The organism is Spirillospora sp. NPDC048819, assembly GCF_040650055.1.
Taxonomy (GTDB): Bacteria; Actinomycetota; Actinomycetes; order Streptosporangiales; family Streptosporangiaceae; genus Spirillospora.
This window is the reverse complement of record NZ_JBEZGN010000012.1, coordinates 1-57671: the sequence shown is the minus strand read 5'-3', so window position 1 is coordinate 57671 and position 57671 is coordinate 1. Positions and strand designations below refer to the sequence as shown.

Genomic DNA, 57671 nt, shown 5'->3' with positions numbered 1-57671 from the left:
CCATGAGCGGTATGCGGCCGAGGCTGCGGCCGGTCTGCATGACAAGAAGGGGAAGAAGCGCCCAAAAGCCAGTGAGCAGGACGGGCTCTTCTGATTCGTTGACTCTCGGCGTGTTGCCCTTATGGGGACGACGCCCATAAGGGCAACGCGCCGAGAGTCAACGGGGCTCAGCTGGGGGAGCGGTCGGCGATCACCTTTTGATGCGGTTGAGGACGGTCTTTGGGTCGCGGAACAGGCCGTCCTTGTTGACACTGATGACTATCCAGCCGCTATCGATCAGGCGGCCGTCGCGTTCGATGTCGTAGCTGTACTGCTTGTAGTCCTGCTGGTGGTGGGTGCCTTTCGTACTGGATGACGATCTTGAGGGCCGGGTACGAGAGGTCCGGCCGAGCAAGCCAAAGGCCGTGATCGGTGACGATGTCCTGGTTGACGATGGGACGAGAAAGGCCGGCGTTCACGATGAGTTTCCGAAGCCCTGTACCTGGTGGCGAGTCGCTTCTCTCGTCCAGGCATGGCAGGGCGACCTGAAACGCCTCACCCCTGACGCCTGTGGAGGTCCTTGGCAAGGACTCATGCAGCCGACTTTGCATGGTGAGACTGCGCCGCAGCATGTGGTTGCCGGCGTTGATCGGTTGCGCATGGGACTGTCGTCGCGAGTTCAAGGAAGAGCTTCTCCGGCTGCCAGCTCAGATGCGTTGGCCGGATGGGAGCATCAACGCGCTGGCAGAGTCGTTCTCGATGCCTTGAAAGATGAGTGGCTCAATCGTATGAGTATTCGCCATGCTGTTGTGCGGTACATCGAGGACTTCTATAATTTGCCCTAGCCTCATTCTCTGAACGGGTACCGGACTCCGCTGGAGGTTTACACCGAGTACCTGGGACGGCGGCAGGCAGTGTAGATCTTCCCGTAGGTCACCCATCAAGAAACTCTCCGGAAAACGCGGCGCGTTCAAGGTGACATGGGGGACACGATGAACGGAAACCAAATGCCCGGTGAGATGACGCCGTACGACCGCAAGGCGTGGGATCAGATCGAGGGATGGCGGGAGAAACGTCTGACCGCGCGCACGCGGCGCGCCCTGCCGGAAGGGGCACGTGAACGTCTCCGCGATGTCGGCCAGAAGGTCCGCACCCGTGTCGAGACCGTGCCTGGGCTGCCGGACTTCGAGAGCATCTTCCTCAAGTCGCTTGAAGCACTGGTGGGGCTGGGTGGCCGGGCAGCAGTTGCGACCGTCCCGAAGAAAACCGTTGTCAAGGCGTATCGCAAGCACGACGCCGATGTAGAAGAACTTGAGGACATCCGGAAAATTGACCTTGCGCTGATCGACAAGGTCAAGCCGCGGCTCGGCCTTCGCTACACCGCCTTCGCCGGTGCCGAAGGTGCGGGAGCAGGCTTCGCCGCCTCCGGGGGTGGACTGCTCGCCGCAGGGGGCACCGTTGCCGGCGCCGGCGCCGGTGCCGCGCCCGGCGCGGCACTCGTCATCGGAACGCTGGTAGCCGACTCCGCGGCGGTCCTCCTCGCCGGCCAGCGGGCCATCGCGCACATCGGTGCGTACTACGGTTACGACCCCGAGCATCCTGACGAACAGCTCTTCATGCTCGGCATACTCAACCTCGGCACGGCCTCCGAGGGAGGGAAAGTCGTCGCCTACGCGGAAATCAACAAGCTCGTCCAAGCACTCGCCCGGAACGCGACGTGGGAGCAGCTCAACCAGAACGTCGTCACCAAGGTGGTGGAGAAGGTGTTCACGCGCCTCGGGTTCCGCCTCACGAAGGCGAAGCTGGGGCAAGCGGTACCGGTCATGGGCATCGCGATCGGTGCCGGGATGAACACGCGATTTCTGAAGCGCATTACGGATGACGCAGAGCACATGTACCGCGAGCGGTTCCTGCGCGACCGCTACGGGATCGAGGTGGAACCCGACTCGGTCGCCGCCGATGCGGACTCCCATGAAGACGTCGACATCGTGGACATCGTCGACGCTGAGATCGTCGATGAGGACAACGAGCGCGAACGCCACGAAGCCCCGGCGGGTCCAGAAGGCGGCGAGCGTGGATGAGCTTGCTGGACGACTTCATCGAGCTGCTCCAGCGAGGATCAGCCGAGCTGTACGCCGACAACCCCGATCTCATGAGCACTGGGGAACTGATCCCCACGCCCAACACGATCGACGTCGGCGACCTCGCGTTGTTCTTCGCGGGGCTTGAGCGCGGACTCATCACCCTGCACCGCGGGGCGCGATTCAACACGCTTGATCGCCCGACACCTACCGGCCGCTGGGGGTTGCTGTCGCGGTCGCGTGCCGGCGGTTGGTACAACGCCGAGTACCTCCCTCAGATCGCGACCTATGTGGACGCGATCATTAACCTTCGATACCCGGCCGAGCGGGTGCTCTTTGAGCTGCCTCCCGCGGCGCTGCAACTGGACCTGGCTATCCTCGACGACGAGTCGAATGTTGTGATCCTCGGTGAGGCGAAGCGAGACACCGGCGCGCTGAAACCGCTACGTGAAGGCGCGCTGAGCCGGTTCGCCGACAAGGCGCCAGGGCCTGAGACGAAGAAGCGAGGCGACGAGCAACGCCAGCTCGCCTGGCGTCTGTGGACCGTTCGACCTCGTCTCACGTGGCTGATTGGCCCCGGTTACAGGGCCGCGTTCGCGACGAGCTCGCCGCCGCTGCAACTGACGGCACTCCCACGCCTTCCGGATGCTGTGGCGCTCGACCTCGCTCACCGGCCGACACGGATGATGCCCCCGCCCGCCCTGGCGACGCTGCGCCCCTAGCCCGTGTGAGCAGATCGTGATCGTGATGCATTAACGGCATCGCTACCGCCAGGCCCCTCCGTCGGCTGGGGCGAAGGGACCCGGCTTGGACGGCTATTCGTCCAGGTAGAGCAGTGCGGTGATCGTCTTCTTGCAGATGTCGCAGTGCATGGGAGCCTCCTCGGAGGCCAGGTCGCATTCGACCGTGGTGACACGGTCGATGGCGCCGGTTGCCTCCTCGGCGGCCCATGCCTTTGCCCAGCGGTCCGTGTTGGCGGCGAGGTCATCGACGTACTGGGCGGTCATCTCGTAGAACGCACGGACGCCGTGTTCTTTCATGTAGCGCCAGTTGAACTGGAGCGACAGCAGCGCGATGGGGGAGGGGTGCTCGACGAGGCCCCTGGCCCAGCGTTCGGAGACATCGCCGATGTCGAGTCTGGCGCCGCGCTCGTCCAAGATCTGCCACATCCCGTTCCGGTCGTACTCGATGAGCACGTCGTCGAGGAGCTTGCGGGCGTTGGCCAGATTGGCGGCCTTCCTCTGGAAGAGGCCAGATATGGTGTGGCCGAGTTGTGTGTCGGCGCCCTTACGTGCTTGGTCGATGGCCTGCTTGAGTTGGACTGCGTAGGCCGATTCCCATGACAGGCACTCCCGAAGGTCGACCAGGGGTCGGGAAACCCTCTCTGTTCGATCGCGGCGAAGATGCGATCCCCTTGCACACCCATCCATCGCTCCAATCGTGGCGTCACCTCGACGGCGCGCATCTCCCAGCGAGATACGCGGCAAGCTCGTCGGCCGGGACTTGGGCCTGCTCCCCAGAATCCATGTCCCGCACCGTGATCACCCCCGCCTCCTTGTCGGACGCCCCGTAGATCAGCGCGAACCGCGCTTTGCGGTCGGCGGCCCACTTCAACTGCTTGGCGAGTTTGCGGCTGGCGGCCAGGTACACCTCGGTCCGCAGGCCGGCCTCCCGCAAGCGCGCGGCGAACCCCATGACCTCGGACGCGGAATCCTCTGCGATCACTGTGGCCGCAACATCGATCCGGTGTGCGTCACCCTCGTCGTCCCCGAGCAGCCCGATGATCCGCTCGACGCCGAGGGAGCCACCGCATGCCGGGACGTCCGGGCCCCCGAGTGCGGAGATCAACCCGTCATAGCGTCCTCCGCTGGCGATCGAGCCCGGCATGCCCTCGGAGACCACCTCGAAGATCGCACCGGTGTAGTAGTCAAGCCCCCGGACCAGGCTCGGAGTGAACGCGATCCGGTCCTCGCCCACCTTGGGCGCCGCCAACTGCAGTAGGCGGCCGATCTCCTCCAGGCCCGCACGCCCGGACTCGTTGTCCTTCAGCGTGGTCTGCATCCGCTCCACGGAATCGGTGGCCGTCAGGTCCCCCACCAGCGCATCGGCGATGTCAGGTGCCAGAGACCGGGCATCCACGAGTTCGGCCGCGACCTTCTCCGGGGAGTGCTTGTCGAGCTTGTCGAGGGTGATCAGCACGCCGCCGCCAAGGTCGGACGGTACGCCGTAGACTTCCAGCAGTCCCGAGAGGGCCTGCCTTGAGTTCACCAGCACTCGGTAGCCACGTACGCCGACTGCGTCCAGCGCGTCGGTCAGCGCGCACACTACTTCGGCATCGGCCAGCGCCGATGCCGACCCGACCACGTCCACGTCGCATTGGGCGAACTCGCGGAACCGTCCTTTGCCTGGACGGTCGGCCCGCCATACCGGTCCCATCGCGTACCGCTTGTACGGTGTCGGGAGCTGTGAGCCGTAGCTTGCGACGACCCGGGCCAAGGGGACGGTCATGTCATAGCGGAGGGCGAGATCGGCTTCGCCGGTGGCCTCATGTTCCCCACGGCGCAGGATCTTGAAGATCAGCTTGTCGCCCTCGTCACCGTACTTGCCGGTCAAGGTCTCCAATCGTTCGAACGCCGGCGTCTGCAACGGCTCGAACCCGTACCGCTCGAACACCCCACGGATCTGCCCGAAGACGTGCTCGCGGGTGCGCAGCGCACCGGCGAGGAAATCGCGGGTGCCCGAGGGGGGCCCGAACTGCTGTGACGCCATGAGGACTCCTGACCGACGTAGCTGGTAACGAGACAGGGCAAATCATGGAAAGCAGTCAACATTCGGACGCCGAGAGAACCAGGGGACCGGCGACTTCCGATCGTATCGATGGCCTCGCCTTCGAACCTGGACAACCACGTGTCGACGACGTGTGAATTCGGCCGCTGTTGACACATGAGGTCCGGTACGCCAGTTCGACGTCCGCAATCAGGGCAACACATGCCCGCAGGTTATGGCTGGTCAGAGCCCCATGGGTGCGCTTGGCAAGGCTTCCCGTTCGTTGACCGTCTTTGGACTTATTTCGTTCGTAGTAGCGCGGTGGCTTCGGCGATCTGGCGCCGGGGGAAGGTGATCGAGATCCACGACTCGGGATGCTCATCCTTCACCACAGGGAAATGCCTCCAGTCGCCTTCCCTATCCAACTCCTCCAGGCTGTCGAGGAGTTGCGGGCCTTGATCAGCCTGCACGATGAGCCACGCTCGGGCCATGGTTCTGGCGGCGACACGCGTGCGGTCTGCCTTGGCCACCCGGGTTCCGCCTTCCCGCACGGCTTCGCCGGCGTCCTGGCACGCCACCTTCGTCACGTACCCGAGACGCCAGAGCTCGACGACGAGCGGCACCATCTCGACGTCGATGTTCACCGTGTCGCCGTCCGGTGTGGTCATCGGCTGAGTGGGGTGGAACTGCGTCCAGTCGGTCATTTCCCAGCTTCCAACCGGTAATCCGCCCACTGTTTGGTGAGCGCGGCGTGCTCGGCCACCCAATCCGCCGAATTGGTCTGGCTGTGCGTCCGCCATCTCTCGGCGAGGGCTGTCGAGAACAGGTCGACGTGGGGCGGCTTCGCATCCGTCCACGAGCCGAACTGAGAGACCCACTCGTCTGCCTCCCGCGGGCTGTGGCCGGCCTTGAGCAGCCATGGGGTCAGAAGACCCAACTCGACCCAGGCTTGCCCACGGGAGACGAACGCCCAGTCGACGACGTAGGCACGCCCTTCAAGCGTGATGATCAGGTTGTCCTCGTTGAGGTCTGTGTGGAGCAACGCAGAGCCGGACATGGGGGAGACGTCCTTGGCAACGGACTGCCAGCGGCGTTCGACCACCATCCGGACCACGTCGGGGCATGGGGTGCCCTGGATCGACTGAATCGTCTTGGCTAGCACGGCCAGGTCCGGCGAGCCCGGCGTGAAGTCGGCACGCCGGCCGGTGATGTGCTCGAACCCGAGTGCAACCCACTCCCCGACCTCGACCTGAAACCGAAGCCGGGGAGCCATCTCCGAGACGTACGGGTTGACGGCCGCCTCACGGCGCAACGACATGACCTCGGGACCGTCCCTGTCCGCCAATTTCCGGGCGGCCTTGACGAAGGTGAGGCCCTCCGGGCTGTGCAGCGTCGAGGCGATGTCCGCGTGATTGCCCGTAGGAGCCGGGTCGATGGAACTGATCGGGCCGGCCTTGGCCTCGATCTCGATCCGAAGCTCTTCCGGTAGGTCCGTCCAGTCGCTCCGCATGAGACTCCTTCGGATCAGAACTGAAGGGTCAGTGGCCCGCTGGGCACCATGTCTCCCCAGCGCCCCAGGGACTCACGACCACTCTGGTCATTGCACTCCGGCGGGCAGCAGGACGACCCGGACTCGTCGTCCCAGAACTCGGGGTCGACGTACATGCCAGTGGCCTTCAGGTACGGGATCGTCCGGGCAAGGGCCGCGCCGGACCGGATGTCTCCGTCCATCACGGGCCGGTGGTGGATCATCGAGTCCGCGAAAGCGAGGCTCATCGGAAGGTACACCTCGGTCCGCTGGAGCGCCTCGTGCCACGCCTCGTCCACGGGCCTGGTCGGGACAATCCTGACGTACCTGCGGCGGTCGCACCGCGACTCCCGTCGGATCTGGCCGGCGGCCTTCAGGAACACGAGGTTCTGGCCCACCACACGTTCGGTGTATGGGTGCGAGCTGTGGTGCTTCTTGCGGAAGTCCTTCACGAGCAGCTCGTACGCCCACGCGGGGATCAGCTCGCGAGGGTCTCGACCGATCTGCTCTACCCGTTCGATCGCGATGGTCATCCGACTCCTCCTCTGGAGTCTCTGGGCGAGGCCGGATGCCTCGCGCCGACTTCGTTAGTTCGTTCGTCGAACAGAGGGGCCCCGGACAAGGGTCGTCCACCCCGGGACCCCTCAGCTTCACGACCTACCGCTCAGAAGGGATCAGGACATCGACCACCTACCTCTCTACGTACCGCCAGGTCTGGGGCCTCCCGACCGTGCTGGGGCAGGCGGGGCTCCAGCAGGGCCGGGAGGGCTCATAGGACGGCGTAGACGACCTTTCCGTCGTTCTCGCGGCGGACGCCGCAGTGGATGGCCAGTTCCTCGACGATCCAGAGCCCCCTCCCGCCCGGGTCCGTGAGGCTGGCGAACTTCCGTTCGGGCTGGTCGGGAGACTGGTCCCAGACCTCGACCGTGACGTGACCGGGGACGTCTTCGGCGATGGTCACCCGGATCTCGGTGTGCTTGGCCGCACGAACGGAGTTGGTGACCAACTCGGAAGCAACAAGGCAGACTTCTTCGGCCTTCTCGTAGGTGAATCCCCAGCCGAGCGCCGCCAACTTGGCGGTGTTCCGGGCGATGCCGACCGACGTCGGCGTGGCCAGGTAGCTGGAGGTAAACGCCCTCCGCTCGCTCACAGTCACGGGGTTCATCGCCTGTCCTCGGGGCGCGGTCACTTCGGATACAGAGCAACGCTCTGTGCTACAAGACACTGACCTATCGTGAGGACCTCGGTCCACGAAGTTGCGCGTTGTTGCGCCCAAGTTGCGCCCTAGTCGGCTTCGAGAGTTCTCAGAGACTCGTCGATCAACTCTCGGGCCGCCGAGCCGTAGACGGCGAGGGCAGACAGCTCGTCGAAAGCCTTGAAGTAGGTGTTCAGCTCGCTTGGTGCCGTGACGGTGACGTTCGCGGTCAGCAGCTCGACGTGGACCTGAGTCGTGTCGTAGACGGTGAAGCCCTCAACAGGCCACATCGGTCGGGGGGCGTTCGCGGGGATGATGCCCACCGACACCGAGGGCAAGGACACGTCCTCCAGAAGGTGGCGGAGCTGGTCGGCCATGACCGAAGGTCCGCCGATCTGGTAATCGAGGACGCATTGTTCGATCAGGAACGCGAACGTATGCCCACCCGTCGTCAGGACACGTCGCCGTCCGAGCCTGGCTTGTACTGCGGCCGCAACGTCGTTGGGGATGTTGCGGAACTCTGTGATGGCGTCCAGCAACGCCCGCGCGTACTCGGTCGTCTGGAACAGGCCCGGTATGACGTGGGGTTGGTAGACCCTCATCCATCGTGTCCGCTCATAGAGCGGGACGTACGACTGTTGGAGCTTGCGGAGCCCTGTCGGTTCCAGCCGCCGCCACTCGACATAGCCGCCCTCAGCGGCGCGCAACGACGCAACGAGGTCGTCTATCTGGTCCTCAGCGTCGCAGACCTCGCACCAAGCCCGAATGTCGGACTGCGTCACCGGCTGGACGGCCTTCTCGATGCGGCTGACCTTGCTCTTGTGCCAGCCGACCGCAGTGGCGAGGTCCGTCCCGGATAGTTCTGCGGCTTGCCGGAGTTCGCGGAGCCGGGCAGCAAGAGACCGGCGGGCAGCCTGGACGCTGGACGAAGGAGAGGGGGTCGACGGCATGGCAGCGGTTCTAGCTGATCCGGTACTCCCGGTGATCGATAGCTCGTTCCCAGACGGCCTCGAAGGCCGTGGCACATAGCTTGATCGCCGCCGGGTCGTCGGTCAGCTCGTCCACGATGTGTTCGCCGTCGCCGGCGAAGTGGTGAAAACGGATCAGGCGATCGTCGAACAGCCAGAAGTCGTTGCCGGGGAGCGCCAGATCGGAGGCGTGTCGGCGGGGGAGCCAACGTACTTGCTCACCGGCGGCCAGGTTCATCGACTCAGCGACCGCGTACTCGAACTTGATGTAGGGCGTGACGGGTTCTGAGACGACCCGGGCCCGCCGTACCGAGACGCCCCGAGCTACGGCCGGGGTGATCAGAGCGTGCCAGTCGGTCTCCCGCTGTGTCCTGTCGTAGGCCGGCCCCTCGCCCGTGAAGGCGCGGAATGACGGGTCAGAAGGCACGTACGCGTCACGCATCTCCAGGTGGAGTGCCTGCGACGTGCATTCGCTGATCAGCTCGTCAAAGCTTCTCAGGTCGAGGGTCCGCATCGGCCTCCTCCATCAGCGCCTTCAACAGGACTTCCCGCATACGTGCCGGAATACGTCCCACGATCTCATTGGGGCCAATGGGACTCTGCCCGTTGACCTCCGCCAGCTCGGCCTCGGACGTCACCTGTGGCCCCTGGAACAGCAGGTCGCCAGTGGCGTCATCTACGAGCAAGGCGGGGCAGTGCCCGCCGTCGGTGCCCGGGTCGATGGCGACCAACCGTAGAGCACTCATCGCGACCTCCTGTCTGGCGTTGCGCGTAGTTGCGCCTCAGTGAGGAGGTTCGCTCCGATTCGGAGGGCGGTCAAGGCGCCTCCGCGACTATTTTCGGGGCTTACCGTAGCCGGACCCGCATGACGAGAGGCGTTCGATGACGAAGCAGGCCAGGGAACCGCAATGGCGGACCTCCACCTACACCGAGGCGCAAGACTGCGTCGAGCTGGCCTCTCTCGATGGCGCCTGGGTGGGCATCCGGGACAGTAAGGACCCCGGAAGCGGACACCTTGTCGTCTCGCTGGTCGAGTTGGCGAGCCTGGTCGATCGCATCATTGCGGGGGACCTCGACCTATAACGAGGGGCGTTGACACGTCTCTCCTGTGAGGAGGAGTCGGGGATACTGAGGCACATTGCGGCGTGCGTTGAGCGCGCTGATTAGGTGTCGGGCTCCGCGTCGTCGTCCTGCTCCGCCAGCTCGGCTAGCTGGGACTCGGCGTAGGCGTGAACCTCGGCGATCTTTCCCGCGAGCAGGCCCGCGCGGGTCATCGCCTCCTGGTAGGCCGCTTTGGTGATCCCCAGGGCGGCGGCCACTTCAGCGGATGTCACGTTCATCGGCGGAGCCTCCGAACCAACCGCCGGACTCGGTACACCAGTCCCGGCCCCAGCACGTAACCCGCCATGGCTCCGAACAGGAGGCACACCGTCCCGAACAGGACGAGCTGGCGCGCTATCTCTGTTACCTCGGTCCGCATCATGGGGTCACCCGCAGATGAGCCCCGACCGCTTGCGCGATCGTTTCGGCGGTCTTCTCCGGGGAGTTGGCCGCGCTGATCGTGTCGCCTGTGGGAGCCCAGGTGTACATCCAGGCGCCGTCGATGAAGTCGGCGCCGATCTCCGTGAACCGGCTGGGCGATTCGGTGTTGATCACGTGCAACACGGGCGTGCCGCTGCGCTGGACGATGCCGCACGACATCCCGCCGCGCTTGCGAACGGCCTCATCGAGAGCGGTCAGGAACGGACGCCGCCCGCTCATGGCCGTCAGGTAATCAATGGCCATCTCGTACTACCTCCCGTCGAGGGTCATGCCTGGACTGCCGGTGCGGGACGCGCGTGTGAAGCCGTCCAGGGGTGCTTGTGCTGGTGCTTAGGCTCGTGGCAGCGGGCGCGACGGCCGCTACGGGTGTATTCGCGCCCAGATCCACTTGCCGCCGGCCGGGTCAGCGGTGACTCCGCACCTGGCGGACAGGGCTTGGATGATGTGGAGACCCCAGCCGCCGTTGTCGTCGAACGCCTCCTCGGAAAGGTCGAGGTCTTCGAGGGTGAGTTCCGTCATCGGCTTGGCTTTGGGCAGCTCGTGGTCCTTGTCCCAGACGGCGATGATGACCCCGTAGGCGTCCCGGCTGAGCTGGAGCCGGATCTCCTCGCGCGGCGTCTGGCGGGCCGCGTTGGTCACGAGTTCCGAGACGACGAGAAGCGCGCTGTCGAGAATGCGGAAATAGTCCCATTTGCGGATTCGGGTATCCACGTAAGTGCGTGCGAGCCCCACTGCGGCAGGCGTGCCCATAAGGGGCATGACCGACTCTTCGGTCGCCGTCGTCGTCATCGTCCTGTCCTTGTCCGAGATTCCGATTTCCTGTGGCAAGGATCACCGAAGAGTTCTAGATTTTGGTGTACAGCCAAACTATTCCAAACAGGAGTTCCCAATGCCGACCGTCCGGGACCCGATTGATCCGCGGCTCTCCATGTACACCTTCCTGGCCTTCTACCTGCGGTTTCTTCGCGAGAAGGCTGGCTTGTCGCTCACTCAGGTGGGAAAGATCATCGGGGTTGCCAGGTCGTCTGTTTGTAATATGGAGGCAGGTCGGCAGCGCCCCCAGGAAGATCACGTTGCAAAGCTGGACGAACACTACGGAACCGGCAAGCTTTTGCAGCTTTTGCTGTGGTTTGCTCGTTTGGCGCACGACCCGAACTGGTTCCGGCAGTACTCCGAGTACGAGAAGCAGGCGTCATCGATCAGGGCCTATCACGGTCAAGCTGTACCGCTCGCGCTCCAGACTGAGGACTACACGCGAGCCCTCGTGGAGGCCGGGTCCACGAGAGACGTCGACCGTGAGGTGGCCGAACGTGCCGAGCGCAAGGCGGCCATCCTCGACCGGGAGGAGTTCCCGGATCTCTGGGTGATCATGGACGAGGGCGTGCTGGCGCGCCTTGTGGGCGGGAAGTCAGTCATGGCGGCACAGCTTCGGCATCTGTTGAAGATGGCCGACGAGCCTCATGTGAGCCTGCGGATCGTCCCCTTCTCCTCGGGAGCGAACGTTGGTCTGGACGGATCGTTGCAGATCATGCGCCTGGAGACCCGCGATGTCGCCTACGCGGGTGCTCAGGGTGGGGGCCGTCTGATCGAATCACCGAGCGATGTCCGCCAGATGGGGGATAAATTCGAACGTATCGGCGTGAAAGCCCTCTCGGAGGATGGCTCACGCGAGATCCTCAAGCATTACTTGGAGATGAACGCATGATCGTCCAGTGGCGAACGAGCACCCATAGTGGCGGCGTTGAAGACAAGGCTTGCGTTGAGCTGGGACGACTTGCGCCAAGGGCCGGGATTGGGGTGCGGGACAGCAAGGACCCGGATGGGGGACACCTCACCTTGTCCGTTGCGCAGTTCGCCGGTCTGATCGAGCAGGTCAAGCGGCACCCGACCCGCTGACCGTCCCGTCTGGCCCGACCTTCGACACGCGCTCCGGCACCCCCGGTCGGCCCCGCTGCCTCCAGTTGTGGGGCGCGACGCGTGGGCAGACGTTCCGGGCGTCATCGGCGTCCTTGCGGGTGCCTACGGTGGAGTTCAAGCCTGGCCGCCGCGGCGGCGTCATGGCGCGATGGAGCGCTCGATGTGGGGGCGCAGGGCCGCCTGGAGCTTCCTGGTATCGGGTTCTTGGAAGATGGCGCCGCCGGAGCCCGCCTTGTACACCGCCGGGCACGATTCGGCGCCCGGCGCGTCGATCCGGCCGACCGGCTTGGCGTTCTCGGCCTCGTACAGCTGGACGATGTACGAGGCCTTCAGCAGCGCGACTTTCGTCGCATGGTCAGGGTCGACCGGAGTGCCCACGAAATGCGAGTACAGGCATTCGCGGATTTCCTTCAGTGGAACGGCGGTGTCCTGGTAGACGCAGGCGACCAGCTGGGGGCCAGGGGAAGCGCCGTCCTGGCCCGGCTTCCACTGGTCAGGGACGTCCACGTTCCCGACCTGGGCATACCGCAGGTTGAACGCCACCGGATGCGGGCCGTCACCTCGATAAGGCTCGCCCCTCTCCACGTAACGCGTATCGGACCGTGCTCCGCCGCCGGGACGCTCGGGGCAGGACTCGGACTCGGACGCCAGGGGCGCGGACGAGTCGTCCAGCATGCCCGCCAGTTGAATGCCGCCCAAGGTCGCCGCGACGCCGACCCCTAGGACGGCGAATGCCCAACGATCCGACCTGCGCATGCCGACCATTCTGCAGGGGCGAGCGAGCAGCCGGGCGCCAGCAGGCTGACCCGGTGAGTGAGAATAGGTCTGGTTGGGGTCTCGTGCCGGGTGCTGGACGGTCGGCCGCCTATTGCGCTTCGGAAGCCGTCTTGGACGTACGCCGGGGGAAGACGATCGCGAACAGGACGGCGCCCAGCCCGACCGCACCCGCCGTCCAACCCGTCCATTCGGGGACCCTGCCCAGCGTCACGGAACTCGCGGGCTTCACATTCAGTCCGGCGGTGCTGGCACGATTCCCCAAGACGCGCGCGTCAAAGTGGTACGCGTTGTCCGCGGCCACCGCCGTCGACGAGCGGAGGGTGCGATGCTCAGCCCGGGACATGGTGACCCCACCGTGCACCGTCTTTCCGTCCAACGTCCACTGGCCCGCACATGTGTAGCCGGACAACGTGCAGGTCCAGTCGTGCGGAATGGCGACGCTGGTCGGCTCGCCGTACTTCCAGACGTATCCGGGCTTGGCGCGCTCGATCGAGCCGATGATCGCCAGAACTCCCACCGACAGGCACGCCCCGACCAGGACCACCGCCGCCGCGATGCCCCACCGGTCGGCCACGGCGCCGGCCGCGAGGGTGACCGGCGCCAGCGCGAACACGCCGATGAACCCCAGCAGTACAGAAAGCAGGACCAGCCCGACGAGCCGTCCCCCAGGGTTCGCCAGCAAAGCCCACTCTGCGAGCACGATGAGCAGAAGGCCCAGGGGGACAGTCCACAGCAGGGTGTGTTTCATGGCCCTTCTTCCTGCGGTCCGCATGCTCTGGCGAGGCTGGTGACTACCCGAGGCCAGGCGCTCACGGTAAACCATCACCTCTAGCCACCGCCTCCCCGAACCCACAGCCCGGCCAGACCCTGCCCGCTCACCTGGCACGCGCCGCTGCCCGAACCGTCCGGACGCTGTCCGGGCACGGGGCGGGGCAAGCTCGGCGGCGGCCCGGCAAACCGCTTCCAGGTGCCGGAGGCGCGCGTGGAGGCGAACCTGCTACGGGGCCGACGGGATCGGATCGAGCACGCTGCCTCCACGGGTGCAGCTTTGTTCCACGTGCTGCGAGAGCACCAGTACGGACACGTCCGGGATACGCCTGCGGGCCTCCAGCGCGGCCCGCAGTCCCTCGTCGGCGAACGTCGGTGACTGCCGAGCGTCCACCATCGCTACGTCCGGCTGGTGCGCGGTCAACCGCGTAGCAGCGACGGTCCGTTGTCGACGGCCTCCACGACCTCGACTTCGGACGCGTCCAGCGAGTGGACGAGCCGGTCCCGGAGGAGGACGAGCTCCTCTGCGAGGACGACGCGCACGGGGGCCGCACGGTCGCGGTGATCGGCCTGGCCGCGCCCGCCGGGCCGTCCATCCGGGCGCTGGCGGACGACCGCGCGACTCCGGTCCGGTGCCGGGTGCCCGCCGCCGGAACCGGGCTCCGCGTACGGCAGTTCGGCGACGACGGACCAGCCCGCCCCCTCCCGCGGCCCCGCTTTGACGGTGCCGCCGAGCATCCCGGCGCGCTCGCGCATCCCCGCCAGGCCGTGGCCTCCGCCGGGCGGGGCGGCAGACGCGGTCCGGGCGCCGTCGTCGGCGACCGAGGCCGTGAGCGCGCCCAGTCCGTAGCGGATCTCGACGCTCACGCAGGCGCCCGGCGCGTACCGGACGGCGTTGCTGAGCGACTCCTGGACGATCCGGAACGCCGCCAGGTCCACACAAGGGCTCAAGGGACGCGGCACCCCGGCGACGGTGCTGGACACCAGCAGCCCGCTGCCGCGAGCCCCGCCGACCAGTTCACCGAGACGGTCGAGGCCGGGTTGCCGGGCGCCCGCGTCGCCGGCGCGCAGCGACCCGACGATGCGGCGGGTGTCGGCGAGCGCGGCGCGTGCGTCGTCCCGTACTGCCTCCAGTGCCTGTCTCGCAGCGTCTGGCAGGTCCGCGACGTTCCGCAGTGCCGCCTCGGCCCGCACGATGGTCAGGGACATGTGGTGCGCGACGGTGTCGTGGAGTTCGAGCGCGATGCGGGCGCGTTCCCGCGACACCGCGCGGCTGTCGCCGTGCGCGTCCGGAGGGCCGGCGGGCTCGGATCCCGGACCACGTGCTGACTCCGTCACCTGCCCGGCCCCTCCACTAGCCGGAGGCTTCCCGCCGCCGGCGTACCTCCGGGGGGACGCCGCGGTGGTCGGCGGCGGGTTCGACGGCATTTCGTGACCATCGGGGTCTCCTCTGCTTGAGCGGGGGCGGGGCGGGCCTTCTGCGCGGCGGCACGTCCACCGCCGTCCAACTCCCGGCACGGCACGGGCCGTGCCGATCTAACGATGGCCAGCGTGGCGCACGTTTCCGGATCCTGTCAACACGGCACGTGCCGTTCCATTAGGGTGGGCGGCATGACCGACCACCGCGCCGCCCGCTCGGCCGACCGGACCGAAGCGATCATGCGGGCCACACTCGACCTAGCCCTGGAGGCCGGCTACGCCAAACTCAGCATCGAGGCGGTCGCGACCCGGGCCGGCGTCGGCAAGCACACGATCTACCGCCGCTGGCCGTCCAAGGGGATGCTGTTCCTCGACGCGGTCCTCAGCATGAACACCGAGGACCTGGTCCACCGCGACACCGGCGACATCGTGGCCGATACGCGCGAGGTGATGATCAAGGCCACGGAACTGCTGACCGGGCCGCCGTGGGCCCCGCTGTACCGGGCCCTCCTCGGCGAGGCCCAGCACGATCCGAAAGTCGCCGCGGGGCACAAGGAGCGCTTCATCCAGCGGCAGAGCGACGACTTTCTGCGCCGCCTCCAGACCGCCCAGGAGCAGGGGCAGATCGCCTCCGACTTCGACCTGGAACTGGCGATGGATCTGCTCTCGGGCGCCTTGTACTACCGCTTCCTGTGCACCCAGGAACCCATCACCCGCGACTACATCGACCGCGTGCTCAACGCGGCCTTCACCGGAATGGCCCCAAGACCCTGAGCACCGCCGGCGTCCGACGACCACCTCCACCGGACGCCGCCGCGCAGAACGGTCCGTCGGGCGCGGCGGCGTTCCCCGTTCATGGCGGGAGTGGTTCAGACCGCCCGTCTCCTGAGATGATTCCGGCGGGTTGAGCAGACACCGTCGTTCAGCTGAAGGGGTCTCGCCGTATGGAACCGTTGCGGCCGGAAGATCCGCGTGAGATCGGGCCGTACCGGCTGGAGCGGAGGCTCGGCGGCGGCGGGATGGGGCAGGTGTTCCTGGGACGTTCCCGGGGCGGACGTCCCGTGGCCGTCAAGGTCGTCCGCCCGGAGCTGGCCGGGGACGCGGGATTCCGGCGGCGCTTCACCCTGGAGGCGGAGGCGGCCCGCCGGGTCGGCGGGTTCTACACCGCGCAGGTGGTGGACGCCGACCCCGACGCGGACCCGCCGTGGCTGGTCACCGCCTACATTCCCGGCCCGTCGCTGCAGGAGGCCGTCGAGCGGCACGGTCCGCTGCCGGAGTCGGTGATCGGCGTGCTGGGGCTGGGGCTGGCCGAGGGGCTCGCCGCGATCCACGGCTGCGATCTGGTGCACCGCGACCTGAAACCGTCCAACGTGATCCTCGCGGAGGACGGCCCGCGCGTCATCGACTTCGGGATCGCCCGCGCGCTGGACGCCACGTCCCACACCACCCCTCGGGCCGTACTCGGGACGCCGTCGTTCATGTCGCCGGAGCAGGCACGGGGAGGCGACGTCGGCCCGCCGAGCGACGTGTTCTCGCTGGCCTCCGTCCTGGTCTTCGCCGCGACCGGCCGCACCCCGTTCGGAACCGGCTCCCCTCATGGGCTGCCGTACCGGATCGTCCATGAGGAACCGGACCTGTCCGGCGTGCCCGCCCTGCTCAGGGAACTGCTCACCGCCTGCTTCGCCAAGGACCCCGCCGCCCGTCCCGCCGTCGCCGACGTCCTCGACCGCCTCGACGCCCCCGGCCTCGCGTCCACCCGCTGGCTCCCACCCGACCTGGCAACGCTGATCACCGAACGCCGCGCCGCGACGAAAACCTCTGCCGTAATCCCGCTCGGCGACACCGGCCGGGCACCGCCTCGCGACCCCGAAAGGCCTACGGAACAGGGGACCATGGAAATCGGAAACCTGGCCAGTCGCGACCTCGAGATCATCGTGGACGGGAAGACCGTGAGCAGAGTCGCTGCGGGCGGCCACGGCTCCATCCACATCACCCCCGGCTCACACACCCTGCAAGCTCAGGTTGGCCCGCACCGCAGCGCGCTTCACCTCATCGACCCACGTCCCGGAACGACCGTGAGGTCGGCTTTCGCTGTCCATCCCGGGAGGAGGGCCCCAGTCCTGGTCAAACGGTCCGTCTTCTCTCGGCTCAGAACCGCGCGCGCGGTCAAGATGGGCGTGTTAGCAGGACTGACCACGTCGTCCATTCCGGTGCTGGCCGTTGGGAGGAACGGGGGCTGGGACGCACTCACGCAGGGTGGCCTGCAGATCGTCATCATGATGACCGGTATGCTCGGCGGTTTTCTGACATTCATGTTCATGGTCGAACGGCCTACCAGCCGCCTTATCCTGCGCTCCGACGGCCTCGCATTCGATCCCGCCTCCCGTGGGAAACATGAGAAGACGATCGGCTGGGACGTCCTCGAACGGATCAGCCTGATCGGCGACGGACGCGACGCCAAACTCGTCGCCTGGTACCGCGAGGGACACGACCCGTCCAACGGCGAAGGCGTTCACGGCGGCACCCTTGTCTGCGCGGTCGAAGACCTGATCGCCGACGAGAGAACCGCCGACCTCCGAGCGGCCCTGAAATGGTTCGCTCCCGACCTCTACACCGAACAGCCGCCCTGACCACGCGCCCGCCCTTCCCCGCGCAGGCCGAAGTCCTAGGGCTCGGCGGGACCGGCAAGGGGAGCCGCGGGCGAAGGCGGGTTCGCGGACGCGTGACCGGCTGCCCCGGCAGCAGTCCGGGGCACGTCCCGCTGGGGACCGCGGCCCATCAACGTCACCGCACCCGGCGCCCATCGGCCCAGCCGCACGGCCGTCACCTGCGCCGGTGCCCTCACGCGGGCCTCGCCTCGGTCGGCCCAAGTAACCGGCGCGGTGTGGTGCTTCCGCACGTCGACTGGCGGTCAACTCCGTTCGGCCCGTCATCTTCTCGAGCACGAAGATGCAGACGGGCTCGCCGCAGGCCTCTCGGATGGTCTCGCGCGGCATTGCTCCGAACCATGAGGCGGCCGTCATACAAAAAGCGTAGATACGCCTGCTCCGATGAGGTGAAGATCGGTTCGGCACACCGGCTTACAAAGAGTTGAGAGGTGAGGCGGGAGGGCCGATGAATGGCGCGGTTCGCCAGACGCAGGGAAGGCTACGACCATACGGAATGGCTCAGCCTGATCGAGGTCTCCGGCCCTTTCCTCAGCCTCCCCGTACTCCGCCGGACCTGGCCCGTCCTGGACACGCTGAACAGGCGCGCCCGTGAGCGTCTCCGTCTGGAACACGCCGCCCTTCCTGGACGGCCGTGGATCGACTACGTCCTGACCGAGCTCCTCGGTTGGGAAGAACTCGTCCATTTCGAGGATGAAGTCGGTGACCTCGCCATGGACGTCCCCGCCTATGCGACGACGGTGGCGCCGTCCTTCGCCTTGCGAGAGCCGAATACCGAGGCCGGCGGAGACGCGAAGTCAGTGCGGGTTCTCGGGCTCATCTGCGACGGGCACCCGAACCAGCGGATCAGGAGCTCGGACTGGGCGGCGACCCCGGCCGACCGGCTCGCGCAGCTGTGCCGCCACCATGACGTCCAGCTCGGTCTCGCCACGGACGGACGCTGGTGGGCCCTGGTCTGGGCCCCGCGCGGTGGCGTCACCACAACGGCCGTGTTCGACTCGGTCACCTGGCAGGAGGCGGCGGAACGCGATGTCGTCCGCGCATTCGTGTCCATCCTGTGCCGGGCGCGGTTCTTCGGCGTCCCCAACGGCGAGACGCTGCCGGAACTCCTCGATGCGAGCAAGGACAGTCAGGAGGACATCACAGAGGCCCTGGGCGTGCAGGTGAGACAGGCCGTCGAACTCCTCGTCGCGGCCATCGGACGCGCTCACGCAACGGACGTTGCCAGGGGTGCTACCGGGATAGGCGACATCCCCGCCCACGAGGTGTACCGCGGTGCCGTCGCCGTGATGATGCGCATCATATTTCTGCTCTGCGCTGAGGAATGCGGGCTTCTGCCCGCGGACAGACCGCTCTACAGGGCGTCCTACTCCGCCGGGTTCCTGTGCGGCGAACTCGAAAAGCGCGTCCGGGACGGCAGTGAGGAGGATTTGGAGCACACTCACGCCGGATGGTCCCGGCTCCTCGCGCTGTTCAGCGCCGTTTACCACGGCATCGGCCATCCCGATATGCCGATACCAGGCCATGACGGCTCCATCTTCGACGCCCAGCGTTACCCATGGTTGCCGGGCACCATTGACGACCGCACTGTCCTGCACATTTTGCAGGCAGTGCAGTACGTGCATATCGGCACCGGGAAGACGCGCGAGCGGCGCAGGCTGTCCTTCCGGACGCTGGCCGTGGAAGAGATCGGCTATGTCTATGAGGGGCTCCTCTCGCACGATGCCTATTACGCCGAGGAAACGTATGTTGGGCTAATCGGAAGACCTGGCCACGAAGAGGAGGTGGCCCTCAGCACGCTTGAAGATCTCGCCGGCGTGTCTCCGGACATCCCGTCCTTGGCCACGAGACTCGCCGACGAATACAAAGACTCCCGTATCGGATCCCCCAAGGGACTCGAAAGACGGCTCGCTCCCCTTCCACCGGCCGAAGCGAAGGAGGCCCGGCGCAAATTACTGGCGGTCACCTGGGGCGACTATCACCTGACCGAACGGCTCCTGCCCTTCTTCCGTCTCATTCGCCGGGACCTGCGCGACCTGCCGGTGGTCGTCCTGACGGATGCCCTGTACGTGACCGAGTCGTCCCTCCGCCGGAGAACGGGTGCTCACTACACTCCCAGCGAGCTGGCGACGAAGGTCGTCGAAAGCGCCCTGGAGCCGCTCGTCTACTCACCAGGCCCGGTGCAGACCGCGGACAGCAGGGAGTGGAGTCCCCTCTCGTCGGACGAGATCCTCTCCTTGAAGGTCGCCGACATCGCGATGGGGTCGGGCGCATTCCTGGTGGCAGCCTGCCGTTACCTCGCCAATCAGCTGGTCGGCGCATGGATCCGGGAGGGGGACGAACGCGTCCGCGACTATGAATCCGCGGCCACGGTCCCGAGTTTCGACGCCGATGCCGACCAGGTCGTCGTCGAGGCCCGCCGCCAGATCATCGAACACTGCCTTTACGGCGCGGACATCAACGAGATGGCCGTAGACATCGCCAAGCTCTCCCTCTGGCTCGTCTGCCCGGACCGCCCGTTCGCCTTCCTGGACGACCGCCTCGTCGTCGGCGACTCCCTGCTGGGCATCACGTCCCTCGACCAGCTTGAAGTCATGCATATGGACGCCAAGCGCGGCCGAAGACTGCATGAGGACGAGAGCGCCCTCTTCGACCTGACCGCCGAGATCCGGGAAGTTGTCGGACGCGTTGGTAACAAGCGCCGTGGACTGGTTGAGATCGAGGGCTCCGACCTGGATAAGCTCACCACAAAGCGAGCCATGCTCGCCGAGGCGCAGAACGAGGCTGAAAATGCCCGGCTGCTTGCCAACCTCACCAGCGGCGCGGCCCTGGCCTTCGCCCGCAGAGGGACGCTCGGCTTGGACACTGGTTCGAAACATGCAGTCACTGCAGCGTTAACGATCAGGTCCGGCAGCGAAGGAGCCGGACTCGCCGCCCGCAAGCTCGAGTCGTGGTTTCGCACTGACCAGCCGGGCGGAGCATTCGATCGTCAGCCCATCCACTGGCCGCTTGTCTTCCCCGAAGTCTTCGAGAAGGGCGGTTTCGACGCGATCATCAGCAACCCGCCTTACCTCGGTGGTCAGAAGGTCACCGGATCACTCGGGACGGCATATCGCGAACTGTTGGTCAAATCTATCGGCCGAGGTGCGCGCGGGAGTGCCGATCTTGCCGCATACTTTTTGCTACAGGCACATGTACTGCTCAACGCCCATGGTCAGGCCGGCCTTATTACCACGAACACCATCGCTCAAGGCGACACACGCGAAGTTGGTTTAGACCAGCTCGCGGGTGACGGTGTGCAGATTCGGCGGGCGATCAAGTCTCAGCCCTGGCCGTCGAAGAGTGCCGCGCTGGAATTTAGCGCCATCTGGACCAGCAAGGCACCCGTACTGGACGAGGCCGATCGCATCGCTGACGGTGTCAAGGTACGAGGAATCACTCCCTCCCTCAACCCTGCATCCCGCGTGTTCGGATCAGCTCATAAACTTGCCGTCAACCACGGGATCGCTTTCATCGGATCCTACGTCCTGGGTTCCGGTTTCACCATGCAACCGGACGATGCCAGCCGTTTGATCGAGGACGACGAGCGTAATGCCCAAGTGCTGTTCCCTTACCTGAGTGGTCAGGACGTCAATAAACGTCCGGACCTATCCGCGGCGCGCTGGGTCATCAATTTTCATGATTGGCCTGAGAGTGAGGCGAAGAGTTACAGGGAATGCCATGACCGCGTTCGCCGTCTGGTCAAACCCGAACGGGATCGAAATAACCGCGTGACCTATCGGACGCACTGGTGGCAGTACGCCGAGAAGCGGCCTGCCATGCAAAGGGCGGTTGTTGAGCTCGATCGGGCCGTGGTCATCGCGCTGGTTAGCAAGACCGTCATGCCCGTGATGGTCCCGACAGGGCAGGTGTTCGCGCACAAGCTCGGATTATTCGCTTTGGATGATACGGCGATGTTGGCAATGCTTGGCAGCAATTTTCATTATCATTGGACGGTGAGTCGCAGTTCGACGATGAAAGCTGATATCAACTACTCGCCGTCTGATGTGTTCGAGACGTTGGCCTTACCGGAGATGACGTCCGAGATGCGGGTGTTGGGGGATCGACTGGACCGGTTCCGGCGGGATCTCATGCTGGCGCGGCAGGCCGGCCTCACGAAGACGTACAACATGGTGCACGACCCGAAGTGCATGGATACGGACATTGTGGAGCTTCGCCAGATCCACGAGATGATCGATGAGGCGGTGTGCCGGGCGTACGGGTGGGACGACCTGGTCCCGCAGCTTGACCACGGCCATTACAGCACCGGGCGCGAGATGCGGTACACCGTGGGCCCGGCCGTCCAGCGGGAGCTGGTGGATCGGCTGCTTGAACTGAACCATGAGCGTTACGCGGCCGAGGTCGCCGCCGGGCTTCACGACAAGAAGGCAAGGAAAGGCGGTCGCAGCCGGACCTCGGAGCGAGATGGCCTCTCCTAGGCCTTGGCGCAACGGCATCGGGCACCGCCGGTTGACGGCTCGCCCGCCGGGACGGCGACGAGGATGGCGTCACAGGCGGCCAGCCAAGCTCTTGAAGATTGAGTTCACGGCACTTATAGTTCCTGCCAAGTGACGTTCGCCCTGGTGAGGTCGGTATGGGGTCGAGTGAGTACTGGGTCGATGGTCGGCGCGAGCGGGCCGTGACGGTCAACGGAGCCGGTGGCGGGGAGAGCGACCGCGATTCTCGGAAAGACGTCGCGGAAGTGGAGCGGAAGCGGTTCCTGGCTCGTGAGCTAGCGAAGGTCCCCGTGAGCAACAGCAGTCAACGGCGCCGGGCGAAGAGGCGGCTCGTGCGCCGCATCCAGCAGCATCACTCCGAGCGGCAGAGGCGGATCAACGGGCTGTGAGCGAGGGCGAGGACTCCTATCTCGCGTTCTGAGGCGGGCCGATCACGTGTCGGTCTGCACGCTAAGGCGCGGAAGGGCATGCTCGTAGGCCGCGCGTTCGTGTGCGAGGTCGGACCAGTCATCCGGTTTCTCGGCCGCTTTGAGGCCGTCCGAGTCACAAAGACCCCAGGTCTCGGCCTCCACCCAGGTCAGCCGTCGGTACTTGCGCGGAGCCATGCATTGGGAGCCGAAATCCCAGCCGACCGCTGAGACTGCCCTTCCGGAGAACTGCTCATGAGCCCGCCGGACGTAGCGGGCGCGGGTGATGGTCTCCGGGTGGAGGAACGACAGGTCGAAGCCGTTCGCGCCCAGTCCGAAGGCGGCCAGGCCGTACAGGAAGGTCGCCTCGATGCCTCGCAGCGAGCAGAATTCGGCGATCCTCTTGGCGCCGCAGAGCGTTCCGGCGTAGGAGAGGATGTACACGCGCCGCAGCGGGTGAGACTCCAGGTAGCGGCGGAGCGCCGCGGTGATCGTTGCGCCGGAGGCGACGGTGTCCCCGATGATCAGGGTCGCGGCCGGCGCGTCGAAGCAGGTGTAGGGCGCCTCGATCCGCGCGTCGCCGTCGGAGACCGCGGTGCGCGAGGTGGCGATCATGTTGATGGGAAGGTTGCGGCCGGTCTCTGCGGCCATCGCCTCCGCGAGCTGGTAGACGAGGCCCTTGCTGAGGATCATCAGCTCGGCGATGTCGTCGGTGGCGAGTTCGTCCGCCAGGTGGGCGACGAAATGACGAGTGCAGCGAAGACAAGTCTTGCGGAACTCGACCTCCGTGAGATTGCGGTCGAAGAGCAGGTCTTCGAGAGCCCTGTTATGGACGGTGAAGACACGTGGGTTCGCCTGGCCGCCGCCGATGAGCTCCGCGGTGCTCTGCCCCAAGTCGGCTCTCACGTCTCATCTGCTTTCCGCAAACGAGTGGCCGTGCAGGCTCTCGAGAGCGGCGAGCATCGGTGGGTCACCGGGCAGGACGTTTTCGCGGTACTCCGTGATGGCCTCATCGAGCCAGACGGGCATGTGCCGGGCTTCGACGTCCTTCTCCGTCGCGACTTTCGCGAGCCTCTCCCCGGCGGACAGGAAATCGTCGACGACGGCGGTGGCGAGCGCGGCCACATGAGGGTGCACGTAGTCACGGACGCGCACACCCCGGTATTCCAGCTCGTCGGCCCGGTATTTGGAGTTCCGCGGTGCCACGACGATGATGGGCGTGCCAAGGAGGGCGGCGGCGGTCATCTCGACCCCGATGCCGATGCCGCGCCTTTCCCGGGCGTCCACGATGACCGCGCTCGCGACCATGACCTGATACATGTCGCGGCCGAACTGACCGAGCGTGTTGGACGGGTCGGTGATCGGGTCGTCCGGGTTCAAGAAGACGACCTCGTGCGGTGCGGCGCCCTTGCCGACCTCCAGCCTCTCGACGTCCGACCAGCAGAGTTTCCTTTCGTCCGCGGCGCCCTTCATGATGGAGCCCGAGCAGTACACGGATATGGTCATCGATCGTCTCTCCAGGTCGTCTTACCGTTAATGGTGAAATCGGCCATGGTGCCGGCCAGGGCCTGTACGTTCGACGTCGCCTCGGCATACGTGCCGGCAGGCCGGAAATTCCGTGATCCGCGTGTGTCCAGGACGGCGATCCGCAACGCGTTCGACGAGGCGTTGTCGTAGGCCCGGTCGATGACGAAGCCGAACTCGGGAAGAGCGCGCAGCCGCAGCAGTTCGTCCCAGTCGGCGATGCGATGGACGAAATCCCGGATTCCGAGCCAGCTCAGGACCGAGTCGAGCCGTCGGGCCGACAGCAGCCTGCCCTGCATGGAGGTCGTCTGGCGGCCGAGTCCGCAGGTCAGGTCGCCCGGTGGTAAGTCCGTCAGGATGGCGGCGTCCAGGTCGAGAAGGTAGCTCCGCAGATACGCGCGGGAGATGAAGAAGGCGAGCGATGCGCTTTCGGCGGGTGAAAGGGGAACGGGTATCGTACGTTCCACGAAACGTGCGATGAACGCCTGCCCTTCCAGCCGTTCGGGGGTTCTGGCCAGCAGCCGTTCGGCGCGTCCCCGCGGCCGGTGCCATCTGTTCGTGGTTCCGCGCGCGATACCGTGCAGTTCACCGCCGGGCTGGAGCGCCTCCCGCCACAGATCACCGATTCCGGCCGCCGTTCCGCCACCGTGCCGGGGCGCCCAGGTGAAATCGCGATCGGAACAGACTCCCCGCACGGGTGCGTGGCGATAGGGGTTGTGCCGGTCCCGCCGGTACTCGTGGACTTTCATCTCGCGGTAGTCGGCGAGGTCGGGCACGGGGGACACGTAGCGGAGCACGCCCTCCCGCACCAGCGGTTCCATGCACCCGAGGAAGATCGGGTACCAGGCAATCTCGAAGATGTAGGACGCGGGGATGAGCAGGTGCCGGTCGGTCAGCAGCAGTGCCAGCCGCGTGGCGTCCAGCGCCTGGGTCAGGGAGAGGGCTGCATGCCTTTCACCGACGTCGACGCCGTAACAAGCGAGAATTTCGGGATTCGTGTACTGAACGAAGAGAGGCCGTTCCCGCTTGTAGGCGCCTTCTGCTCCGAGAGGCGGCTGTGTCACCGCTTTGCCCAGCACCGCCGTGACGTAGATGTCGCGGGCCGCTACGAATGCGTCGCGTCTGGCCCACACCTGTTGAGTGGTGGCCAGACGTTCCAGTTCGTCACCCATCGTCGTCCAAGGACATGGATATGTGCTGGTCCCGGCCGGCGATGAAGGCATTCCGGCCTGTGGTGATGTTCTGCACTACCTGGACGGTGCCCGTGTCCGCCAGTGACTCCCGGACGTGGCTGACGAAATCCCCGAGTTCGGCCGAGGCCTCCACGTGCTCGGCGAGGAAGGCCGTCAGCAGAGCCGTCCACCTCGCCTGCTCCGCCGCCACGGCCGCCTGTTCCGGTGGGGACAGCCGGCTCACTCTGCCCGCCGACTCCTCTAACTCCCGGGCCAAGTCCGATTCGGTGGCCTGTACACCGCGGCCGATGATCCGCGCAAGACGCGCCCTGGCGGTGCCCCAGACGTCGGTGGTCATGGCCTCGACGAGAGCCGCCCCGGCCGCACCTGCCAACCCGGCGAGCGCGGGATCCATGACGCCACACCTTCCAGGTCGGCTGCATTGTTCAACGATTCTCATCCGAGACCCATTATGGACGAGTAATAACTGATCTTCCAGAGGCATTGCGCATTCCTTGGATCCCCGCCGGAGAGCTGGCCCGACAATTCGGTGGGAATTGGGCAGACTCTGTGATGGTTGTGGTGTGTCCGCAACCGAACCGGGTTCAGGGTGGGAAGCGGCGTAGCTGCGGAAACGGACGTAACAGACGCCCTTACCTTTTGTGCGACCGCCCGTGATCGGCTCGGACGCGGCCGCCCCCCGTCCAATGTCCAGAGAGCAAGATCACGTATCTGAAATTCCCTGAAAACTGCATGTACAGCGCCTTTATCACCCAGAACCCGCCGTGGCCGAGGTCGGCCACGCGTGAAGCCGGGCCACCGGGATGGGGCGGACTGTCGGAGGGACGTGCTTGTGTAGCTTGTACACGACATCGAGGGGTGGAGGCGCGGCGTGGGTGAGGACGACGGCGGGCTGTTCCCGCAGCCGGGGGACGTGCAGCTCTCCCTGGTCAAAGGTGAGGCCACCAAGGCGATTCCGCCGTTGGACGTTCCGCAGGCGTTCGCCGAGGGCGGCTCGTTCCAGGTGCGGGACGAGCTTGAAGAACTCGTCCAACGCGACCTGCTCGGGCCGTGGGACGGGCCCGACGAGGAGTTCAAACCCAAGGCGATGGGCCCACGCGAGCGATACCTCGTCGGGATGCTCGGGCCACGGCCCTCGCCGGCGTCCACGATCGAGAACGCGGACCAGGTGCCCGACACCGAGACCGGCGTGGACGGGGACGCGGCGGAGGGAGGGTTGCCGGAGGTCATCAGCCCGCAGACGCTCGGCAAGATCTGGGCGTCCTCCATGGGCCTGTCCTTCTGCGTCGGCGGCGATGTGGACGCGGTCGTGGTCAAGGCGACCTGGGGGCGCTACGACCAGCACGAACAGGAAGGCGAGGACGGCAAGAAGGTCCGTGTCTGGGCGCGGGAGCCGTTCACGCGCGAGAAAGAGGTGCGGCTCGACGCGGAGGAGTCTTACAAGATCCCGCTGACCGGGGAGCACGAGGAGGCCCCCGGCGTGCTGCTCAGCGTGAACGTCAGGCCGAGGGACGGCAGGCGTGTCGTGGAGATCGCCCTCGTCAACCAGCAGACGGAGCCGACGAGCAACAAGGACACGGCGTGGCTGTTCCAGCCCGAGCTGACGATGACGGCGCTCGACGGGGCGAAGGCCGTGTTCCTGCCCGTTGACGACCCGGTCGACGACCTCCAAGCCGTCGGGGACGACGCGGAGGAACTGCACCTGCGGCTGCTGTACCGCAACGAGCGCCGGTACGCCGCCGGGCGCAACGTCGCCGTCCACGCGGACGTCGCCGAAGGGGAGCGGACTGCGCACCGGCTCACCACCACATGGCTGCCGGCCCACAACGTGCCCGCGACCATTGCGCCGACCGGGCCCGGCACCCCACTGGAGCACGTGACGCTGTCCATGGACGTCCTCGCCAAGGCCAGCCCCGCGCAGCTCAAGGACGGTCTCCAGCCCCTGGTCGACGGCTACACCACCTGGCTGGACGACCGGGAAGCCGAGATCCCCGGGCTGCCGGACGGGCTGAGGGGCGCCGCCCGGAAGGCCGTCCACGACGCAAGGAGAGCGGCCAACCGCATTGAGGCCGGGGTCAGGCTGCTGTCGGACGAGACCAGTCGCGGGCACCAGGAGGCCCTGGCCGCCTTCCACTTCGCCAACGAGGCGATGGCCCTGCAACGCCGCCACACCGCGCTCGTCCCGCACCGGGAGGAAGGCCGCACCTACGACGAGGCGCTACGGGAGATCGATGCACAGGGGGAGAGGGCCGCGAGCTGGCGTCCGTTCCAGCTCGCGTTCGTCCTGCTCAACCTGCCGTCGCTGACCGACCCCGGCCACCCCGAGCGCGCGGCCGACGACACCGCCCTCGTCGACCTGCTGTTCTTCCCGACCGGCGGCGGCAAGACCGAGGCGTACCTGGGTCTGACCGCCTACACGTTCGCGATCCGCCGGCTGCAATGCACGCTCGGCACGGCCGAGGACGCCCGCGACGGGATGGCGGGCGTCGCCGTCCTCATGCGGTACACGCTGCGGCTGCTCACCGCCCAGCAGTTCCAGCGGGCCGCCGCCCTCGTGTGCGCCGCCGAGGTCATCAGGCGGCGCGACCCCGACACGTGGGGGGACGAGCGGTTCCGCATCGGGCTGTGGGTCGGCGCCGGGGTGTCGCCCAACTGGTTCGAAGACGCCAAGGACCAGATCATCGAGGCCCGCGACCAGGGAAGCGGCCACCGCGCCAACGTCCTGCAGACGCTCGCCTGCCCCTGGTGCGGTGAAGGGCTCCGCGCTGAACGCGACCTGCACATCGACGACGACCGGCGCCGCATCCTGCTCTACTGCCCGCGCGGTGAAGGGGACGCCTGCCCGTTCTCGCGCAAGGTGGCGACCGGCGAGGGCCTTCCGATCCTGACCGTGGACGAGGAGATCTACCGGTACGCGCCGAGCCTCGTCATCGCCACCGTCGACAAGCTGGCCCAGCTGCCCTGGAAGGGCTACGCCGGGATCCTGTTCGGACGTGCCCGCGGCCACTGCGACCGGCACGGCTTCCGCCACGACGACCTGGACGACAAGACCGGGTGCGCGAGCAAGCACAACAAGAAGGGCGCGCTCCCCGCCGTCAGCGCCCGGCCCGTCGTCCGGCTCCGCCCGCCCGACCTGATCATCCAGGACGAGCTGCACCTCATCTCCGGCGCGCTCGGCACGACCGTCGGGCTGTTCGAGGCGGCCGTCGCGGAGCTGTCGTCCTGGCCGTACCGGAGAAGCCGCACCGGCCCGAAGATCGTCGCGTCGACCGCCACCACCAAGCGGGCCCGCGAGCAGGTCCGCGGCGTCTTCGGCCGCGATCTGGCCGTGTTCCCGCCGCAGGTCATCGACGTCGCCGACACCTTCTTCTCCCGCCAGGAACCGATCACGCGGCGGACGCCGGGGCGCCGCTACCTGGGCATCTGCGCGCACGGGGTCCGGATCAAGTCCGCAGAGATCAGGCTCGCCGAGATCCTGTTGCTCGCCGGGCAGACGCTCTTCGACAAGTACGGCGAACCCGCTGACCCTTACATGACAATGGTCGGCTACTTCAACGCCACCCGGGAGCTGGCCGGCATGCGCCGGTACCTGGACGACGACGTGACGACGCGCGTTCGCCGCCACGGCAAGGCCAAGGGCCTGTCCGACCGGATCGTGCAGCGCGGAGGCATGCTCACCATCCAGGAGCTGACCTCCCGCATCTCGTCCGGCGACATCAGCGACGTGCTCAAACTGCTGGAACACGGCTTCGACCCCGACCTCGACACGAGCCGGCGCCGCGCCGACATGTTCGCTGACATGCGGCGGCACCTGCAGGAACGGAGGGACTCCAAGGCCAAGGGCGCACCGAGGCATCCGATGACCGAGCGGTTCTACAAACGCAGCGGCGCGGGGCTTCAGCCGGTGGACGTGGTGCTCGCGACCTCCATGCTCCAGGTCGGCGTGGACGTGTCCCGCTTCGGCCTGATGGTCATGGTCGGGCAGCCCAAGAACACCGCCGAGTACATCCAGGCGTCTTCACGCGTCGGACGCGACTCCGAACGCCCCGGCCTGGTCGTCACGCTCTACAACTGGTCCCGTCCCCGCGACCTCGCCCACTACGAGGACTTCGAGCACTACCACTCCACGTTCTACCGGCAGGTCGAGGCTCTCTCCGTGACCCCGTACACCCGCCGCTCCCTAGACAGGGGCACGGCCGGCACCCTCGTGGCCGCGATCCGGCATGCGGCCGAGGAGTTCTCCCGCAACCCCGACGCGTTCGACATCGACCGGTCCGACCCGCGCGTCCAGGAGATCGTCGACAGGATGCTTGCCCGCGCCGAAGCCGTCGCCGGGACGCGCGGACGCGAGTACCTGAACGAACGGGCCCAAGTCGTCCTCGACGCATGGGAGGGCCAGAAGACCGGCGGCAGCGCCCGGCTCGGCTACCAGGACGGCACCTGGAACAAGCAGACGATCAAGGGGCTGCTGCGGCCGGCCGGCAGCGGCAGGTGGGAGACGATGACCACCGGCATGTCGATGCGGGAGACGGAGAACGAGATCAACCTGCTCTTCCCCGGCGGGGAGGCCATCTACCACCCCCTCTACAACGAACCGGACTGGTCGTTCGGCCCGCCCTCCGATCCCGACGAGGACGAGCCCGAAGGCGACGAGCTCGGACAGTCCACCCTCGACGCCGCGAACGGACTGGAGACCCGATGACCGAGCCCGCGATCCTCCGCCGCCGCGTCGGCAGCGTCCGTCCGAGCCACCTCATGTTCACCAGCGGCGTCGGGGCACTGGTCGACCTGCCGAACTTTTCCGTCCTCGTCAAGGGCCTGGACGACTGGAACCACCAGGGGCTGCCCGAGGCGATGCCGATCGCCGAGCCGCGCCTGCTGGCCGCCGTCCAGCAGAGCATCGGCAAGAGCGTCCAGAAGCTGATGCCCGCCCCATGGATGGAGGGCTTGGACAGGGAGCCGGCGGGCCCCGCGTCCAAGATCGGCGTGCCGGTCGCGCCCTTCCCCGGCTGGCTGCGCTGCACCCACTGCAACGAACTCGGCGGCCTCGACTCGGGCATCTTCCGCTTCGAGAACACCAAGCCGCGCAAACCGCACGAGGCGCGCTTCTTCCACGACAAGTGCAAGAAGCGTAAACCCCTCGCCGTAGCGGCACGGTTCGTGCTGACCTGCACCAACGGCCATCTCGACGACTTCCCGTACGCGCACTTCGTGCACCGCGGCGATAAATGCCAGAAGGCCAGCCACCCGCGGCTGCGAATGGAGGACCGCGGCGGCAACCTCGGCGCCAACGTCGAGATCAAATGCGTGAACTGCGGAGAGCGCCGCAACATCCGCGACGCGCAGGGCAAGCGCGGCGAGGAGAACCTGCCCCACTGCCGGGGCCGCCACCCGCACCTGGCGACATTCGACCCGCAGGGCTGCGACAAGCGGCCGAAACTGCTGGTCGTCGGCGCGTCCAACCAGTGGTTCGCCAAGGGACTCGCCGCCCTGGCCGTCCCGCAGTCCGGCGCCAGCGCACTGGACGCCAAGGTCGAGCTGAACTGGATCGCCGTCAGCGGTATCGACAAGCCGATGTACGCCTGGGCCCGCGAGAACGCGCCCGCCTTCAAAGAACTCGACCAGTGGACCGACGACGAGATCGCCGAGGCGGTCGCCAGGCATCGCGCCAAGCTCGAAGGGGCGGGCGACGACAAGGCGGACAAGAACCCCGACCTGCGCACCGCCGAATGGGAGGTGTTCTCCGCCGCCAAGCTGCCCGACCCGAACTCCGACTTCACCCTCCGCCGCGCCTACCAGCCCGTCCCGGACGAACTGACCGGCATCTACGCCGACGTCGTCCAAGCCGAGCGGCTTCGTGAGGTTCGCGCCCTGATCGGCTTCACCCGGCTGGACGCCCCCGACCCCGAAGACCCGAACCTCGTCAAACTCGTCCCGCTCGCCCGATCCAAGCCCACCTGGGTACCGGCCAGCGAGGTGCGCGGCGAGGGCATCTTCCTCAAGGTCTCGGAAGACCTCCTCCAGGAATGGGAGGAGCGCGTCGAGAAGTCCGAAGCGATGGGCCTGCACCGTGAGGCGTACGCGCGGCACCGCCGCAACCGCTACTCCGACCGCATCGCGAGCATGTCCGACTTCGACGACATGGCGCACTGGCCCGGCGCTCGTTTCATCGCCCTGCACACGCTCTCCCACCTGCTGATCCGAACCATCTCCCTCGAATGCGGATACAGCTCGGCGAGCCTGTCGGAACGCATCTACTCCGGCACCGAGGACGACCCGCGCCGCAGCGGCATCCTCATCTACACGGCCGTCCCCGACGCCGAAGGCACCCTCGGCGGCCTGGTCTCCCTCGCCGAACCCGAGCAGCTCGTCCGCCTCACCCGCCGCGCCCTGGCCGACGCGCGCCACTGCTCGTCCGACCCACTGTGCGCCGAACGCCTCCCGCAGGCCCCGGCCGACTTCCTGCACGGCGCCGCCTGCCATGTATGCCTGTTCGTCTCCGAGACGACCTGTGAACGCGGCAACAAGTTCCTCGACCGCCGCTTCGTCGTCCCCGTCGCCGACAGCGACCTTGCCCTCTACCCCGACCTTCCATGACGCCCCCGCTCGACACGAGACCACCGCGCAGGACGTCCCCCGCCGCCCTCGACAGGACGGTGAGCCGGTGAGCGACTTCGACGACGCCGACATGACGCCGCTCGACAGGTTCGAAGCGGGCGCCCGCGAACCCGCCTTGCGGATCGGGCCGGAAGGGCTCCGCGTCCTGGCCGACCGTTTCGAACGGCAGCAGTATTTCGCCGTCCGGACGAGCGTGCCGGGCTTCGAGGAGGAGGCCAACGCCCTCATCGCCGCTTCCCAGCAAGAAGATCTCCCTGCGGACGCCGTCGCGGCGTACCTGCGGGGTGTCGCGGCGGCGCTCCAGCAGGAGGCCGTGCGGGTGGAGCCGGTGTGGAGCGGGCCGACCGAGCACGGAGTCCCGGTGCGGGCCACCGCACAGGTCCTGGCCCAGCTCGTCCGGCGCACCCGGCACGAGTTGCTGCTGATGACGTACTCCGCCAAGCCCTACCGGCCGCTCCGTGACGCCCTCACCGAAGCCCTCGCCCGCAACGTCGTGGTCAGGGTGGTCGTGGAGACGCTCCAAGGCGCGGGCAGCGCGATCTCGGGTGAGGAACCCGCCGCCGCCTTCCACGGCCTCGGTGTGGAACTGTGGCACTGGCCCGTCACCAAACGCGCCGACGACAAGGGACGGATGCACGCCAAGATCGCGGTCGCGGATCGCCGTGAACTCCTCGTCTCCAGCGCCAACCTCACCCAGTCCGGCGTGAACAGCAATATCGAAGCCGGGCTGCTCGTCCGCGGCGGAACCGCCCCCGAACGCGCCGCCGAACACTTCGACGCCCTGCGCTCGGCCGGACTCCTGGAACGCCTGTGACCACACCGAGCGCCGGCGCCAAGGCCGACAAGGGCGAGACCGACGGACCCATCAGCGCCGTCGGAAACGACATGGGCGGGGGTGAGGCCCTCGTCAGCGCGGCCGATATCGCCCGGCTCACCGGGTTCGGGCGTGCGGCCGTGTCCAACTGGCGGCGCCGCCACGACGACTTTCCGCAGCCCGCCGGGGGCACCGCCAACAGCCCGTTGTTCGCCCTGCCGGACGTGGAGAAATGGCTGGCCGACCAGGGCAAGCCCCTGACGCTGACCCCCGAGGAGCGGCTGTGGCAACTGCTGCGCACCACGGCCGACGACCTCCAACTCGGCGAGGTCGTAGGCGAACTCGGCCGAACCGCCTATCCGCCACAGCGCGATACCCGCCGGGGGCGCGGCGGCGGCGTCCCCGGGAACCTCATGTCGCTGGCGCGGGAAATCCGGAAACTCCGCAGTCCGGACACCTACGAGTATCTCGTCCGGCGTCTCGTCGAGGCGCACGCACGGCGCATCGTGCCCACGCCGCCGGACACGGCATGGCTCATGGCGTGCCTCGTCCAGGTGGACGGCGGCCGGGTGTACGACCCGGCGTGCGGGATCGGGAACCTGCTCATGGCGGCCCAGAAGCGCGGCGCGGGCAGCCTGGCCGGGCAGGACCGCGAGCCCTACGGCACCGACATAACCCGCACCCGCCTCCACCTTCACGGGGACGGCGACACGCGGATCGTCCACGGCGACAGCCTCACCGCCGACGGCTTCGACGGCGAGCGGTTCGACGCCGCGCTGTGCGACCCGCCTTTCGGCGACCGGGCCTGGGGCTACGACGACCTGGCCGGCGACGCCCGCTGGGTTCACGGCCTCCCGCCGCGCGGCGAACCCGAACTGGCGTGGGTGCAGCATGTCCTGTGGCATCTGCGTCCCGGCGGCGAGGCGGCGGTGCTGATGCCTCCCGCCGCCGCCGGCCGCCGTTCGGGCCGCCGCATCCGCGCCGGCCTTCTGCGCACCGGCACCCTCCGCGCGGTGCTGGAACTGCCCACCGGCGCGGCCGCCGGATCGACCTCCGCGCCCCACCTTTGGCTGCTGCGCCGCCCCGCGGACGGCGACCCCCCGCCCACGCACGTGCTGATGCTGGACGCCTCCAGTGGCCGGACCGAGACGCTGATCGACGCCACCGCGCGGTTCCTGCGCGGGAAAGGCGACCCCGGCACGGGACGCCCCGTCCCGCTGATCGACCTGCTCGACGACACGGTGGACGTGACTCCGTCCCGCCACCTGCGCGGCAGCGCCGACATCCGGGCCGGGTTCGACAAGGCCCACGCCCGGTTCCGCGGCAGACTGACCGCCGTCAATGCCCTCGCCGACGAACTGACGTCCTTCGCCGAGGCGGCCGAGCACAGCACGACGACGCTCGCCGAACTGATCCAGAACGGCACGATCGAACTACTGAACCCACCACTCAAGATGGAACTGAACACCGGCGAGATTCCCGTCCTGACCGGCAAGGACATCACCATCGGACGCGGCCCCTCCGCCCGCACGGTCTCCGCCCCCGGCCTGCTGCTGCTCCGCCCGGGTGACGTGGCCGTCGCCCAGACCGGACGGCAGGTCCAACCGCACGTCATCGACGCCGAGGGCATCGCCGCCGGGCCGCAAGTGCAGGTCCTCCGCCCCGACCAGACCAGATACGACCCCCATTTCCTCGCCTGTTTCCTGCACGCCGCCGGGCAGGCCCGTGCATCGTCCACCTCGTCCCGGGCCGATGTCCGCCGTACGCCCATCCCGAACTTGCCGATCGGAGCTCAGCGCTCCTACGGCGCCGCCCACAACCGCCTCATGAGGCTCTCCGGGGCGCTCCGCGAACTGGCGGACGCCGGTGACGACACGATCGCGCTCGGGATCGAGGGCCTGGGTGGTGGCGGCCTCCGCCCGGACGGTTAAATGACAGCCGTGACGACCATCGCCGACCGTTACGAACTGGATCCCGTCCATATCGGCAAGGGCGGGATGGGCGAGGTCTGGGGCGCCACGGACACCCGGCTGCGACGCCGCGTCGCGGTCAAGTTCGTCCGGTTCGCGGACGAGCCGGAGCTGATCAGGCGGTTCGTCCGGGAGTCGCAGCTCACCGCGCGGATGGGGCACCCGGGCGTGCCCGTCCTGTACGACGCTGACAAGGTCACGGGCGGCCCTTTCGACGGGCGCCTCTTCCTCGTCATGGAACTGGTCGACGGCGTCAACGTCGACGACCTCGTCGCCGAGCACGACCCGCTCCCGATCGGCTGGGGCGCCGCGATCGCCGCGCAGGTCTGCGCCGTCCTCAGTTACGCGCACGCGAAATCGTTCGTGCACCGCGACCTGAAACCCAGCAACCTCATGGTCGACAAGAACGGCGCGGTCAAGGTCCTTGACTTCGGTCTCGCCGTCGCCCTCGACGCGGACGAGCGCTCCCGTCTCACCAGCTCCAACCAGCAACTCGGCACGCTCGCGTACATGGCGCCCGAACAGTTCCGCGGGCAGTCCAGCCCGTCCAGCGACCTGTACGCCCTCGGCTGCGTGCTCTACCAGATGCTCAGCGGCCAGAGCCCGTTCCAAGGCCCCGACCACGTGTCCCTCATGCACGCCCACATCTACGAGAAGGCGGACCCGCTCCGACGGCTGCGCCCCGACGTACCGTCCGACCTGGAGACCCTCGTGCAGCGGCTTCTATCCAAAGCCCCCGAGGCCCGGCCGGCCTCCGCGGACGAGGTCTTCGACGCCCTGCACCCGTACACCACCGGTCTGCAAGAGCTCCCCGGAGCCGTGCACGCCGGCCGCAGCGCACTCCGCATGTACGCGGACGTCGCCGGGCGAACCCTGACCACCTATACCGCCACGGCGCCGCCGCCCCCGCAGCCCGGCCCCCGGTCAGCACCGGCCTCCGACTCCTTCAGCCTCGGCGACGTCGCCCGCGCCCGCCGCCGCGCCGAACGCCTCATGCGCGAGTCCCGCTTCGATGAGGCCGCGCGCACGCTGAGCCGCACGTCCGCCCGCGCCGAGAGCGTCCTCGGCGGCGACCACACCGAAGTGATCGGGCTCCGGACGGATCTCGCCGACGTCCTTTTCAAGGCCGGCGACTACCTCGCCGCCGCGTCCGCCTTCCACGCCCTCGCCCAGGACACGGCCGACCACGATGGCCCCGACTCCGAGACCGCATTGAAGTTCCGTTTCCAGGAGGCCAACAGCCGCGCCCTCGCCGGCGAGATCGACCGGGCCCTCGCCCAGCTCAAGGACCTCATCGGCGACGAGACCCGGCTGTTCGGCAAAGACCACGACCGTGTCCTCGACCTTCGCCGTCAGCAGGGCCTCCTCCTTCACGGCGGCGGGCGCACCACCACGGCCCGCCGCGTCCTGGAAGAACTCGCAGCAGACCTGGAACGTCTGCGCGGCCCGGACGACCGGACGCTCAAGACCGTCCGTGAGACCTTGGCGCGACTCAGAAGCGGGTGACCGGGTGGCCGGTGGTCCTAGGCCGATTGGACCTTGGGGACCGGGACCGGTGGCCGACGCGGGGGAGCGGTGGCGCGGGCCAGCATGAAGGTCATGACCACGACCTATGAGCCCGAAGCCGCCGGCAAGGCGCCGGGGCGTTCGTCCACCCCCGGCTGGGCGGCGCTGCTGGCCGCGTCCGTCGGGCAGTTCCTCGTCGTCCTGGACGTATCTGTCGTCAACGTCGCCCTGCCCGATATACGCACGAGTCTCGGGTTCGGTGCGACCGGCCTGCAGTGGGTCGTCAACGCTTACTTGTTGACGTTCGCCGGGTTTCTGCTGCTGGGCGGGCGGGCGGGCGATCTTTTCGGACGCAAACGCGTCTTCCTGGTGGGGCTCGGCCTGTTCACCGCGGCGAGCCTCGCCGGCGGGTTCGCGCAGGGCGGGAGCATGCTGATCGGTGCGCGGGCGGTGCAGGGCCTGGGGGCGGCGATCCTCGCGCCCGTCACGCTTTCGCTGGTCACCGCCACGTTCCCCGCCGGACCGGCGCGGACGAAGGCGATCGCCATGTGGACGGCCGTCGGCACCGCCGGGGGCGCCACGGGCGGGCTGGTCGGCGGGCTGCTGACCGACTATCTGAGCTGGCGCTGGGTCTTCCTGATCAATGTGCCGGTCGGCGTGGTCATGGCGGTGATCGCGGCGCGGTGGCTGCGGGACGAGAGCGACGGCGGGCGGCGTGCCCGCCTCGACCTGCCGGGGGCGGTGCTCGTCACCGGCGGGGTGGGGCTGCTGGCGTTCGGCATCGGGCGGATCGAGAGCGACGGGTGGACGTCGCTGGTTCCGCTGGCCGGCGGGCTCGTGCTGCTGGCGGCGTTCGTCGCCGTCGAGGCGCGGGCGGCTCACCCGCTCGTCCGGCTGCGGCTGTTCCAGCTGCGCAGCGTCGCGGTCGGCAACCTCGCCACCCTGGTGATCATGATGGGCGGTTTCGCGCTCTGGTACTTCCTGTCGCTCTACATGCAGAACGTCCTGGAGTACAGCGCGGTGCGCACCGGGTTGTCGTTCCTGCCGCACACGCTCGGCATCATCATCGGGTCGAGGCTCGCCCCGATGATCATGGAGCGCATGGACGCGCGGCTCCTGGCGGGCGCCGGCGGGCTGCTGGCGGCGGCGGGTTTCGCGTGGCAGAGCGTCGTGCTGGACGCGGACGGCACGTTCCTCGGCTCCGTCCTCGGGCCGGGCGCGACGATGGCGCTCGGCTTCGGGCTGCTGATGACGCCGCTGGTGGAGGCGTCCACCGCGGGTGCGTCCTCGGACGAGGCGGGTGCGGTGGCGGGCGTCGTCAACACGTCCCGCACCATCGGCGGTGCGATCGGCCTGACCGTCCTCGGTGCGGCGGCGGCCGCGTCCGGACCGGAGCTGGTGGACGGCTACTCGATGGCCTTCCTCGTCGCCGCCCTCGTCACCGCCGCGGGGACGGCACTCGTCCCGTTCCTGCCGCGGCGCGAGGCCTGACAACGGGATGCCCGCCGGGGAAGCGGCGTCGTCCGCTCCGCCCGGCCGGGCATCGGGAAACGCCGACCGGGCGCCCGCCGGAGAGAGCGGGCGCCCGGGGTGTGCGGGGTCAGTCGCGGGCGAGGGCTGGTGCCTCGGTGAGGGTGGCGCCCGGCGCGACGCCGGTGCGGCCGAACTGGAAGTTGTCCTCGACTTCGGCGATCTCGGCCGCGTTCGGGTTGGGGTTGCGGCAGGACGTCCCGGCGCTGGCCCCGGACATCAGGTCCGTGCACCGGCCGGTGCGACGGTCCGGCAGACCGAGGATGTGGCCGAGTTCATGGGACGCGATCCGGACCGTGTAGTGGCCCTCCCAGACGGCCTGCCGGCCCATCCAGATGGTGCCGCGGCCGAGGCCGATGACCTGGGCGCGGGGCCAGCCGTTGTCTGCGTAGACGACGACGTCGGCCGGGGAACCGGGGACGAGCTGGACATTGCTGACGCGCTCGTTCCAGATCCGCGCGCCCTCGTCGACCGCCGCCCGGAACTCCGCGGCGCGGCTGGCGTCGTACCGGATCGTGCGGACCGCGCTGGACGTGTCGGAGGCGGGCGCGGCCGAGGCGGGCACGCCCGTGCCGGCCAGGAGGGCGAGGCCGAGCAGCAGCGCGGCGCAGACCCTCAGAACACTTCTGATGACCATGGGAATCCTCGCGGTGGTGGGAGCGGGGTGGGGGTGCCCTCCGCCGGGCACCGCGCTCCGGCGGAGGGCACGTTCGTCGGGGTCGGTCCGCCGGCCGGTCAGGCCTGCACGGCGCCGCCGCCGATGATCTGCAGGATGCGGGAGCGGTAGGCGGTGACGTCGCCGTAGATGGCGGGTGAGACGGCGCACTGCGAGGCGGTGCCGCGGCTGGTCGCGCCGACCAGCCGCCACGCGCCGGGTCCGCCTATGACGGCGGGCCCGCCGGAGTCGCCGTAGCAGGCGCCGCGGCCGCCGCCGCCCTCGATGCACAGCTCGGTGGACGCGCGGATGCCGGAGCAGTACCCGTCGGAGATGATCCGCGTGTCGAGCTGGCGGAGGCCGACCGGCGCGGGGCCGCATCCCCGGACGGGGCAGGTCTGCCCCCAGCCGATCAGCCGGGTCGACGAGCCGACCGGGGCGCTGGTGGCGATCGGCACGGGCGCGGACGACGCGGGGGAGGCCAACCGGAGCAGCGCGACGTCGCCGCCGATCACCTGCCGGCTCGCGACCCGGCGGACCTCACCGCCGGAGTTGTACTGGGTGGTGCCGATCCTGACCTGATAGGGCGTGCCGCAGTGCGAGGCGGTCACGACCCAGCTCGCGGCGACGAGCGAGCCGCCGCAGCTGTGCCGTCCGGACGAGCTCTGCAGCGACGCCATGAACGAGTAGACCTCGGACGCGGGCACGCCGCCCACGATGTTCGGGGTGGGCGGCGGGGTGGGGTCGGCGTAGGCGATCGACGTACCGGACAGCGCCACGAAGGCGACCGGTATCGCGGCCAGCAGTCTGCGTTTCCTCATGAGCGGGGGGTCCTTTCACGGGGGTTGCACCGACTATTGACCAAGAATGCGAAAATCGCCATTGCCAAATATCGGGTGCGACTCCGCAATAGAAGGTTTTCCATGCAAGGAGCGGCCGCCACCTGCGAACCTTCTACGGCCATCCCGTCCGCACTGAAAGGACGGCCATTTTTCAACCCGCTCGTTCACATCCGCCCCGCGGCCCGTGACCCGTGACCCGCGGTGGGACGCGGCGACGGGGGCGGGCTCGGGCGGCTCCGCGCCGATCCCGGGAGCGGCGGGCCACTGGACGGGCCCGCGCTCTTCCTCGACGCCGCCCGGCGGAAGCCGGACATGCCCGTCCAGCAGAAACGGGCGCGCCCGGATGGGTGCGCCCGTCATGCGAAGTGCGAGGAGAGCGAAAGGGCTGGGTATCTTAAGAGGATGAGAAGGAAGCCCCCTCATGGCCTCGCGGAAACCAACGTAGCAGCTAGGCGGGGATCAGGTCACCGAGATTTTCCGGCGTGAAGACCCGCGAGTCCTCGTGGAGTCCCTCGGGACGCTCAAGGCCGATGTAGGTGACGGGGCCGTCCGGCGCCTTTCCGTCCCAGAGGCTCTTCCGCTCGGCGTCGATGAGGTCCTTCAAATGGCCGACCGTGAAAAACCGGCGTTCCACGATGCCGCGCACCAGGTTCGAGGTCGTCACCCGGTTGCCCTCCACCTGGTTGAACTCCAGACCGCCCTTGAGGTGCAGGTGCAGCCACTTGGCGCGCCACCTGCCGTCGTCCCCGCGCATGAACACCATCGGCAGCGCGACCCGGCCGGGACCGCGCAGCTCCGACTTCATCCGGACGGTGCGCGCCTCGAACGGACGGCCCTTCTGCTCGCCGTCGCGCAGCATGAACCCGAAGAACGACTCCTCGACCTCCTCGAATCCCTCCCCGGAATAGATGTTCACCTGCGGTATGACGAACCGCGAGGTGATGCGCCGCAGCGACAGGTTGATGAACTCCGACCCGCCGTCGGGAGCGTCGGTGATGTCGCCGGAATGCTCTCCTCCGGCGGTGCTGAGGTTCGTGAACGCCAGCCATTCCGGGTCACGGTAGTTCTCGTCGAGCATGAGCGCCGAAAGGTCGAAGTCGGTTCTGCGCTCACGCTGCCGCCAATACACGAAGAACCGCAGCAGCTCGCCGTTGACGGGCGACACGGATCCGCGGGGGAGGACACCGAGACCGTTTCCGGTCGACTTCCCGCTGAGCGGGAGTGCGACGTCGAGCGCGTCCGGGTCGACCACCAGATGCCCGGCGGACGGGAGCCGCCCGCGGATCTCCTCGTCCAGGAACGCCGAGAGCCGCGCCACCGCCTCCGGGGCGAGGGGCGGCCGCGTGTCGGGTGCCGTCGCGCCGCGGCCGAGACGGTTCGTGAACAGCCGCGGCCGCCCGGTCGCGGCGCTCAGTGCGTTCCCGGGACCTGATTCGCTCGTGAACAGTCGCGGCCGTCCGGTCGCGGTGCTCAGTGCGTTCTCGGGACCCGATTCGCTCGTGAACGGCAGCGTCTGCCCGGTCGCGGCGGCGCGGTTGAGTAGATGCTCCCGAACCGACATCAGAACCCGGCCGGACACCCGCCCCGCCACCGATTCCGCCACATCCAGGACGGCGTCCTGCGCGTCCGGCGCCATGCGCAGCAGCCGGTCCAGCGACCGGAACAGCATCCCCGGCGCGCCCTTCGCCACGTGCGCGGCGCCGACCACGTCCCCGGACGCGAGCCGCGCCTCGATCCGCGACGCGAACGAGGGTGCGTTCTTCTCGCCGCGCGCGACCGCGAACACGTCCGCCGCCCGCGCCCACCTCGCATACTCGTGCGGGTGGAGCCGCTCGCCGAGCCGCTTCCACGGCTCGCGCCAGGCGGCGACGTCCCCGAGCTTGCCCGGGTCGGCGCTCACCACCCCGTCGAGGGCGGCGAGCAGCGACCGCCGCATCGGACGCGGCATCGACACGAACCGGGTCGGCTCCTGGAGGGTCACGTCGCCGTCCGACAGCGCGCACGCCAGGCGCAGCACGTCGGTGATGGTGTCGACGAGCAGATCCGCGCCGATCGTCAGGCGCACCTCGTTGATGACCGCCCGGTTCTCCCGGACGGGGATGCGCTCCGGGTGCGGGCCGTCCGCGTAGTGCTCGGCCAGCCTGCCCAGCGCACCGAGGTCGTCCTCGTCGAGCGGCGTGACGCTGCCGGCCAGCCGCAGATACAGCCGCTCGCCCTCCTCGGAGAGGCCGCGTCCCAGGTGCAGCACCGTCACACGGTCACCGGCACCGGCGATCAGCTCGTCGTGCGCTTCGAGCATCTCCTCGTAGTCGTGCCGGTAGGTGCCGTAGGCGACGAGCGTGAGCAGGTTCAGGACGCGGCCCTGGAGCGACGCCTTCGCCGTGGGCGCGGCCACCGAGTCGAGGAGCGTCTCACGGACGAGGCCCACCCAGAAGTCCATGGTGTCGGGCACGTTGCGCGGGAAGTCCCGGAAGTACACGTTGTGCCGGACGTGGTCGCCCGCCATCTCCCGGACGACCGGCAGCGTCCGTCCCGCGACCTTGAGAACGGTCTCCTCCGACAGGCCCGACAGCGTCTCCATGACGTCCCGCGACAGCTTGAACCCGGCCGACATCAGCGCCGCGTCGAACCGCCGCGCCGCCGTCGCCCCGTCCCCGGCGGGCCCCTCGGGCGCGGGGATGCGGTGCGTGTGCCGGACGATCAGTTCCGCAAGCCAGATGTTCACCGCGCCATGGTCGCAGGGCACCCCGAACCCACGCACACGGTTAATTCGGCACGGTCACGAGCAAGTCGGGACGGGCATGAGCAAAGCCGGGCGTGATCGCGAGTGGTTCGGCGCGGTCATGAGTGATTCGGCACGGTCACGGGTGATTCGGCACGGTCATGGGTAAGTCGGCGCGATCATGAGTGAGTCCGCACGGTCATGGGCAAGTCGGGACGATCATGACGTGAGCACCTGTGGCTGCTGCGGTCTCGTGGCGGGTCGGGCGGGGTGTGCGAATCGGCGTCCCAGACGTTGCGCGGGCGCCTCGATCCAGCGGTGCGACGCCCAGCTCACCGCCAGCAGCACCAGGAGGAAGAAGGCCAGGCCCACCACGTCCTCCCGCCCGGAGACGTTGAGGAACTGGGCCGCCACCATCAGCAGCAGCGGATGCAGCAGGTACACCGAGAAGCTGATCGTCCCGAGGCCGGTCGCCCAGCGGGGGAACTGCCGGTCCCGGAGCCGCCACGCCGCCGCGAACGTGGCCGCCGCCAGGACGATCGCCCCGCACCAGACGAGTTGCGCGGGCCGCCCGTAGGGCGCGGCATGCCAGGTCCCGGCGGCGACCGCCCCGGTCAGGACGACGACCGCGGTCACGGTGCCCGTGCGCCGGGTGATCTGGCCGTGCTCGGCGCGGTGGACGGCCGTGCCCATGAACATGATCGCCAGCAGGAGCACGCCCTCCCACGCGCCGACGCGGCCGTTCACCGTCACCAGCACGAGGGCGAGCAGCCCGCCGAGCAGCCCGCCCGCCACCCGCGGCGCGGGACGTTTCGACATCGCCGCCGCGACCGCGACGATCAGGGCCGCCGCGGTCACCGCGACCACGGGGCCGGTCCCCGCCGTCCGCGACAGCAGGGCGGACGGCGCGTACGCGCCCGTCAGCAGCCCGCTCGCCGTCAGCGCGACGGCGACCAGCGCGACCACCGTGAGGACCGTGGCGACCCGCGCCGACCGGCGGTGCCCGCCCACCACGAACAGCGCGACGATCAGCAGGTAGAACGCCATCTCGTACGACAGCGTCCACAGGACGTTCATCGCGTTGGGGACGTCCAGGAGGTCCTGCAGCATCGTCATGTGCGCCAGGACGGCGGTCGCGGGGGAGTAGCGCTCCAGGCCCGCCCGCAGCCCGAGCACGCCCAGCAGGAACGGGAGCACCGCCAGGAGGCACGCGACGGCGAGCAGCGGATAGATGCGGAAGAAACGCCCGATCCAGAAGCCCCGCACGCTTCCCCGCCGCTCCAGCGACGCCGGCACGATATATCCACTGACCAGGAAGAACACGAACACCCCGTACATGCCGGGGTCGAACCAGTCGGCCAGCCGCGTCCGCAGCGAGGGCAGGTACACATAGCTCGCGTGGTGCAGCGCCACCGCCAGGGCTGCCCCTCCGCGAAGTGCATCAAGCCACCCAAGTCGGGACGCAGAGGTGGAAACACCCGAAGCAGCACCCATCCCGACAGACTAGGTGGGGCGGCACGATGGTGCTGCGGAACCGACAAGATCACCCACTCCCCGGCGCAGTGTGACGTTCGGTGACCCGGGCTATGCTCTTCGCGTGGGATCCAAAGCCGTGCTGCCGCCCGAACGGCGCCGCGAACTGCTCGATCTCGCGATGCGGGAGTTCGTGCGCGACGGGTTCGGCCGCGCGTCGCTGAACCACATCATCCGGTCCTGCGGAATGAGCAAAAGCTCCTTCTACCACTACTACGAGTCGAAAGAGGCGCTGTTCGACGCGGTCGTGAACGGCCTCGTGGACGAACTCCGCGACGCCGTGAAGGTGCCCGATCCGGACTCGCTCGCCGTCCCCTGCTTCTGGGACGAGGTCGCGCGCATGTCGGACGACCTGATGGGCGCCGCCGCGGTGGACTGCCGGCTCATCGACTTCTGGCGGCTGTTCTACGTCCCGGACGCGCCGGCCGGCGACGACGGCTCCCTCGCCAGGGTCAAGCGCGGGATCGACGACTGGCTCGGCCGGGCGCTCGCCGCCGGGCGCGCGGCCGGCGCCGTCCGCGACGACATGCCCCCGTCCCTGCAAGGCGAACTGACCCTCGCGACGCTGTGGACGATCAACGCCTGGGCGCTCCGGCATCTCAAGGAGACCGACATCGCGGAGGGCCAGCGGCTCGCGCACCTGCAGATCGACCTGCTCCGCGGACTCCTCGCCTCTACCTGAGCCCCGCCACGCGCCCGCGCCCGCCCGCGCCCGCCCGCGTTCACGCTGGACGCTCGCCGCTACGGATCGATGTTCCACGGCCTCGCCACGCGCTCGCGCTGGACGGTCTCCGCTACGGGCTGATCTTCGACGGCCGCCGGTGCGGGACGGCCCGTTCCTCCCGTTCGGCGATCTCGGCCTTCCGGTGGGCGCCGAGAGTGCCGTTCTGGATCTGGTCGTGCAGCTTGAGGACCGCGTCCAGCAGCATTTCGGGCCGGGGCGGGCAGCCGGGAACGTAGAAGTCCACCGGCACGATGTGATCGACGCCCTGCACCACCGCGTAGTTGTTGAACATGCCTCCGGACGAGGCGCACACGCCCATCGCGATGACCCATTTCGGCTCGGTCATCTGGTCGTGGAGACGCCGTAGCACGGGTGCCATCTTCTGGCTCACCCGGCCCGCGACGATCATCAGGTCGGCCTGCCGGGGCGTGGCTGACGCGCGTTCCATTCCCCAGCGGGCGAAGTCGTGGCGCGGCATGCCGGCGTCCATCAGCTCGATCGAGCAGCAGGCCAGACCGAAGGTCATCGGCCACAGCGAGCTGGACCGCGCCCAGCCCGCGAACTTCTCCACGGTGGTCAGCAGGAAGCCGCCGGGAAGCTGTTCCTCTAGTCCCATGACGGTGACGATACCGATCAATGGACCACCTGGTCCAAACTATTGTGCCTGTGAAATGGACCACATGGTCCAATCAACCTCCTGAGGCGCGACCCGGGGGTGGACGGGCGGACCGGACGGCGGCTGGGGCACGATGGGGATCATGACGACACTGCCGCTCGGCCCGGACGAACTGCTGACCACGACCCGCACGGTGCGCAAACGCCTCGACCTCGACCGGCCCGTGCCCCTGGAACTCGTCCGCGAGTGCCTGGAGATCGCGCTGCAGGCACCGAGCGGGAGCAACCGCCAGGGCTGGCAGTGGATCGTCGTCACCGACCCGGAGGTCCGCGCGGAAATCGGCGAGTACTACCGGCGCGCGTTCGCGTCCTACGCCCAGTCGGGCGGCACGGCCGCCGGGCTCTACCAGAACGACCCCGAGCGCGCCGAGGTACAGCGCCGCGTCGGCGACAGCGCCGCCTACCTGGCCGAGCGCATGGGGGACGTGCCCGTCCTGGTGATCCCGTGCCTGCGGCTGCACGGCGGGCACCTCCCCGCCGGCAACCAGGCCGGCCTGTGGGGCTCGCTGCTGCCCGCCGCGTGGAACTACGCCCTCGCGGCGCGGGCGCGCGGGCTCGGCACCGCTTGGACGTCGCTGCACCTCACCTACGAGAACGAAGTGGCGGAACTGCTCGGCCTGCCCGAGAACGTGCGGCAGGGCGCGCTCATCCCGACCGCCTACTACACGGGCGACACCTTCCGTCCCGCCCCGCGCGTCCCGCTGGACGAGGTCCTGCACATCGACCGCTGGTGACCGGCGCCACGTCCCGGCGCCACGTCCCGGCGGCATGTCCCGGCGGCATGTCCCGGCGGCATGTCCCGGCGGCATGTCCCGGCGGCATGTCCCGGCGGCATGTCCAGGTAGCACGTCTCGGCGGCACGTTCCGGCGGCACGTTCCGGCGGCACGTTCCGGCGGCACGTTCCGGCGGCAAGGGCGCGGGGCCGGGGCGCGGGGCAGGGCCGGTGCCGTACTGGTGAGCGGCGGCACCGGCCCTGAGAACGGGGGTCAGCTCAGGCCCTCGTCCAGCGTCCTGGTCAGGACGCCCGGGTCACCGGACATCTCCCAGATCATCGCGCCCAGAAGGTTCTTGCTTCTGAGCCACTCGGCCTTCTTGCGGATGGACCAGGGATCGTCGAACGTCCACCACTGGCCGTTGTCGCCGGTGTAGCAGGACGTGGCGACCGCCTGCTCGTCATGCGCGACCCGGCAGCCGGGCAGGCTGGAGATCAGGTTGCTGTAGCCGCGCGTCCCGGCCTCCTCCTGGAACTGTCCGGGTGCGGCGCCCTGCGCGGCCTGCCATTCGCCGCCCTTGCCGCCGTCGGTCACGTTCTTCCAGCCCCGGCCGTAGTAGGCGAGGCCGATCGTGAGCTTGCGCGGGTGGACGCCAGCGTCGAGATACGTCTGAACTGCGTTCTCGACGCTGAAATGGAACGGATACGGGTCGTCGACGTCGGTGTAGAGGTTGCCCTGGTGGCCCGTCCGGTTGGGCTCCCAGGAGTCGTCGCTGCCCGCGCCGTGGAAGTCGTAGCCCTGGATGTTGAAGATGTCCAGGTACTTGGCGACCTCGCCCAACTCCCAGCCGGCCTCGATCTTCGCTGGGTCGGCGGGGGTGAACGCGGTGAGCTGGTAGCGCTCGCCGGTCTCCTGCGTCAGCTCGTCCAGCTGCCTGCGGAACTCGGCGATGAGCAGCGTGTTGTTGCGCTTGTCGTCCGGGCTGACGTGGTTGCCCGGGTGTCCCTCGGCGCCCGGCCACTCCCAGTCCAGATCGATGCCGTCGAAGATCCCGGCGGCCACGCCGGGACCGCCCGCGCCGTTGTACTCGGGCAGGTTCCCCTTGATGTAGATGTCGATACAGGACTCGGCGAACTTCTTCCGGGACGCGTCCGTCTCGGCGACGTCGGAGAAGTACTTGGAGTACGTCCAGCCGCCGAGCGAGATCAGCACCTTCAGCTGCGGGTGCTTGGCCTTGAGCTTCTTGAGCTGGTTGAAGTTGCCGCGCAGCTTCTCCCAGCCGGTGTCGGCGACCCCGTCCACCGACTGCGCGGCGCTGAACGGCCGTCCGTAGTCGGCCTCGGCGTCGCCCGCGCCGTCGCCCTGGTTCGGGTCCTGCGGGTCGGACGAGGTGCCCTTCGTGACGCCTTGCAGGCAGGTCAGGTTGACGGGGTCGATGTTGCCGAACGCGTAGTTGATGTGGGTCAGGCGCGCGGCGTTCCCGGTCGTGTCCAGGTTCTTCACGAAGTACTGGCGGCCATAGATGCCCCACTGGACGAAGTAGCCGACCTGGGCGTAACCGTCCTCGACCACGTCGTCGGTGGTGACCTTGATGGCCGCGCTCGCCGCCGACATGTTGTCGTACAGGTCGCGGGCCCTGACGGCGAAGGAGTATTCGGTGGACGGCGACAGGCCCGCCACGGTCGCGGTCGTCCCCGTCACCGTCGTGGCGACCTTCCCGTCCACCAGCACGTCGTAATTGGCGACGCCCGTGTTGTCGGACGAGGCGTTCCACGCGAGGTCGACGCCGGCGGAGTCCGCGCCCGTGCTGCGCAGGCCACCGGGAACGGAAGGTGCCTGCGTGTCGTCGGCGGGGTCGTTGGTCGTGACGGTGACGGGCGCGCTGGCGGGGGAGAGGTTGCCCTTGCGGTCGCGGGCCTTCACCGTGAACGTGTACTCGGTGTTTGGGGTGAGACCCGTGACCGTGGCGGCGGTGTCGGGCACCGTGGTCGCGAGGTCGCCGCCGCTGTACACCTCGTACGCGGTGATGGGCAGGCTGCCGGGCTCGGCCGCGTCCCACGCGAGGGACACCGTCTTGGTCGTCTTCACCGTCGACCGCAGTCCACCGGGAGCGCTCGGCGGGACGTCGGCGGAACCGTCGCAGTTGGCGTCGTTGATCCGGCAGCTCGTCGGCTCCGCGCCCGACCTGCTGACCGTGAACGCCGGGCTGTAGGGCTCGGTCGTCCGGCCGGGCGCCACGGTGTCGTTGTAGTGGGCGGGGGTCAGCGTGACGGTGTTCCCGCTCTGGCTGACAGAGCCGTTCTCGGCGTTGCTCGCGGTGACGCCGTCCGGCAGGTCGAACACGATCGTCCAGCCGTCGAGCGTCGTCGAGGCATTGTTGGCGACGACGAACTTGGCCCGCGTCCCGCTCACGGAGTACCTCGCGGTGACGGACGCCGAGGTCGGCGGCGGATCACCCGTGCCATCGCAGTTCGCGCCGTTCAGCGTGCAGTTCGACGGCTGGACGGCGGAGCTGAGCGTGAACGCCGGGCTGTAGGGCTCGGTGTTCCCGCCGGCGCGGACGGTGTCGATGTAGAACGCGGGCGTCAGCGTCACCCGCGTGCCGTCCTGGGAGAGCGTCGCGTTCTGCGGGCTGCTCGCGGTCACGCCCTCGGGGAGGTCGAACGCGAGCGTCCACCCGCTGACATCGGACGTCCCGGGGTTGGCGACCACATATTTTCCGGTCGTTCCGGACAAACTAAAGGTCGCCGTCAGCCGCTCCGCCGCCCGCGCGGGAGCGACGGCGAGCGCGGCGACGACGGCGAACGTGAGCAGGATTCCAATCATTCGGCGCATGCCGAACACCTACTTCCGGGGAGTCTTCCGGGTATTGCGGGCCTTGCGCGGCTTACGGACCCTTGCGCGGCTTACGGACCCTTGCGCGGCTTACGGACCCTTGCGGGGCTTACGGGCTCTTACGCGGATTGCGGGCTTTTACGGGGTTTGCAGGCTCTTGCGCGGATTGCGAGACCCTTCGGGGGCGTATGTACCTTTATGGGGTGTATGAGCCTTTGTAGGGATCGCGGGGCCGGCCCCTTGCGGGGATTGCGGGGCCGGCCCCTTGCGGAATCACGGGGCTTTGCGGGGATGGGGGGCGAGAATTGCCAGCATCTGTTCGATCTGTGCCGACCTGGACTGGCCGACGCGTTCCGCGAGCCGCCGTGTCCACGCGTCCTCGCCCTTGCCGGTCTCGAGGCGGGCCATCTGGACGGCGTCGTCCTGATGGGCGATCAGCAGGTTGAGGAACTCGCGCTCGAACCGGTCCGGCGGCAGCCGCTTCAGCGCCTCCAGTTCGGCGTCGGTGGTCTCCGGCATGCCGCCGTGCGCCGCGTGCTCGTGCGCCAGCGCCCGCAGCGGCCTGCGCCATGCACGCAGCCGCTCCTGCATCCGCTTCGCCTCAGCGACCTGGGTGGCCTCGATGGCCGCGGCAAGCGTCCTGACCTCGGGACGGACGGGATGCCGCATCGCCAGCCGGGCCAGCTTCACGCCCTGCTCCTGGTGCGGGAGCATCATCTGCAGGAACATCACGTCGGTGGAGTTGAACCCGTCTCCGCCCCGCACCGCGGCGGAGCCGCCGCTCGGCACCGCCGCGGAGCCGCCGCCCGGCGAACCGCCGGCGGCCCCGCACTGCGCGAACACGAGCAGGACGCACGCGGCGAGAATGGCCAGTACCGCGCCCTTAACGACCCGCTGCTTCGTCTCGCCGCGTTCCATCACTTCATTCCCGTCGGGTCATGCCGCGCGCATTCCGTGCCTTGGCGGGCCGGGCGGAAGCGCCGTACCGTGCAGCGCCGCCTTTCGCTGCGGCTCACGTTCGCCGGATGGCGCCGCAAGTTCGCCGGATGGCGCCGCATGTTCGCCGGGTGGCGCTGCACGGTGTTCGCTCCTCATGGAGGGGGTGTCATCGCGGACGGGTCACAGGTGCTGCCAGAGGGCAGGGGTGGCGGAGGGTTCCCAGCCGGCGAGCGCGGTGTGCGACTGCAGGCACTCGTAGGTCTCGCCGTTGTAGGTCACCTGGTCGCCCGCGGTGTACGCCGTCCCCGCGGCCCAGGTGCCGCTCGGCGGGTCGGTGGGCGGGTCCGTAGGTGGGTCGGTCGGTGGGTCCGTGGGTGGGTCGGTGGGCGGGTCGGTGGGGGGAGTCGATCCTCCGAAGTCGACGTCCGAGCAGGTGTAGAAGGCCTCCTCGCTGCCCACGACCCGCTGCCAGATCGAGTACAGGACGTGCCTGCCCGTCCGCGGCGGGATGTTGATCGTCCAGTTGGTGAACGTGGTGGGGTTCTGGTTGTTGAACGTCCGGATGTGCACCAGGTCCGACCAGCGCAGCGGCTGCGACGGGTCCCAGCCGTCGCGGGTGATGTAGAACTCGAAGTTGCTGTTCCCGTGCGGGGCGGTCGCGTGGTAGGTGATCGTTTGCGGGCCGGACGACATCGGGGTGGCGGGCCAGTCGGTGCGCCGCAGGTCCAGGCCGCGGTATTTCGCCCGTCCGGCGCTGCACAGCTGGCCGTCCGGGATGAGCTCCCGGTGGCGGCCGCCGGCGTTCAGCAGCGACACCTCGTTCCAGTCGTAGAACGCCTGGGTGCCGCCGGCGGCGACGGCGGCCTTGCACGCGTCGGAGTCGGGGCTCTCCGGGCCCTCGTCCTTGCAGACGTAGACGCGGCTCGGCGGATCGGACATGGTGCCGTGCGCGCCGGCGGCGGTCGCGGTGCCGAGCACGACCAGCACGGACGCGGCCGGCACGGTGACCGCCACGGCGACGGCCTTCGAGCGGGCGGATCTCATGGACTTCCTTCCGGTGGGGGTGGGTTCGCTGCGTTCGCCTCGGGAGCTCCCAGAGCGTTCTCAGAGGGAGTTCTCAGACGGAGTTCTGCGAGGGGGGTCTCGGAAGAGTTCTCAGTGGAGGGCGTTGAGGAAGGGCTCGTGGCTGTTCATGAACTCCCAGCCGTAGTAGCGGTCCCAGTTGATCGACCAGGTCATCAGCCCGCGCAGCCCCGGGGACGTGCCGCCGCGGAGCGTGTACGAGCCGCATCCCTCGCCTTTGACCAGGCAGTTCAGCGCCTGGTGCACCTGGGCCGGCGGAGTGTGCCCGTTGCCCGCGCTGACGGCGGCCGGAAGGCCGACGCCGATCTGGTCGGGACGCAGGCCGGGGAACGTGTGACCGGTGTTCGCGACCGGGAACCCGGCCTTCACCATGTCGGTCATCGCGATGTGGAAATCGGCGCCGCCCATCGTGTGGTACTGGCCGTCCAGTCCCATCACCGGGCCCGAGTTGTAGTCCTGGACGTGCAGGACGGTCAGGTCGTCCCGCATCGCGTGGATCACGGGCAGGTAGGCGCCCGTGCGGTTGTCACCGGCGCTGGAACCGCCGTAGAACTGGTGGCCGACCTGCACGAAGAACGTCTCGGGCGCCATCGTCAGGACGAAGTCGTCCCCGTACGCGGCCTTGAGCGTCTTCAGTGCGGAGATCAGGTTCACGATCACCGGGGTGGTGGGGTTGCGGAAGTCGGTGTCACCGGCGTTGAGGTAGAGCGAGTGGCCTTCGAAGTCGATGTCGAGGCCGTCGAGGCCGTAGCGGTCGATGATCTCCGACACGGACCGGACGAACGCGTCCCGTGCGGCCGTCGAGGTGAGCTGCACCTGGCCGTTCGCGCCGCCGATCGAGATCAGCACCTTCTTGCCCTGCGCCTGCTTGGCGCGGATGGCCGCGATGAACTCGGCCTCGCTCTCCACGTTCGGGCATTCGCTCACCGGGCAGCGGTTGAAGCGGATGTCGCCGGACGTGGGCGACGTCGGCTCGCCGAACGCGAGATCGATGATGTCCCACGCGTCCGGGACGTCGGCCATCCGCACGTAGCCGGAGCCGTTGGCGAAGCTCGCGTGCAGGTAGCCGATCAGGGCGTGCTTGGGGAGCCCGGTGTCGGTGCAGCCGGTCGTCCGGGTGTTGACCGGCTCGGACTTGGACGACTCGCCGACGTCGTTATAGGCGGCGACGGTGTAACTGTGCGAACTGCACGCGGCCAGGTTCGAGATGGTGGTGCTCGTCCCGGTCACGGTGGCTCGTACGGCGGAGCCTTCGTAGACGCGGTAACCGGTGACGGTTCCGGTGGCGGGGGTCCACGACAGGGCGATGGAGCTGTCGGTGACGGTCCCCGCCTTGGGTGTTCCGGGCGTTCCGGGCACTCCCGGCTGGGGCTCGCCGCCGGGGCCGTCCAGGACGACGTCGTCCGCGTAGTACGTTCCGGTGCCGTACCAGCCGTGCAGGTAGATCTGCGCGGACGTCTGGTCCGCGCCGGTCGTGAACGAGACCGACAACTCGGTGAAGTCGGGGGCCGACGGCGTCCAGGTGGACGTTCCGCCGGTCACTCCGAGGTACACGTAGCTGCCGCGCACCCAGGCGGACAGCTCATAGGCGGTGCCGGGGCGGACGTTTACCGTTTGCGTGCACTGTCCCGTGTCGCCCGCGGTCACACCGCCGGCGAGCGCGTACGAACCCGTCCGCACCGGGCTGGTCACCACCGACCCGCCGCCCGAGCAGGACCAGCCCGAGGGCGATCCGCTCTCGAAACCGGCGTTGATCAGAACGTTCTCCGCGTTCGCCGGGCTCGTGATCCCGACCAGCAGCCCGGCGACGACCACCGCCAGGACCCAGATCCTCTTCATGACGTCCCGTCCAGGGATGTTCGTCCAGGTGTGGGCGGCCGCCAGGACCCAGATCTTCTTCATGACGTCCCGCCTACGGCTGTTCGTCCGGGGGCGGGCGGCCGCCCGGGCGCAGAGCCTCTTCATGGCGTCCCGTCCAGGGAAGTTCGCCCAGGTGTGGGCGGCCGCCAGGGCACAGATCCTCTTCATGACGGCCCCTCCTACGGAAGCGTGTCCAGGTGCGGGCGGACGGTCTCGGCGAAGCCGCCGCCGTTGGTGACGTCCCAGTTGATCGACCACGTCATCGCGCCGCGGATGTCGGGATACGTCCGTGCCGGGGTGAACGCCCCGCAGCCGGTGCCCCTGGCGAGGCAGTCCAGGGCGTCGTTGACCATCGACGGCGCGACGACGCCGCCGCCCGCCGCGCCCGGACCCGCAGGGAGCCCCAGCGAGACCTGGTCGGGACGCAGCCCGTTCTCGAGCTGGATGCAGGCCAGCGCGGTCATGAAGTCGACCGTCCCCTGCCCGTACACCTGCTGGTCGCAGCCGAGCATCGCGCCGGAGTTGTAGTACTGCATGTGGACGACGGTGAGAATGTCCTTGATGCCGAGCGCGAGCTGGAAGTACGACCCGCCGGTGGACTGCATGTCCAGCGTCTGCGGGGCCATCGTGATGATCAGGCCGGTGCCGGTCCTGGCGTGCAGGGCCCGGAGCGCATGCTCCATGTAGGTCGGGTTGAGCCCGTTCTCCAGGTCGATGTCGACCCCGTCGAACCCGTACTCGGTCATCAGCCCGTACACGGACTCGGCGAAGAGCTGTGCGGAGTTCGCGTCCGAGACCCGGATGGCGCCCTTCTCGCCGCCGACGGAGATGATGACCTTCTTGCCCTCGGCCTGGAGCGCGGCGACGTCGGCCTTGAACTGCGCGTCGGTGTAACCGCCGAGAGCGTCCGACAGTCCGGGGTCGACCCGGAACGTGACCTCGCCCGCGCGGGCGGTCGCCTCACCGAACGCCACGGCGATGAGGTCGTACTCGTCCGGCACCTGCGAAAGCTTCAGCTCCTGCGCCGGATTGACGAAGTCGTGCCAGTAACCGGTCAGGAAGTGCCGGGGAAGCGGCCCGGTCGCGCACCCGCTGGTCGTCCCGGTCACGGCCGTGCTGGCGGGCGACTCGCCGCTGCCGTCGTACGCCTTCACCGTGTAGGTGTGCGTCGAGCATGTGGCGAGGCCGGAGACGGTGGCGGTGGTTCCGCTGACGGTCGCCCGCAGGTCGGCGCCTTCGTAGACGCGGTATCCGGTGGGCGTGCCGGTGCTCGCCTCCCACGAAAGGGTCAGCGAGGAATCGGTTCGCGCGGTGACGGTCGGCGTACCGGGTTCGCCGAGCCCGCCGGGGTCGTCCGGGCCGCCCGCGCAGGACGCCCCGTTGAACGTGCAGTTCTCCGGGCTCCCGGGACCGTTCCCGAGGAAACCGAACGTAACCGACCCGCCCGCCGGGATGGTGCCGTTGTAACTGCGGTTCTCGAACGTCTGGTGTTGCCCGTCCTTGGTCAGCAGGGCGTCCCAGAAGGAGCCGATCGACGTCCCGGCCGGCAGGTCGAACTCGACCCGCCACCCGTTGATCGCCGAGTCGGACCCGTTGGTGAGCGTGAACCGTCCCTCCCAGCCGGAGCCCCAGTCGGAGGTCTTGCTGAACGCCGCGGACGGGACGTCGGCGACGGCGTGGGCGCCCGGCGGCGCGAGCAGCGCGATCAGTACGAGCGGGAGGACGGTGAGGACGCTGAGAAGAGAGCGGGGGCGCAAGTCTCACTCCATCGATAGAGAAGCCGGCAGGTTCCCCCGAACCCCGAGTCGATTAACAGATAGGAAGGTTTCCTATCAGTTTTGCTTGCACCGTAACCAGCGGCCGTGACCTGGGCAACCCTTCGTCCCGTACGGGGGCGGTGGCGCCGGGCAACCACCCCAGCTTGAACGCCGAACCAGCGGGAACGGTCTTGAAAATCGGCACCCATAGCCGAAGAAACGGCTCTCGAATGGCAGTATCCGCCAATCAGGCCGCGCGGGCGGGGCTGCGGAAGACCTGCCTGGTGTGCCATTCGATGTGCCGGGGCCCGACCGGGGCCAGCCCGGCCTGCGGTTCCCGCGCAGCCCGTCCGACCAGGTCAAGGACCAGATTCCGGGACGCCGCGGCGCGCGCTATGTACTTGCGCGACACGATGATCGTGCGATCACCGGCCAGGCCGACGACACCCCGATCGAAGAGCCGATGATGGAGCGCGCACAGGCAGATCCCGTTGCTCAGATCGTCGGGACCGCCGTACGTCCCGCGCACCCCGGACGGCAGTTCGGCGTCCTCCAGATCCAAACCGACCGAGCGCGTACAGCAGCAACGAAGGCTGGTGCGGAGTACGCCCCATATTGCGTGAGCACCGGCGGGCACTCAGCACTCGCTCAACCCAACCCACAAATGCCCCCTAATCCGATGGGACGTCACCGGGCTTGTCGAGGAGCATGCGGAGAGTTGTCTCGGCAGCTTGCGGCGGATCGGACACGGTGGCCGCGGGGATGACGCGGTCCCAATCCACGGCCGCCTTCCAGACCTTCAACTGGAACGCGTCGTTGAGCACAACGGCGCCGATCAGACCGGCAATGGCGATCAGCGGACGCACCCAGGCACGACCTTCAAAAGTCACGGTCACCTCCACCGTCCACTGACCGCCCTTCGCCGGAGAACCCGCGATCGAAAGGGTTCCCTCACCCAGCGGATGGTCGGCGCTCACGGTGAAGGCCGGGCCGTCCCCGCCGGAGCCGCCGATGCTCGCCCACCAGCGCCCCAGATTCCCCTCGGCCGCCCAGCGGAACTGCTCGGACTTTTTGAACTCACCGGCCATGGCACCACGGACGACGACGGGCTTCTGTGCGCTGTCGAGCTCGGCCCATCCCGTTTGGTCTTCGTCCGGGCCGGTGAACTCGATACGGCTGGGACCGGCGAAACCCCAAGCGACGACGCTCACGTCCATCGGCTTGACCTCGTCCTCCGCATAAGCGACGCGGTAGCGTGCGCCGGCCTTAATGTGCTCACCCTCAAGAAGGCGGATGTCGACAGCCTCACGGGCAAGCCGACCTTTCTCAAATCGCAGTCCTTCGATCCCCTGATGAAGAGCCGCCACATATCCCTCGGCCCATTCACGCGAGACGGCCTTGACCTCCACCTGATGCCGCAAGATGACGCGCTCCTGCAAGCCGCGCTCAACCTTGCCGGGCACTTCGGCATTCCACGTGTTCACGGCCCTGTCGAAAGCATCACGCAGGAGGCGGCGGACGCGTCGGCGCATGACGAGAAGACCGACGGCTGCCACCGGACACGCAATACCGCGTCCACCGAACCGGAGCGTGCTCTCGGCGGTCCACCGCTCGTTCTCGTCCTTGCCCCGGTCGACCTGCAGGGACGCGTGCGCGAGGGGATGCCTGACCCGCAGCGCGATCGGAGCCTCCCGCTGCCCCAGCACGGACCACCAGTCCTCGAACCGCGCCTCAACTTCCCAATTTGCGCGCCGAAGCACGCGCAGCAGCCATGGCCCCGGCCCCTGATAGTCGCCCTCGATGCGGACGGTATGCGCCCGCCGGCCGACCATCCGCAGTTCCACCCGCGCGCTGACGACATGCCCGTCGATTTCACTTCTGACCTCGACGCGGCATTCCCCGGCCCGGTCCCAGGAAACCACCCGCACGTTGATGTCGGGATTCTCGTCCTCCATGTCCGGGGGCACTATCCGATAACGAGCACCGGCGGCGAGGTGCTCGCCCTCGACCAGCCGAACGTCGCCTAGGAATTCCATCCCGATATCGAGGCGGCCATCGGTGAAGGGCACCCCGTCCACGGCGTCCAGCAGAGAGTGGACGACCTCGTCCACCAGGGGGCGAGGGAGCGTGACAAGGTGGACGCGGTGCTGAAAACGAGACATGCCGAGCATGCTCCCGCAATCCCGTCCCTGTCGGCCACCACCAGCCCGTCACCTCTCGCCGAGGATGCGCACGCCGCGCTCCACGGTGTCCGGGTCCGCAACTCTGATCACGTCCAACAACCCGTCAGCGTCGGACGCCGAGTCAGTCGATGGCAGGTCACGGTTCCAGCGGTCGCCGATCAGCCGCCAATGAACCAGGTCTCCCTGCCGCCAGACCGCTACCCCGACGCCACAGCAATCGGGGCCGCAGCCGTCGATCGGATCACCGACGGGCAGGAACGCCGGTTCTTCGCCGGTGGGAACAGGGCACTGCCGGAGGCGAAAGCGGGTCCGAGTGCACACCGATGACGTGGCCATATCCATCGTGGAACGAGTTCAGCAACGGCACGCCGTTGACCCGATCAGGACCTGAACACCGCGCAGCACCGGAGGGCTGGAGCGGACGACATGCAGTGCTATCCAATCCTGATCGTTTTTGACCATCTGCGGATTCCAGGGGCGCTGGCCGCGTCGTCCGGCTCTGGATCATGTGGACACCTACACGGTGCCCACCCTGGCCCCGGCTCATCCTGCCCGCCGCCTAGACGTTTTGCTGACAATCCGGTTGGACGACAGTGACGCCATCTTCCGGCGGGCTGGACGAGGGCCCGTGCCGTGCATCGCCCCGGTCTACAACTACTACCTCGTGGGCAGTTCTGGTCGCGTTCGGCGAAGAGGCCGCCAAGAAGGGTGATCTGTTCGGCGTGAATGGTCCCCGGCTTGGGTCTGCTGCACGGATTCACGATGTGCGCGCGCCCGGGGTCCTCCTTTTTACCGGTTTTAGTGTGGTTGCTGTAGGTGGACGGCTGAGGTGGCCTTCCGAAGACGAGCGCGCTCGTTTCTCTTGGTTGCCGGTTGCTGTCACGTTGGTTGCGGTAGCCGGTTGGGGAGGGGTGTTCTTCTGCGGGTTGGTGCGGGGTTCCGCCGGGCGCCGCGCCCCGCGCGGCAAAAGCCATCAGCGACGGCGAATGGGGTGACCCCGGGGTCGCCGGTGACCGCGCGCGAAGCGCGCCCTTGGCAGCGGCCGCACCCCGCACCCGTCCCTCACCCGAGCAGCCATCCCCAACCCGACCACCGCAACCAACGTGACCCCAACCGGCGACCACCCCCACCCCGCGCACCCACCCGCAGGGACCACCCCCACCACCCACCCACAGCAACCACCCCAACCCCGATAAAGCCGCGCTCAGCCACCCACAAACCGTGGGACGACCACCCACCACCGACCACCGACCACAAAAAGCGTCCCCCCTTTACCCCGGCGGCGCCGACCGTAAGAAAAGGGCGGTGACATTAATGTGGCGTGTCCAAATTGTCCACCAGCAGTACCGTGATCTTCCCCTACAATTAAAGGGCAACGGACTCTGGTGTTGGGAGGTGAACCCCGTGTCCATGCCCCTCCAAATCGTCGAAGGCCCCGCAATCGTCGGCGGCGCACGAGAATGGGAAGACCGGGAGTGGTTCCCA

At 68.2% G+C, this 57671-nt stretch carries 50 protein-coding genes and 1 pseudogene (1 of these 51 running past the window's edge); 17 read left to right on the top strand and 34 right to left on the bottom strand.

Annotated elements, in window-relative coordinates; genetic code table 11:
- Window positions 1–94, top strand: the 3' end of a protein-coding gene (locus AB0C35_RS18445) for a type IIL restriction-modification enzyme MmeI (protein WP_358457033.1). Its footprint begins 3941 nt before the window's first position; 94 of the gene's 4035 nt are visible here — the last part of the coding sequence; the start codon falls outside the window, past its left edge; the stop codon is at window positions 92–94.
- A gap of 96 nt (window positions 95–190) precedes the next feature.
- On the opposite strand, the gene AB0C35_RS18440 is transcribed toward AB0C35_RS18445, so the two are convergent.
- Complete coding sequence (locus AB0C35_RS18440) at window positions 191–394, bottom strand: hypothetical protein (protein WP_358457031.1); 204 nt, start codon at window positions 392–394, stop codon at window positions 191–193.
- 565 nt (window positions 395–959) lie between these two features.
- Here AB0C35_RS18440 and AB0C35_RS18435 point away from each other — a divergent pair.
- Together AB0C35_RS18435 and AB0C35_RS18430 are read left to right on the top strand one after the other, a co-directional pair.
- Entirely contained in the window at window positions 960–2060 is a 1101-nt protein-coding gene (locus AB0C35_RS18435) for an EcsC family protein (protein WP_358457028.1), read from the top strand.
- Window positions 2057–2782 (top strand): hypothetical protein, encoded by a 726-nt coding sequence (locus AB0C35_RS18430; RefSeq protein WP_358457026.1) that lies wholly within the window; start codon window positions 2057–2059, stop codon window positions 2780–2782. The genes AB0C35_RS18435 and AB0C35_RS18430 overlap by 4 nt, the downstream gene beginning before the upstream one ends.
- Before the next feature lie 93 nt (window positions 2783–2875).
- Here the strand turns inward: AB0C35_RS18430 and AB0C35_RS18425 are convergent, their stop codons facing one another.
- The 9 genes from AB0C35_RS18425 to AB0C35_RS18385 form a co-directional block, all read right to left on the bottom strand.
- The gene (locus AB0C35_RS18425; protein WP_358457023.1) at window positions 2876–3256 is read right to left on the bottom strand and encodes a hypothetical protein; all 381 of its coding nucleotides are present in this window, start codon (window positions 3254–3256) and stop codon (window positions 2876–2878) included.
- A gap of 250 nt (window positions 3257–3506) precedes the next feature.
- Window positions 3507–4829, bottom strand: coding sequence for a histidine--tRNA ligase (hisS, locus tag AB0C35_RS18420; protein WP_358457020.1), 1323 nt, complete (start codon window positions 4827–4829; stop codon window positions 3507–3509).
- 296 nt (window positions 4830–5125) lie between these two features.
- Entirely contained in the window at window positions 5126–5530 is a 405-nt protein-coding gene (locus tag AB0C35_RS18415; protein WP_358457017.1) for a hypothetical protein, read from the bottom strand.
- Window positions 5527–6336: a phosphotransferase gene (locus tag AB0C35_RS18410; protein WP_358457014.1), complete on the bottom strand. Its 810-nt coding sequence runs from the start codon at window positions 6334–6336 to the stop codon at window positions 5527–5529. The genes AB0C35_RS18415 and AB0C35_RS18410 overlap by 4 nt, the downstream gene beginning before the upstream one ends.
- A 14-nt stretch (window positions 6337–6350) precedes the next feature.
- Entirely contained in the window at window positions 6351–6887 is a 537-nt protein-coding gene (locus tag AB0C35_RS18405; RefSeq protein WP_358457011.1) for a hypothetical protein, read from the bottom strand.
- A gap of 236 nt (window positions 6888–7123) precedes the next feature.
- Window positions 7124–7519 (bottom strand): ATP-binding protein, encoded by a 396-nt coding sequence (locus AB0C35_RS18400; RefSeq protein ID WP_358457008.1) that lies wholly within the window; start codon window positions 7517–7519, stop codon window positions 7124–7126.
- A gap of 119 nt (window positions 7520–7638) precedes the next feature.
- A complete protein-coding gene (locus AB0C35_RS18395) occupies window positions 7639–8499 on the bottom strand; it encodes a helix-turn-helix transcriptional regulator (RefSeq protein ID WP_358457005.1) in 861 nt (286 codons plus the stop codon).
- Window positions 8500–8509: 10 nt separating this feature from the next.
- Window positions 8510–9031: a DUF6879 family protein gene (locus tag AB0C35_RS18390; protein WP_358457002.1), complete on the bottom strand. Its 522-nt coding sequence runs from the start codon at window positions 9029–9031 to the stop codon at window positions 8510–8512.
- The gene (locus AB0C35_RS18385) at window positions 9003–9263 is read right to left on the bottom strand and encodes a hypothetical protein (protein ID WP_132160633.1); all 261 of its coding nucleotides are present in this window, start codon (window positions 9261–9263) and stop codon (window positions 9003–9005) included. Before AB0C35_RS18385 ends, AB0C35_RS18390 begins: the two co-directional genes overlap by 29 nt.
- A 136-nt stretch (window positions 9264–9399) precedes the next feature.
- Between AB0C35_RS18385 and AB0C35_RS18380 the strand changes: the two genes are divergently transcribed.
- A complete protein-coding gene (locus AB0C35_RS18380) occupies window positions 9400–9600 on the top strand; it encodes a DUF397 domain-containing protein (protein WP_358456998.1) in 201 nt (66 codons plus the stop codon).
- Between the two features lie 80 nt (window positions 9601–9680).
- Here AB0C35_RS18380 and AB0C35_RS18375 read toward each other — a convergent pair whose 3' ends face one another.
- From AB0C35_RS18375 to AB0C35_RS18365, 3 genes are all read right to left on the bottom strand, one after another.
- A complete protein-coding gene (locus tag AB0C35_RS18375; protein ID WP_358456995.1) occupies window positions 9681–9857 on the bottom strand; it encodes a hypothetical protein in 177 nt (58 codons plus the stop codon).
- Between the two features lie 139 nt (window positions 9858–9996).
- Window positions 9997–10302: a hypothetical protein gene (locus AB0C35_RS18370; RefSeq protein WP_358456992.1), complete on the bottom strand. Its 306-nt coding sequence runs from the start codon at window positions 10300–10302 to the stop codon at window positions 9997–9999.
- A 117-nt stretch (window positions 10303–10419) separates the two neighbouring features.
- Window positions 10420–10770 carry an ATP-binding protein gene (locus AB0C35_RS18365; RefSeq protein ID WP_358456989.1) on the bottom strand — a complete coding sequence of 117 codons (351 nt, stop codon included), beginning with the start codon at window positions 10768–10770 and terminating at the stop codon, window positions 10420–10422.
- 46 nt (window positions 10771–10816) lie between these two features.
- Here AB0C35_RS18365 and AB0C35_RS18360 point away from each other — a divergent pair, with 46 nt between their 5' ends.
- Together AB0C35_RS18360 and AB0C35_RS18355 are read left to right on the top strand one after the other, a co-directional pair.
- A complete protein-coding gene (locus AB0C35_RS18360; protein ID WP_358456986.1) occupies window positions 10817–11764 on the top strand; it encodes a helix-turn-helix transcriptional regulator in 948 nt (315 codons plus the stop codon).
- Window positions 11761–11955, top strand: coding sequence for a DUF397 domain-containing protein (locus AB0C35_RS18355; RefSeq protein ID WP_358456983.1), 195 nt, complete (start codon window positions 11761–11763; stop codon window positions 11953–11955). The genes AB0C35_RS18360 and AB0C35_RS18355 overlap by 4 nt, the downstream gene beginning before the upstream one ends.
- A gap of 159 nt (window positions 11956–12114) precedes the next feature.
- Here the strand turns inward: AB0C35_RS18355 and AB0C35_RS18350 are convergent, their stop codons facing one another.
- From AB0C35_RS18350 to AB0C35_RS18335, 4 genes are all read right to left on the bottom strand, one after another.
- Window positions 12115–12732, bottom strand: coding sequence for a hypothetical protein (locus tag AB0C35_RS18350; RefSeq protein WP_358456980.1), 618 nt, complete (start codon window positions 12730–12732; stop codon window positions 12115–12117).
- A 109-nt stretch (window positions 12733–12841) separates the two neighbouring features.
- A complete protein-coding gene (locus tag AB0C35_RS18345) occupies window positions 12842–13501 on the bottom strand; it encodes a hypothetical protein (RefSeq protein ID WP_358456977.1) in 660 nt (219 codons plus the stop codon).
- Window positions 13502–13750: 249 nt separating this feature from the next.
- A complete protein-coding gene (locus AB0C35_RS18340; protein ID WP_358456974.1) occupies window positions 13751–13918 on the bottom strand; it encodes a hypothetical protein in 168 nt (55 codons plus the stop codon).
- A 23-nt stretch (window positions 13919–13941) separates the two neighbouring features.
- Window positions 13942–14859 (bottom strand): sensor histidine kinase, encoded by a 918-nt coding sequence (locus AB0C35_RS18335; RefSeq protein WP_358456972.1) that lies wholly within the window; start codon window positions 14857–14859, stop codon window positions 13942–13944.
- A gap of 273 nt (window positions 14860–15132) precedes the next feature.
- Here AB0C35_RS18335 and AB0C35_RS18330 point away from each other — a divergent pair, with 273 nt between their 5' ends.
- The 3 genes from AB0C35_RS18330 to AB0C35_RS18320 all read left to right on the top strand — a co-directional run bounded on the left by AB0C35_RS18330 (window position 15133) and on the right by AB0C35_RS18320 (window position 22084).
- Window positions 15133–15714, top strand: coding sequence for a TetR/AcrR family transcriptional regulator (locus AB0C35_RS18330; RefSeq protein WP_358456969.1), 582 nt, complete (start codon window positions 15133–15135; stop codon window positions 15712–15714).
- A gap of 170 nt (window positions 15715–15884) precedes the next feature.
- Window positions 15885–17570, top strand: a complete 1686-nt coding sequence (locus AB0C35_RS18325) for a serine/threonine-protein kinase (protein WP_358456966.1) — start codon at window positions 15885–15887, stop codon at window positions 17568–17570.
- 488 nt (window positions 17571–18058) lie between these two features.
- On the top strand, window positions 18059–22084 hold the full coding sequence (locus AB0C35_RS18320) for a DNA methyltransferase (protein WP_358456963.1): 4026 nt from the start codon (window positions 18059–18061) through the stop codon (window positions 22082–22084).
- A gap of 449 nt (window positions 22085–22533) precedes the next feature.
- Here AB0C35_RS18320 and AB0C35_RS18315 read toward each other — a convergent pair whose 3' ends face one another.
- From AB0C35_RS18315 to AB0C35_RS18300, 4 genes are read right to left on the bottom strand one after another with little or no spacing between them, the layout of a single operon-like run.
- Window positions 22534–23415 carry a hypothetical protein gene (locus tag AB0C35_RS18315; protein ID WP_358456960.1) on the bottom strand — a complete coding sequence of 294 codons (882 nt, stop codon included), beginning with the start codon at window positions 23413–23415 and terminating at the stop codon, window positions 22534–22536.
- Between the two features lie 3 nt (window positions 23416–23418).
- Window positions 23419–24015, bottom strand: coding sequence for a hypothetical protein (locus AB0C35_RS18310; protein WP_358456957.1), 597 nt, complete (start codon window positions 24013–24015; stop codon window positions 23419–23421).
- A complete protein-coding gene (locus AB0C35_RS18305) occupies window positions 24012–25205 on the bottom strand; it encodes a hypothetical protein (protein ID WP_358456954.1) in 1194 nt (397 codons plus the stop codon). The genes AB0C35_RS18310 and AB0C35_RS18305 overlap by 4 nt, the downstream gene beginning before the upstream one ends.
- A complete protein-coding gene (locus AB0C35_RS18300; protein WP_358456951.1) occupies window positions 25198–25620 on the bottom strand; it encodes a hypothetical protein in 423 nt (140 codons plus the stop codon). The genes AB0C35_RS18305 and AB0C35_RS18300 overlap by 8 nt, the downstream gene beginning before the upstream one ends.
- 477 nt (window positions 25621–26097) lie before the next feature.
- Between AB0C35_RS18300 and drmA the strand changes: the two genes are divergently transcribed.
- The 6 genes from drmA to AB0C35_RS18270 all read left to right on the top strand — a co-directional run bounded on the left by drmA (window position 26098) and on the right by AB0C35_RS18270 (window position 37625).
- Complete coding sequence (gene drmA, locus AB0C35_RS18295; RefSeq protein WP_358456948.1) at window positions 26098–29928, top strand: DISARM system helicase DrmA; 3831 nt, start codon at window positions 26098–26100, stop codon at window positions 29926–29928.
- Window positions 29925–31823 (top strand): DUF1998 domain-containing protein, encoded by a 1899-nt coding sequence (locus AB0C35_RS18290; RefSeq protein ID WP_358456945.1) that lies wholly within the window; start codon window positions 29925–29927, stop codon window positions 31821–31823. Before drmA ends, AB0C35_RS18290 begins: the two co-directional genes overlap by 4 nt.
- 67 nt (window positions 31824–31890) lie before the next feature.
- On the top strand, window positions 31891–32658 hold the full coding sequence (gene drmC, locus AB0C35_RS18285; RefSeq protein ID WP_358456942.1) for a DISARM system phospholipase D-like protein DrmC: 768 nt from the start codon (window positions 31891–31893) through the stop codon (window positions 32656–32658).
- The gene (locus AB0C35_RS18280) at window positions 32655–34589 is read left to right on the top strand and encodes an N-6 DNA methylase (protein WP_358456939.1); all 1935 of its coding nucleotides are present in this window, start codon (window positions 32655–32657) and stop codon (window positions 34587–34589) included. Before drmC ends, AB0C35_RS18280 begins: the two co-directional genes overlap by 4 nt.
- A complete protein-coding gene (locus AB0C35_RS18275; protein WP_358456936.1) occupies window positions 34590–36134 on the top strand; it encodes a serine/threonine-protein kinase in 1545 nt (514 codons plus the stop codon). It abuts the gene before it with no gap.
- Between the two features lie 93 nt (window positions 36135–36227).
- Window positions 36228–37625 (top strand): DHA2 family efflux MFS transporter permease subunit, encoded by a 1398-nt coding sequence (locus tag AB0C35_RS18270; RefSeq protein ID WP_358456933.1) that lies wholly within the window; start codon window positions 36228–36230, stop codon window positions 37623–37625.
- A 109-nt stretch (window positions 37626–37734) separates the two neighbouring features.
- Here the strand turns inward: AB0C35_RS18270 and AB0C35_RS18265 are convergent, their stop codons facing one another.
- The 4 genes from AB0C35_RS18265 to AB0C35_RS18250 form a co-directional block, all read right to left on the bottom strand.
- Window positions 37735–38301: a snapalysin family zinc-dependent metalloprotease gene (locus AB0C35_RS18265; protein WP_358456930.1), complete on the bottom strand. Its 567-nt coding sequence runs from the start codon at window positions 38299–38301 to the stop codon at window positions 37735–37737.
- 98 nt (window positions 38302–38399) lie between these two features.
- Window positions 38400–39140, bottom strand: a complete 741-nt coding sequence (locus AB0C35_RS18260) for a serine protease (RefSeq protein WP_358456927.1) — start codon at window positions 39138–39140, stop codon at window positions 38400–38402.
- Window positions 39141–39609: 469 nt separating this feature from the next.
- A complete protein-coding gene (locus AB0C35_RS18255) occupies window positions 39610–41886 on the bottom strand; it encodes a TerD family protein (RefSeq protein WP_358456924.1) in 2277 nt (758 codons plus the stop codon).
- A 216-nt stretch (window positions 41887–42102) separates the two neighbouring features.
- Window positions 42103–43377: an acyltransferase gene (locus AB0C35_RS18250; RefSeq protein WP_358456921.1), complete on the bottom strand. Its 1275-nt coding sequence runs from the start codon at window positions 43375–43377 to the stop codon at window positions 42103–42105.
- 103 nt (window positions 43378–43480) lie between these two features.
- On the opposite strand from AB0C35_RS18250, the gene AB0C35_RS18245 reads away from it, so the two are divergent.
- Complete coding sequence (locus AB0C35_RS18245; RefSeq protein ID WP_358456918.1) at window positions 43481–44098, top strand: TetR/AcrR family transcriptional regulator; 618 nt, start codon at window positions 43481–43483, stop codon at window positions 44096–44098.
- 112 nt (window positions 44099–44210) lie between these two features.
- Here AB0C35_RS18245 and AB0C35_RS18240 read toward each other — a convergent pair whose 3' ends face one another.
- Window positions 44211–44756 carry an NADH-quinone oxidoreductase subunit B family protein gene (locus AB0C35_RS18240; RefSeq protein ID WP_358456915.1) on the bottom strand — a complete coding sequence of 182 codons (546 nt, stop codon included), beginning with the start codon at window positions 44754–44756 and terminating at the stop codon, window positions 44211–44213.
- A 142-nt stretch (window positions 44757–44898) separates the two neighbouring features.
- Here AB0C35_RS18240 and AB0C35_RS18235 point away from each other — a divergent pair, with 142 nt between their 5' ends.
- Window positions 44899–45549 carry a nitroreductase family protein gene (locus tag AB0C35_RS18235; RefSeq protein ID WP_358456912.1) on the top strand — a complete coding sequence of 217 codons (651 nt, stop codon included), beginning with the start codon at window positions 44899–44901 and terminating at the stop codon, window positions 45547–45549.
- A 253-nt stretch (window positions 45550–45802) separates the two neighbouring features.
- Here AB0C35_RS18235 and AB0C35_RS18230 read toward each other — a convergent pair whose 3' ends face one another.
- The 8 genes and pseudogenes from AB0C35_RS18230 to AB0C35_RS18195 form a co-directional block, all read right to left on the bottom strand.
- Window positions 45803–48364, bottom strand: coding sequence for a glycosyl hydrolase family 18 protein (locus tag AB0C35_RS18230; RefSeq protein ID WP_358456910.1), 2562 nt, complete (start codon window positions 48362–48364; stop codon window positions 45803–45805).
- Window positions 48365–48637: 273 nt separating this feature from the next.
- A complete protein-coding gene (locus AB0C35_RS18225; protein WP_358456907.1) occupies window positions 48638–49282 on the bottom strand; it encodes a DUF305 domain-containing protein in 645 nt (214 codons plus the stop codon).
- Between the two features lie 201 nt (window positions 49283–49483).
- Entirely contained in the window at window positions 49484–50347 is an 864-nt protein-coding gene (locus AB0C35_RS18220) for a lytic polysaccharide monooxygenase (protein ID WP_358456904.1), read from the bottom strand.
- A 111-nt stretch (window positions 50348–50458) separates the two neighbouring features.
- Window positions 50459–52414, bottom strand: a complete 1956-nt coding sequence (locus AB0C35_RS18215; RefSeq protein ID WP_358456901.1) for a glycoside hydrolase family 18 protein — start codon at window positions 52412–52414, stop codon at window positions 50459–50461.
- A gap of 11 nt (window positions 52415–52425) precedes the next feature.
- On the bottom strand, window positions 52426–54003 hold the full coding sequence (locus tag AB0C35_RS18210) for a cellulose binding domain-containing protein (protein ID WP_358456898.1): 1578 nt from the start codon (window positions 54001–54003) through the stop codon (window positions 52426–52428).
- Window positions 54004–54250: 247 nt separating this feature from the next.
- A pseudogene (locus AB0C35_RS18205) lies at window positions 54251–54523 on the bottom strand (HNH endonuclease); the annotation flags it as partial.
- 151 nt (window positions 54524–54674) lie between these two features.
- Entirely contained in the window at window positions 54675–56114 is a 1440-nt protein-coding gene (locus AB0C35_RS18200; protein WP_358456895.1) for a hypothetical protein, read from the bottom strand.
- A 99-nt stretch (window positions 56115–56213) separates the two neighbouring features.
- On the bottom strand, window positions 56214–56528 hold the full coding sequence (locus AB0C35_RS18195; protein WP_358456892.1) for a hypothetical protein: 315 nt from the start codon (window positions 56526–56528) through the stop codon (window positions 56214–56216).
- Between the last annotated feature and the right edge of the window lie 1143 nt (window positions 56529–57671).

Bases quoted from the DNA above. Each gene is read 5' to 3' on its own strand.
- AB0C35_RS18405 (WP_358457011.1), bottom strand. From the start codon at position 6,887: ATGACCATCGCGATCGAACGGGTAGAGCAGATCGGTCGAGACCCTCGC.
- AB0C35_RS18345 (WP_358456977.1), bottom strand. From the start codon at position 13,501: ATGAAACACACCCTGCTGTGGACTGTCCCCCTGGGCCTTCTGCTCATC.
- AB0C35_RS18370 (WP_358456992.1), bottom strand. From the start codon at position 10,302: ATGGCCATTGATTACCTGACGGCCATGAGCGGGCGGCGTCCGTTCCTG.
- AB0C35_RS18375 (WP_358456995.1), bottom strand. From the start codon at position 9,857: ATGAACGTGACATCCGCTGAAGTGGCCGCCGCCCTGGGGATCACCAAA.
- AB0C35_RS18250 (WP_358456921.1), bottom strand. From the start codon at position 43,377: ATGGGTGCTGCTTCGGGTGTTTCCACCTCTGCGTCCCGACTTGGGTGG.
- AB0C35_RS18265 (WP_358456930.1), bottom strand. From the start codon at position 38,301: ATGGTCATCAGAAGTGTTCTGAGGGTCTGCGCCGCGCTGCTGCTCGGC.
- AB0C35_RS18360 (WP_358456986.1), top strand. From the start codon at position 10,817: ATGACCGACTCTTCGGTCGCCGTCGTCGTCATCGTCCTGTCCTTGTCC.
- AB0C35_RS18310 (WP_358456957.1), bottom strand. From the start codon at position 24,015: ATGACCATATCCGTGTACTGCTCGGGCTCCATCATGAAGGGCGCCGCG.
- AB0C35_RS18330 (WP_358456969.1), top strand. From the start codon at position 15,133: ATGACCGACCACCGCGCCGCCCGCTCGGCCGACCGGACCGAAGCGATC.
- AB0C35_RS18390 (WP_358457002.1), bottom strand. From the start codon at position 9,031: ATGCGGACCCTCGACCTGAGAAGCTTTGACGAGCTGATCAGCGAATGC.
- AB0C35_RS18395 (WP_358457005.1), bottom strand. From the start codon at position 8,499: ATGCCGTCGACCCCCTCTCCTTCGTCCAGCGTCCAGGCTGCCCGCCGG.
- AB0C35_RS18325 (WP_358456966.1), top strand. From the start codon at position 15,885: ATGGAACCGTTGCGGCCGGAAGATCCGCGTGAGATCGGGCCGTACCGG.
- AB0C35_RS18320 (WP_358456963.1), top strand. From the start codon at position 18,059: ATGGCGCGGTTCGCCAGACGCAGGGAAGGCTACGACCATACGGAATGG.
- AB0C35_RS18300 (WP_358456951.1), bottom strand. From the start codon at position 25,620: ATGGATCCCGCGCTCGCCGGGTTGGCAGGTGCGGCCGGGGCGGCTCTC.
- AB0C35_RS18230 (WP_358456910.1), bottom strand. From the start codon at position 48,364: ATGCGCCGAATGATTGGAATCCTGCTCACGTTCGCCGTCGTCGCCGCG.
- AB0C35_RS18305 (WP_358456954.1), bottom strand. From the start codon at position 25,205: ATGGGTGACGAACTGGAACGTCTGGCCACCACTCAACAGGTGTGGGCC.
- AB0C35_RS18225 (WP_358456907.1), bottom strand. From the start codon at position 49,282: ATGGAACGCGGCGAGACGAAGCAGCGGGTCGTTAAGGGCGCGGTACTG.
- AB0C35_RS18260 (WP_358456927.1), bottom strand. From the start codon at position 39,140: ATGAGGAAACGCAGACTGCTGGCCGCGATACCGGTCGCCTTCGTGGCG.
- AB0C35_RS18430 (WP_358457026.1), top strand. From the start codon at position 2,057: ATGAGCTTGCTGGACGACTTCATCGAGCTGCTCCAGCGAGGATCAGCC.
- AB0C35_RS18400 (WP_358457008.1), bottom strand. From the start codon at position 7,519: ATGAACCCCGTGACTGTGAGCGAGCGGAGGGCGTTTACCTCCAGCTAC.
- AB0C35_RS18220 (WP_358456904.1), bottom strand. From the start codon at position 50,347: ATGAGATCCGCCCGCTCGAAGGCCGTCGCCGTGGCGGTCACCGTGCCG.
- AB0C35_RS18435 (WP_358457028.1), top strand. From the start codon at position 960: ATGGGGGACACGATGAACGGAAACCAAATGCCCGGTGAGATGACGCCG.
- AB0C35_RS18385 (WP_132160633.1), bottom strand. From the start codon at position 9,263: ATGAGTGCTCTACGGTTGGTCGCCATCGACCCGGGCACCGACGGCGGG.
- AB0C35_RS18240 (WP_358456915.1), bottom strand. From the start codon at position 44,756: ATGGGACTAGAGGAACAGCTTCCCGGCGGCTTCCTGCTGACCACCGTG.
- AB0C35_RS18215 (WP_358456901.1), bottom strand. From the start codon at position 52,414: ATGAAGAGGATCTGTGCCCTGGCGGCCGCCCACACCTGGGCGAACTTC.
- AB0C35_RS18275 (WP_358456936.1), top strand. From the start codon at position 34,590: ATGACAGCCGTGACGACCATCGCCGACCGTTACGAACTGGATCCCGTC.
- AB0C35_RS18270 (WP_358456933.1), top strand. From the start codon at position 36,228: ATGACCACGACCTATGAGCCCGAAGCCGCCGGCAAGGCGCCGGGGCGT.
- AB0C35_RS18410 (WP_358457014.1), bottom strand. From the start codon at position 6,336: ATGCGGAGCGACTGGACGGACCTACCGGAAGAGCTTCGGATCGAGATC.
- AB0C35_RS18340 (WP_358456974.1), bottom strand. From the start codon at position 13,918: ATGGTGGACGCTCGGCAGTCACCGACGTTCGCCGACGAGGGACTGCGG.
- AB0C35_RS18380 (WP_358456998.1), top strand. From the start codon at position 9,400: ATGACGAAGCAGGCCAGGGAACCGCAATGGCGGACCTCCACCTACACC.
- AB0C35_RS18355 (WP_358456983.1), top strand. From the start codon at position 11,761: ATGATCGTCCAGTGGCGAACGAGCACCCATAGTGGCGGCGTTGAAGAC.
- AB0C35_RS18415 (WP_358457017.1), bottom strand. From the start codon at position 5,530: ATGACCGACTGGACGCAGTTCCACCCCACTCAGCCGATGACCACACCG.
- hisS (WP_358457020.1), bottom strand. From the start codon at position 4,829: ATGGCGTCACAGCAGTTCGGGCCCCCCTCGGGCACCCGCGATTTCCTC.
- AB0C35_RS18290 (WP_358456945.1), top strand. From the start codon at position 29,925: ATGACCGAGCCCGCGATCCTCCGCCGCCGCGTCGGCAGCGTCCGTCCG.
- AB0C35_RS18195 (WP_358456892.1), bottom strand. From the start codon at position 56,528: ATGGATATGGCCACGTCATCGGTGTGCACTCGGACCCGCTTTCGCCTC.
- AB0C35_RS18235 (WP_358456912.1), top strand. From the start codon at position 44,899: ATGACGACACTGCCGCTCGGCCCGGACGAACTGCTGACCACGACCCGC.
- AB0C35_RS18350 (WP_358456980.1), bottom strand. From the start codon at position 12,732: ATGCGCAGGTCGGATCGTTGGGCATTCGCCGTCCTAGGGGTCGGCGTC.